46 protein-coding genes and 1 pseudogene (1 of these 47 only partly in view) are annotated in these 49,158 nt (G+C 62.8%); 22 read left to right on the top strand and 25 right to left on the bottom strand.

The genetic code is table 11. The features are described from left to right. The 3 genes and pseudogenes from B0E55_RS14310 to B0E55_RS14300 form a co-directional block, all read right to left on the bottom strand. Positions 1-576: pseudogene (locus B0E55_RS14310) on the bottom strand (hydroxylase); the annotation flags it as partial. A gap of 125 nt (positions 577-701) precedes the next feature. After that, entirely contained in the window at positions 702-1,571 is an 870-nt protein-coding gene (locus B0E55_RS14305; RefSeq protein WP_019745379.1) for an alpha/beta fold hydrolase, read from the bottom strand. A 76-nt stretch (positions 1,572-1,647) separates the two neighbouring features. Beyond that, the gene (locus B0E55_RS14300) at positions 1,648-2,556 is read right to left on the bottom strand and encodes an IclR family transcriptional regulator (RefSeq protein ID WP_020970849.1); all 909 of its coding nucleotides are present in this window, start codon (positions 2,554-2,556) and stop codon (positions 1,648-1,650) included. A gap of 138 nt (positions 2,557-2,694) precedes the next feature. Here B0E55_RS14300 and B0E55_RS14295 point away from each other — a divergent pair, with 138 nt between their 5' ends. The 3 genes from B0E55_RS14295 to B0E55_RS14285 all read left to right on the top strand — a co-directional run bounded on the left by B0E55_RS14295 (position 2,695) and on the right by B0E55_RS14285 (position 5,470). Next, positions 2,695-3,570 carry a TIGR03619 family F420-dependent LLM class oxidoreductase gene (locus B0E55_RS14295; RefSeq protein ID WP_080909929.1) on the top strand — a complete coding sequence of 292 codons (876 nt, stop codon included), beginning with the start codon at positions 2,695-2,697 and terminating at the stop codon, positions 3,568-3,570. Positions 3,571-3,602: 32 nt separating this feature from the next. Next, positions 3,603-4,094, top strand: coding sequence for a nuclear transport factor 2 family protein (locus B0E55_RS14290; protein ID WP_003939809.1), 492 nt, complete (start codon positions 3,603-3,605; stop codon positions 4,092-4,094). A gap of 128 nt (positions 4,095-4,222) precedes the next feature. Further along, entirely contained in the window at positions 4,223-5,470 is a 1,248-nt protein-coding gene (locus B0E55_RS14285; RefSeq protein ID WP_080909928.1) for an Nramp family divalent metal transporter, read from the top strand. Positions 5,471-5,526: 56 nt separating this feature from the next. Here B0E55_RS14285 and B0E55_RS14280 read toward each other — a convergent pair whose 3' ends face one another. Continuing rightward, on the bottom strand, positions 5,527-7,122 hold the full coding sequence (locus B0E55_RS14280) for an acyl-CoA synthetase (RefSeq protein ID WP_080909927.1): 1,596 nt from the start codon (positions 7,120-7,122) through the stop codon (positions 5,527-5,529). Between the two features lie 369 nt (positions 7,123-7,491). Between B0E55_RS14280 and B0E55_RS14275 the strand changes: the two genes are divergently transcribed. Both B0E55_RS14275 and B0E55_RS14270 read left to right on the top strand, forming a co-directional pair. Then, entirely contained in the window at positions 7,492-8,430 is a 939-nt protein-coding gene (locus B0E55_RS14275; protein WP_007729451.1) for a 3-oxoacyl-ACP reductase, read from the top strand. Between the two features lie 27 nt (positions 8,431-8,457). Next, complete coding sequence (locus tag B0E55_RS14270) at positions 8,458-9,201, top strand: SDR family NAD(P)-dependent oxidoreductase (protein ID WP_019745385.1); 744 nt, start codon at positions 8,458-8,460, stop codon at positions 9,199-9,201. Positions 9,202-9,222: 21 nt separating this feature from the next. On the opposite strand, the gene B0E55_RS14265 is transcribed toward B0E55_RS14270, so the two are convergent. Continuing rightward, on the bottom strand, positions 9,223-10,128 hold the full coding sequence (locus B0E55_RS14265) for an amidohydrolase family protein (protein WP_003940342.1): 906 nt from the start codon (positions 10,126-10,128) through the stop codon (positions 9,223-9,225). Positions 10,129-10,253: 125 nt separating this feature from the next. On the opposite strand from B0E55_RS14265, the gene B0E55_RS14260 reads away from it, so the two are divergent. The 3 genes from B0E55_RS14260 (at position 10,254) to B0E55_RS14250 (ending at position 12,998) form a co-directional block, all read left to right on the top strand. After that, a complete protein-coding gene (locus tag B0E55_RS14260; RefSeq protein ID WP_019745387.1) occupies positions 10,254-10,781 on the top strand; it encodes a nuclear transport factor 2 family protein in 528 nt (175 codons plus the stop codon). Positions 10,782-10,785: 4 nt separating this feature from the next. Next, the gene (locus B0E55_RS14255; RefSeq protein ID WP_019745388.1) at positions 10,786-11,919 is read left to right on the top strand and encodes an oxidoreductase; all 1,134 of its coding nucleotides are present in this window, start codon (positions 10,786-10,788) and stop codon (positions 11,917-11,919) included. Positions 11,920-11,999: 80 nt separating this feature from the next. Continuing rightward, positions 12,000-12,998, top strand: coding sequence for an MDR family oxidoreductase (locus B0E55_RS14250; RefSeq protein ID WP_019745389.1), 999 nt, complete (start codon positions 12,000-12,002; stop codon positions 12,996-12,998). A 5-nt stretch (positions 12,999-13,003) separates the two neighbouring features. On the opposite strand, the gene B0E55_RS14245 is transcribed toward B0E55_RS14250, so the two are convergent. Beyond that, positions 13,004-13,555: a ribonuclease H family protein gene (locus tag B0E55_RS14245; RefSeq protein ID WP_007729467.1), complete on the bottom strand. Its 552-nt coding sequence runs from the start codon at positions 13,553-13,555 to the stop codon at positions 13,004-13,006. Positions 13,556-13,600: 45 nt separating this feature from the next. Here B0E55_RS14245 and B0E55_RS14240 point away from each other — a divergent pair, with 45 nt between their 5' ends. The 3 genes from B0E55_RS14240 to B0E55_RS14230 all read left to right on the top strand — a co-directional run bounded on the left by B0E55_RS14240 (position 13,601) and on the right by B0E55_RS14230 (position 15,831). After that, positions 13,601-14,554, top strand: coding sequence for a DNA-3-methyladenine glycosylase family protein (locus B0E55_RS14240; protein WP_019745390.1), 954 nt, complete (start codon positions 13,601-13,603; stop codon positions 14,552-14,554). A 17-nt stretch (positions 14,555-14,571) separates the two neighbouring features. Beyond that, a complete protein-coding gene (locus B0E55_RS14235) occupies positions 14,572-15,222 on the top strand; it encodes a pyridoxamine 5'-phosphate oxidase family protein (protein ID WP_019745391.1) in 651 nt (216 codons plus the stop codon). A 111-nt stretch (positions 15,223-15,333) separates the two neighbouring features. Next, positions 15,334-15,831, top strand: a complete 498-nt coding sequence (locus B0E55_RS14230; RefSeq protein WP_020970854.1) for a hypothetical protein — start codon at positions 15,334-15,336, stop codon at positions 15,829-15,831. A gap of 7 nt (positions 15,832-15,838) precedes the next feature. Here B0E55_RS14230 and B0E55_RS14225 read toward each other — a convergent pair whose 3' ends face one another. From B0E55_RS14225 to B0E55_RS14205, 5 genes are read right to left on the bottom strand one after another with little or no spacing between them, the layout of a single operon-like run. After that, complete coding sequence (locus B0E55_RS14225) at positions 15,839-16,228, bottom strand: ArsR/SmtB family transcription factor (RefSeq protein WP_019745393.1); 390 nt, start codon at positions 16,226-16,228, stop codon at positions 15,839-15,841. 60 nt (positions 16,229-16,288) lie between these two features. Continuing rightward, a complete protein-coding gene (locus B0E55_RS14220) occupies positions 16,289-17,485 on the bottom strand; it encodes an acetyl-CoA C-acetyltransferase (RefSeq protein ID WP_019745394.1) in 1,197 nt (398 codons plus the stop codon). Between the two features lie 40 nt (positions 17,486-17,525). Beyond that, the gene (locus B0E55_RS14215; RefSeq protein ID WP_003940415.1) at positions 17,526-17,978 is read right to left on the bottom strand and encodes a MaoC family dehydratase; all 453 of its coding nucleotides are present in this window, start codon (positions 17,976-17,978) and stop codon (positions 17,526-17,528) included. Between the two features lie 46 nt (positions 17,979-18,024). Next, on the bottom strand, positions 18,025-18,771 hold the full coding sequence (locus B0E55_RS14210) for a GntR family transcriptional regulator (protein ID WP_003940169.1): 747 nt from the start codon (positions 18,769-18,771) through the stop codon (positions 18,025-18,027). A 31-nt stretch (positions 18,772-18,802) separates the two neighbouring features. Then, positions 18,803-19,954 carry an acyl-CoA dehydrogenase family protein gene (locus B0E55_RS14205; RefSeq protein ID WP_019745395.1) on the bottom strand — a complete coding sequence of 384 codons (1,152 nt, stop codon included), beginning with the start codon at positions 19,952-19,954 and terminating at the stop codon, positions 18,803-18,805. A 200-nt stretch (positions 19,955-20,154) separates the two neighbouring features. On the opposite strand from B0E55_RS14205, the gene B0E55_RS14200 reads away from it, so the two are divergent. The 3 genes from B0E55_RS14200 to B0E55_RS14190 are packed head-to-tail and all read left to right on the top strand — an operon-like array spanning position 20,155 to position 23,277. Further along, positions 20,155-21,030 (top strand): HpcH/HpaI aldolase/citrate lyase family protein, encoded by an 876-nt coding sequence (locus tag B0E55_RS14200; protein WP_080909926.1) that lies wholly within the window; start codon positions 20,155-20,157, stop codon positions 21,028-21,030. Then, positions 21,027-22,025: a MaoC family dehydratase gene (locus tag B0E55_RS14195; RefSeq protein WP_080909925.1), complete on the top strand. Its 999-nt coding sequence runs from the start codon at positions 21,027-21,029 to the stop codon at positions 22,023-22,025. Before B0E55_RS14200 ends, B0E55_RS14195 begins: the two co-directional genes overlap by 4 nt. Positions 22,026-22,056: 31 nt before the next feature. Further along, on the top strand, positions 22,057-23,277 hold the full coding sequence (locus tag B0E55_RS14190; RefSeq protein WP_080909924.1) for a CoA transferase: 1,221 nt from the start codon (positions 22,057-22,059) through the stop codon (positions 23,275-23,277). Between the two features lie 66 nt (positions 23,278-23,343). On the opposite strand, the gene B0E55_RS14185 is transcribed toward B0E55_RS14190, so the two are convergent. After that, positions 23,344-24,501 (bottom strand): acyl-CoA dehydrogenase family protein, encoded by a 1,158-nt coding sequence (locus B0E55_RS14185; protein ID WP_080909923.1) that lies wholly within the window; start codon positions 24,499-24,501, stop codon positions 23,344-23,346. Positions 24,502-24,696: 195 nt separating this feature from the next. Here B0E55_RS14185 and B0E55_RS14175 point away from each other — a divergent pair, with 195 nt between their 5' ends. The 5 genes from B0E55_RS14175 to B0E55_RS14155 all read left to right on the top strand — a co-directional run bounded on the left by B0E55_RS14175 (position 24,697) and on the right by B0E55_RS14155 (position 30,900). Next, on the top strand, positions 24,697-26,160 hold the full coding sequence (locus B0E55_RS14175; RefSeq protein WP_019745400.1) for an MFS transporter: 1,464 nt from the start codon (positions 24,697-24,699) through the stop codon (positions 26,158-26,160). A 134-nt stretch (positions 26,161-26,294) separates the two neighbouring features. Then, positions 26,295-27,425: a thiolase family protein gene (locus B0E55_RS14170; protein WP_021345610.1), complete on the top strand. Its 1,131-nt coding sequence runs from the start codon at positions 26,295-26,297 to the stop codon at positions 27,423-27,425. Positions 27,426-27,479: 54 nt separating this feature from the next. Continuing rightward, complete coding sequence (locus tag B0E55_RS14165) at positions 27,480-28,244, top strand: SDR family NAD(P)-dependent oxidoreductase (protein ID WP_080909922.1); 765 nt, start codon at positions 27,480-27,482, stop codon at positions 28,242-28,244. A gap of 41 nt (positions 28,245-28,285) precedes the next feature. Next, positions 28,286-29,941: a class I adenylate-forming enzyme family protein gene (locus B0E55_RS14160; protein WP_050654636.1), complete on the top strand. Its 1,656-nt coding sequence runs from the start codon at positions 28,286-28,288 to the stop codon at positions 29,939-29,941. A gap of 53 nt (positions 29,942-29,994) precedes the next feature. Continuing rightward, a complete protein-coding gene (locus tag B0E55_RS14155) occupies positions 29,995-30,900 on the top strand; it encodes an NAD(P)H-dependent flavin oxidoreductase (protein WP_250884952.1) in 906 nt (301 codons plus the stop codon). Here the strand turns inward: B0E55_RS14155 and B0E55_RS14150 are convergent. The 6 genes from B0E55_RS14150 to B0E55_RS14125 are packed head-to-tail and all read right to left on the bottom strand — an operon-like array spanning position 30,897 to position 36,955. Then, positions 30,897-31,808 carry a LysR family transcriptional regulator gene (locus B0E55_RS14150; RefSeq protein ID WP_021331933.1) on the bottom strand — a complete coding sequence of 304 codons (912 nt, stop codon included), beginning with the start codon at positions 31,806-31,808 and terminating at the stop codon, positions 30,897-30,899. The two genes, B0E55_RS14155 and B0E55_RS14150, sit on opposite strands and share 4 nt — an antisense overlap. A gap of 3 nt (positions 31,809-31,811) precedes the next feature. After that, positions 31,812-32,714 (bottom strand): LysR family transcriptional regulator, encoded by a 903-nt coding sequence (locus tag B0E55_RS14145; RefSeq protein WP_019745405.1) that lies wholly within the window; start codon positions 32,712-32,714, stop codon positions 31,812-31,814. Between the two features lie 30 nt (positions 32,715-32,744). After that, positions 32,745-33,557, bottom strand: coding sequence for an enoyl-CoA hydratase/isomerase family protein (locus B0E55_RS14140; RefSeq protein WP_020909220.1), 813 nt, complete (start codon positions 33,555-33,557; stop codon positions 32,745-32,747). Then, the gene (locus B0E55_RS14135; protein WP_020970867.1) at positions 33,554-34,315 is read right to left on the bottom strand and encodes a crotonase/enoyl-CoA hydratase family protein; all 762 of its coding nucleotides are present in this window, start codon (positions 34,313-34,315) and stop codon (positions 33,554-33,556) included. The genes B0E55_RS14140 and B0E55_RS14135 overlap by 4 nt, the downstream gene beginning before the upstream one ends. A 37-nt stretch (positions 34,316-34,352) precedes the next feature. Then, the gene (locus B0E55_RS14130) at positions 34,353-35,399 is read right to left on the bottom strand and encodes an MBL fold metallo-hydrolase (protein ID WP_003940131.1); all 1,047 of its coding nucleotides are present in this window, start codon (positions 35,397-35,399) and stop codon (positions 34,353-34,355) included. Next, the gene (locus tag B0E55_RS14125) at positions 35,396-36,955 is read right to left on the bottom strand and encodes a long-chain-fatty-acid--CoA ligase (RefSeq protein ID WP_080909920.1); all 1,560 of its coding nucleotides are present in this window, start codon (positions 36,953-36,955) and stop codon (positions 35,396-35,398) included. The genes B0E55_RS14130 and B0E55_RS14125 overlap by 4 nt, the downstream gene beginning before the upstream one ends. A gap of 187 nt (positions 36,956-37,142) precedes the next feature. On the opposite strand from B0E55_RS14125, the gene B0E55_RS14120 reads away from it, so the two are divergent. Next, positions 37,143-38,087 carry a LysR family transcriptional regulator gene (locus B0E55_RS14120; protein ID WP_080909919.1) on the top strand — a complete coding sequence of 315 codons (945 nt, stop codon included), beginning with the start codon at positions 37,143-37,145 and terminating at the stop codon, positions 38,085-38,087. Here the strand turns inward: B0E55_RS14120 and B0E55_RS14115 are convergent. Then, complete coding sequence (locus tag B0E55_RS14115) at positions 38,021-38,911, bottom strand: LysR family transcriptional regulator (protein WP_020970870.1); 891 nt, start codon at positions 38,909-38,911, stop codon at positions 38,021-38,023. The two genes, B0E55_RS14120 and B0E55_RS14115, sit on opposite strands and share 67 nt — an antisense overlap. A 181-nt stretch (positions 38,912-39,092) precedes the next feature. Between B0E55_RS14115 and B0E55_RS14110 the strand changes: the two genes are divergently transcribed. Next, entirely contained in the window at positions 39,093-40,763 is a 1,671-nt protein-coding gene (locus B0E55_RS14110) for a chitobiase/beta-hexosaminidase C-terminal domain-containing protein (RefSeq protein ID WP_080909918.1), read from the top strand. A gap of 50 nt (positions 40,764-40,813) precedes the next feature. Here B0E55_RS14110 and B0E55_RS14105 read toward each other — a convergent pair whose 3' ends face one another. Next, on the bottom strand, positions 40,814-42,004 hold the full coding sequence (locus tag B0E55_RS14105) for an acyl-CoA dehydrogenase family protein (RefSeq protein WP_019745412.1): 1,191 nt from the start codon (positions 42,002-42,004) through the stop codon (positions 40,814-40,816). A 310-nt stretch (positions 42,005-42,314) separates the two neighbouring features. On the opposite strand from B0E55_RS14105, the gene B0E55_RS14100 reads away from it, so the two are divergent. Continuing rightward, positions 42,315-43,535 carry an acetyl-CoA C-acetyltransferase gene (locus B0E55_RS14100; protein WP_080909917.1) on the top strand — a complete coding sequence of 407 codons (1,221 nt, stop codon included), beginning with the start codon at positions 42,315-42,317 and terminating at the stop codon, positions 43,533-43,535. A 5-nt stretch (positions 43,536-43,540) separates the two neighbouring features. On the opposite strand, the gene B0E55_RS14095 is transcribed toward B0E55_RS14100, so the two are convergent. The 5 genes from B0E55_RS14095 to B0E55_RS14075 all read right to left on the bottom strand — a co-directional run. Further along, on the bottom strand, positions 43,541-44,737 hold the full coding sequence (locus B0E55_RS14095; protein ID WP_029256326.1) for a CaiB/BaiF CoA transferase family protein: 1,197 nt from the start codon (positions 44,735-44,737) through the stop codon (positions 43,541-43,543). Positions 44,738-44,809: 72 nt separating this feature from the next. After that, the gene (gene fabG, locus B0E55_RS14090; protein WP_003940214.1) at positions 44,810-45,550 is read right to left on the bottom strand and encodes a 3-oxoacyl-ACP reductase FabG; all 741 of its coding nucleotides are present in this window, start codon (positions 45,548-45,550) and stop codon (positions 44,810-44,812) included. Positions 45,551-45,592: 42 nt separating this feature from the next. Then, entirely contained in the window at positions 45,593-46,759 is a 1,167-nt protein-coding gene (locus tag B0E55_RS14085) for an acyl-CoA dehydrogenase family protein (protein WP_019745415.1), read from the bottom strand. 120 nt (positions 46,760-46,879) lie between these two features. Further along, on the bottom strand, positions 46,880-48,400 hold the full coding sequence (locus B0E55_RS14080) for an acyl-CoA synthetase (protein ID WP_069145555.1): 1,521 nt from the start codon (positions 48,398-48,400) through the stop codon (positions 46,880-46,882). Between the two features lie 44 nt (positions 48,401-48,444). Further along, on the bottom strand, positions 48,445-49,158 hold the 3' portion of the coding sequence (locus B0E55_RS14075; RefSeq protein WP_080909916.1) for an enoyl-CoA hydratase. Its footprint extends 84 nt past the window's final position; 714 of the gene's 798 nt are visible here — the last part of the coding sequence; its start codon lies beyond the right edge, outside the window; the stop codon is at positions 48,445-48,447.

Below are 49,158 nucleotides of genomic sequence, written 5' to 3'. Positions count from 1 at the left end.
CAGATCCTTCGACCCCGTACCGCGCAGGCCCACGACATTCCAGCTGTCCTGGTCGATGTCGTAATCGGAGCGCGGCAGCAGTACGTGCAGGTGCTTCGGCGGCATCAACGGCTTACCGGACTCGTCACCGACCATCGCGCCGATCATGATCCAGTCACAGTGATCGGTACCGGAGGAGAACGACCAGCGCCCGTTGAGGATGTAGCCACCCTCGACCGGCCTCGCCACGCCCATCGGCGCATACGGTGACGCCATCCACGTATCGGGATCGGTTCCCCACACCTCTTCCTGAGCCTTGCGGTCGAAGAACGCAAGCTCCCACGGATGAACACCGACGATGCCGCTGACCCAGCCCGTGGCACCGTCCATCGCGCCGATAGCCATTGCCGTCTCGGCGAATTCACGCGGATGTGCCTCGAGGCCTCCGAATTCCTTCGGCTGGAACATCCGGATGACGCCGGAGTCGCGCAGGCGCTTCGCGCTGCCGTCCGTCAAGCGCATCAGCTTGTCGCCCTCGACTCCGTCGGCGCGGATCTCGTCGGCGAACTGTGAGATGTTGTCCAGAACCTGACCCATGATTTTTCCGGCTTTCTGGTTTCGCTACCCGGCGAGTGCCTGGGCAGAATGAAAATCTGTTGGTGAAACGGTGGCAGGTAGCCCGCCGAAGTGCAGAAACGCTTCCCGGTGAGTGGGAGCACCCCCTACTTGCCTTCTGGACGCGTCAGGAATGCCAGAACGGACGCGACCCAGGCGTCACGGGCTTCGATCATCGTCCAGTGTCCGCAGTTGGGGAAGATGTGAACTTCGCCGTTGGGGATATCACGCATCGGCAGTATCGCCATGTCCACGGGGCTGACGCGGTCGTCGCGTCCCCAGGTCAACAGCGTCGGCGCCTTGATCTTGTTCAGCTGCGCCCAGTACGGCACGGCGGTCGACGCAGCGGCAGCCGCGCCCATGGCGGCCATGGCCTTGCTGCTGTACATCCGTCGGGCGATCTCGAGCGTCGTCGGCTCGGTGGCCAGGGCCCAACGCTCTTCGATGAGCTGCTCGGTGACGACGGCGCGGTCGAAGACCATCGAATGCAACCAGCGGACGAGAGCTTCGCGAGTGGGGTTGTCGGTGAACTCCATGAGGAGTTTGATGCCTTCACCGGGGCCCGGCGAGAAGGTGTTCTTTCCCATGCCGCCGATGGTGACGAGCTTGCTCACCCGGTGCGGTTCGTCGATCGCGACCTTGGTGGCGACGATGCCGCCCATGGAGTTGCCGATCATGTGGACAGGTCCGAGGCCGAGGCCGTCGAGGAACATCCCCACCGATGCCTGCGCCATCATCATCGGGTGGTCGGGGCCGGGATCGCTGACGCCGAATCCGGGGAACTCGAGAACGTAGCAGTGGAAGTGCTCCGCGAAGTCCGCGAGAACGCCGCGGTAATTACGCCAACCCGTGACACCGGGGCCCGAACCGTGCAGCAGCAGGAGCGGCGGGCCGTCGCCGGCTTCGTGGTACCGGAGCACACCGAGATCGGTCTGCAGTTCCTTCAGGGTTCCCTCGTAGCTCAGTTCAGTCGTCATGGTCCGAACGGTGCCATCAGTACCGCTGAGCTGCTATGACTCGTCCCGATCAGCGAGACAAGTCGATCAAAATACGTCAGATCCAGTGGTCGGACGACGCTGCCAGCAGGCGATCCATCGTCTCCGCCGAGAACGTATTGGTCGGAACGGGAGGCGTCTTGCGGCCGCGTCGAGGAGCACCCAGTTCGGGGTACAACGTCCGCGAGACCTCGCGAGCCGCGTCGACGACCAACGGAGCAACTCGCTCGAGCTGAGCGGTCCGCATGTCACCACACAACGCGATGCTGCCGACGGGACCCTCGTGTCCGCGAATTGCCGAAGCCACACATGCGACTCCACGCGCCGACTCCCCGCGTTCGAAGGCCAGTCCCCGACGCTGACGGATGCGGTTCAGTTCCTGATGGAGCACGGCGACGTCGGTGATGGTGTTCTCGGTGCAGCGGGGAAGTGCCGACCCGAACAGAGCGTCGACGCGCTCGGGGTCGATCCATGCCAGCATCGCCTTGCCGCCGGCCGTCGAATGAGCGAGCACTCTGCCGCCGACGCGGGACGGCAGCGCCGCGGCGAATCGTCCGCCGACCTTGTCGAGGTAGACGCTCTCGCGTCCGTCGAGCACCGACAGGTGAACGACCATGCCGGTCTGCAGGTGCAGTTCGTGCAGAAGCGGTGCTGCGGCTTCGCGGATCTGGCTGTGGCCGCCGTCGCCACCACCGAGGCCGAGCGCGCGACGCCCGAGGCAGTAGCCGAACGATGCGTGATCGACCCAGTCCAGCTTGACGAGCTGATCGAGAATGCGGTGGACGGTGGACCGCGGCAACTGGGTGCGGCACGCGACTTCTTCCAGCGTCAGCCGCGCGGCGCGGCCGTCGAAGGCGTCGAGAATCAATGTCATCCGCTCGACCATCGACGGCGGCAGATCCTTCTTGGGTTGCCCGGCGGCGTTCTGGACGGTGGACAGTGTGTCGTTCATGTCAACGATGGTCATGGACGCCTCCCGAAAACTGGAATTGATTCTACCGACTATAACCCAGGTCACAGTTTCTGGAAAGTGAATCGGTCGTTTCGATCCCGATCAGCGGTAATTCACCCGCTGCCGCGTCGGTGGGAGCGCTATAAACGCCCGATGCACCTGGGAATCGTCACGCCGGTCCTGATTCAGCACCCGAGCACGCGTTCGGAGTGGGAGGCGAGTGCTGACATCGGCGAGATCGCCACAGTGGCTGCCACGGCGGATCGACTCGGTTTCCATCATCTGACCTGCAGTGAACACGTGGCGGTTCCCGAAGAAATTGCCACCGAACGCGGCGGAACCTATTGGGATCCGCTCGCCACGCTGGGTTACCTGGCCGCACGCACGTCGCGGATCCTCCTGGCGACGCAGGTGCTGGTACTGGGTTATCACCACCCCCTCGAGATCGCCAAGCGCTACGGAACGCTTGATCGCGTCAGCAACGGACGCCTGATACTCGGTCTCGGAGTGGGGACTCTGAAACAAGAATTCGATCTCATAAATGCTCCGTTCGTCGACCGAGGAGCACGCGCCGACGACGCTCTGGCAGCACTTCGAGTATCACTGTCGACTCCGACTCCGGAGTATCACGGCGAGTTCTACGACTACTCCGGATTTGTCGTCGAACCCCATGCCGTCCAGAAACGTGTGCCCCTCTGGATCGGCGGCCGGACCAAGAGATCGTTGCGCCGGGCCACCACACACGGCGACGGGTGGGTGCCGTTCGGGCTGCGATTCTCCGAACTGAAGGAAATGCTCGACGCCACGACGCTCCCCGACGGATTCGACGTAGTGCTTCCCGCCGGTGCTCCGCTCGACCCCCTCGGCAATCGCGAATCCGCCCTTCGCGCCTTGACACGCGTCCGTGACGCCGGGGCGACCATAGCCAGTTGCTCGGTCGGCGCTCGAAGCGTCGAGCACTACTGCGAACAACTCGAAGAACTTCACCGAATCGCCCTCGCTGAGGGCTTCGCTTTCACCACCCCATGATTCGTCAACCTTCCTACACAAAGGACGCACCGATGACCGACTCGACCGCCCTGATCGAATCTCTGCTCGCCCGAGTGGAATTGCTCGAGGACAAGCTCGCGATCACCGAACTGCTGACCACGTACAGCCCTGCCGTCGACAGCGGATCAGCCGACGAGGTCGCGAACCTGTGGCTCGAGGACGGTGTCTACGACGTCGACACCGGCGCGATGCACGGCCGCGGCGAACTGCGCGCGATGGTTCACAGCGCCTCTCACCAGAACTGGATCATGAACGGCGCGGCTCACATGATGACGCCCGCGCACATCCGCATCGACGGCAACAAGGCCGTCGCGACCTGCCATTCGCAGTTGGTCATCAAGGACCCCGAGAACCCGACGGGGTTCAAGGTCCTCCGCATCACCGCGAACCGCTGGGAGCTGATCAAGACCGACGGCGAGTGGAAGGTCGAACTGCGTACCAACGCCCTCCTCGACGGCCGACCCGAGGCCCGCGCTCTCCTGGCCGCCGGGGTGACTGCCTAACCCCCTGTGCGCGGTTAGGGACCCTCTGGGGTCGCTGACCGCACACAGCTGTTGAAAGTTCGGCTCCCCGAACTCTATAGTTCACATATTCGAACCAACAGGTCCGAGCACGTGTGACCAGGAGACCGATGAGCACCGGTACGCAAGAGCCGACGACTCCGCGCCGACGACCCACGGGAAGATCCATCGCCCTGCTCGGTCCGGCGTTCGTCGCGGCAATCGCGTACGTCGATCCGGGTAACGTCGCCGCCAACCTGACCGCCGGCGCGAAGTACGGCTACCTCCTCATCTGGGTACTGGTACTCGCCAATGCAATGGCCGTGCTGGTGCAGTACCTGTCCGCGAAACTCGGGCTGGTCTCCGGCAGATCCTTGCCCGAAATGCTGGGTCAGCGCCTGCGTAAGAACAACCGCCGCGCCTTCTGGCTCCAGGCCGAGATGATGGCGATCGCAACCGACGTCGCCGAAGTCATCGGCGGCGCCATCGCACTCAACCTGCTCTTCAACATCCCGCTCTTCCTCGGCGGGTTGATCACCGGATGCGTGTCGATGGTGATCCTGACGATCCAAAGTCGGCGCGGACAGCGCACTTTCGAGTTCGTGGTCATGGGATTGCTGGCCATCATCACCATCGGCTTCCTGACCGGGCTCGCCTTCACCGACGTCTCCGGCAGCGAAGCGGTCGCCGGACTGGTCCCCCGCTTCGAAGGAACCGAGACCGTACTGCTCGCCGCCAGCATGCTCGGAGCAACGGTCATGCCGCACGCGATCTACCTTCACTCCGCATTGGCACGTGATCGCCACGGCCACATCAAACCCGGGCCACGGTTGCAGCGACTACTCAAAGTCACCCGTTGGGATGTCGTCGTCGCGTTGATCATCGCCGGTGGCGTGAACATCGGCATGCTGCTTCTGGCCGCTTCGGCTCTGCGCGGAGTACCCGGCACCGACACCATCGACGGCGCGCATGCCGCGATCGAGAATTCACTCGGTCCGGGTGTAGCCGTGGTGTTTGCGATCGGACTCCTCGCCTCCGGACTCGCGTCGACCTCCGTGGGGTGCGCGGCCGGCGCCGAGATCATGCATGGTCTTCTGGCCATTCGCATTCCGGTGATCACACGCCGAATCGTCACTCTCATCCCGGCACTGATCGTGCTCGGACTCGGCGTCGACCCGACGCTGGCACTCGTGCTCAGCCAAGTGGTCTTGAGCCTGTGCATCCCCTTCGCGATCATCCCGCTGGTGCGAATGACCTCGGACCCCGAACTCATGGGCGACGCGCGCAATGCCCCGTTCACGACTGTCGCGGCATGGATTGCGGCCGGCTTGATCGTTGCACTCAACGTCGCTCTGCTGGTTCTGACGGTGACAGGCTAGAGCACCAGAGCCACCCAACGCGTCCCTCACAAACGCGCTGGATGGCTCCGGCCGGACTAGGAAACTTGCTCGGCGAGAGTGGCCTTGGCCCAGCGATAGTCGGCCTTTCCGCTGGGAGAACGCCGGATCGACGGAACGTTCATGACGGTGCGCGGCACTTTGTACCGAGCGACCTGCGACGCGCAATGCTCACCGATCTCGGCAGCGTCCGGGACGTCGAAACCTTCTCGGGTCGTGATGACCGCAGCGACGCGCTCACCGAACTTCGCATCCGGAATTCCCGCGACCAGAGCGTCGAGCACCGCCGGGTGACTCTTGAGTGCCTGCTCGACCTCTTCGGGGTACACCTTCTCCCCGCCGGTGTTGATGCACTGAGAACCACGCCCCAGCAGGACGATCGAGCCGTCGGCTTCCACGCGCCCGACGTCGCCGAGCACCGACATCCGCACCCCGTCGATCACCGGGAACGTAGCCGCGGTCTTGACCGGATCGTTGAAGTAACCGACCGGCACGTGACCACTGCGAGCGATGTAACCGGTCTCGGGCGATCCCGGCTCCAGTGGCCGCATCCTTTCGTCCACGACGCGGGTCTCGTCGCGAGCGGCGATGCGCATCAGGCCGTCTTCGCCGATCTCGAGATTGCCGTCGACGCCCGACTCCGAGGAGCCGAATCCGTCGCGGATCACCAGGTTCGGAAGTATCGACTTGAGCTGCTCCCGCAGTGAGAGCGAGAACAAGGCCCCGCCGGACGAGACCATGCCGACCGTGCCGAGGTCGTAATCTGCTGCGTTTGCTGCCAATTCGTCTGCGAGCGGACGGGCCATCGCGTCTCCGACGACGGTGATGGAGACGGCCTTCTCACTCCCGGCGAGCTGCAGGGTCGTCTTCGCGTCGAACCGCGCCATGAGAATTGCATTGGCGCCCATGAAGAATCCGGTGAACAGCGAGTACGACGCCGCACCATGCATCAGGGGTGCGGTACTGAGCATGTTCATCGCGGGGACGTTCGGCACCGCGGCGAACAGAGCCTCTGCGGTCGTGTGCGGCGGACCGAACGGATTTCCGCCGGTGAGCGCCGCAAAGTAGAAGTCTTCATGACGCCACATGACACCCTTGGGCATACCCGTCGTGCCGCCGGTATAGATGACAAAGAGGTCGTCGTTGCTGCGGGGCGCGAAGTCACGAGTGGCGGGCTGCTCCGCGGCAGCGTCGGCAAATCGAACGACGTCAACGCCTTCGATATCGCGGACGGCTGACTCGCCGACGACAACGACGTGCTTGATGCCGGGCGCGGCCGGGAGAACCGTCTCCACGACGGAAACGAACTCCTCGTCCACGATCAGTGCCACCGACTGCGAATCGTTGTACAGGTAGGTCAGTTCGGCGTCGACGTAGCGATAGTTGACGTTGATCGGGACCGCACGAATCTTGAGGCAGCCGAGCAAACTCTCAACGAACTCGACGCTGTTGCGCATGTGCAGAGCGACGTGATCGCCCGGCCCGACACCGACACTCGCCAAGTGGCGGGCAATGCGGTTCGATCCCTCGTCCAGTTCGACGTAGGTGCGACGACGGCCATCGCACACGAGCGCCGTGCGGTCCGGAATCAGATCCGAAATGCCCTCGTACAGATCTGCCAAATTCAGTGACACTGCTGGTGCCTTCCTTGATGTCCGGCCCGGTGAATTCGGGGCCGACCGTACTGCGTTTTCGGTGAGAACTATCCGCCCCTGGAGCCGACGAGTGCGGCCGAGAACTGAGCGGATCGGTGGTGACGCAAACGCGTACGCGGTGGGATCGCCGCGTCGACCCAAGGTGGCATGCAGCGCTCGTGACCCAGATCACCGCTCCCGCTGAGTGAGACTGCTCCTCAGTTGGTCAAACTTCTGCTCAAAACTAGAACTAATTCTGATTTCGCTCGAATGATTTTTTCGGAAAGACTGCCGAACTCTCGACTTCAAATTAGAATGAATACTAATTTTTCTGTACCTACCCGGCAGACCGGATCGAAGGAGCACGACATGACGCAATCACTGAGCTTGGAAGGCAAAGTTGCCGCCGTCACCGGCGCCGGCGCCGGCCTGGGTCGCGCCGAAGCACTCGGACTCGCGGCTGCCGGTGCAGCCGTCATCGTCAACGACATGGGTGCAGCGGCCAACGACGTGGTCGACGAGATCAAGGCCGCAGGTGGACAGGCACTCGCCATCACCGGCGACGTCTCCGACTGGTCGCTCGGCGGGCGCATCATCGAAGAGGCTGTCAAGAACTTCGGATCCTTCGACATCCTCGTCAACAATGCAGGCATCCTGCGCGACAAGATGATCTTCAACCTGACCGAATCCGATTGGGACGACGTCATCCGCGTGCACCTCAAGGGCCACGCCGCCACCTCGCACGCAGCCGCAGTCCACTGGCGCGCAGCCAGCAAGGCAGCCGACGCACCGGTCTACGGCCGCATCATCAACACCTCTTCCGAGGCCTTCCTCTTCGGCAGCGCCGGACAGCCCAACTACTCGGCAGCCAAGGCCGGCATCACCGCTCTGACGCTCTCGAGCGCAGCAGGTCTCTCCCGCTACGGCGTCCGCACGAACGCGATCTGCCCCCGTGCCCGCACCGCCATGACGGCAGAAGCCTTCGGCGAGAACAACACCGGCGTCGTCGGCCTCGATCCGCTTGCACCCGAGCGCGTCGCGACCCTGGTCAGCTACCTCGCATCCCCCGATTCCGACGAGATCAACGGACAGGTCTTCGTCGTCTACGGCAAGATGGTGGCGTTGATGGAAGCACCCAAGGTCGAGAACCGTTTCGACGCAGCCGGATCCGCGTTCACCGTCGAAGAACTCGGTGGCCAGCTCTCGTCTTACTTCTCCGGCCGTGGGCCGTACGAAACCTACGCTGCCTACAGCATCGCCGGCCTCGAAAAGATCGCACTTGCAGTCGACGAGACCGCAACAGTTTAAGCAGCACTTACGAAGAGGAGCGTTTTCATGAGGTTGAACGGCAAGGTAGCGATCGTCACCGGCGGCGCCGGTGGAATCGGTCGCGCTATCACCCGAGTCTTCGCCCGTGAAGGCGCGAAGGTCCTGTTCGTCGACATCAACGACGAGCAGGGCCAGGCCCTCGAACAAGAACTGGCCGGCTCCGGCAAGTTCCTGAACGTCGACCTTGCTGCCGCCGGTTCGGCCGAGCAGATCCGTGACGCCGCGCTCGAGGCTTTCGGCAAGCTCGACATCCTGGTGAACAACGCTCACGCGTCCCGTCAGGCTCCGTTGCTCGAAACCACGCAGGACATGTTCGACCTGTCCTTCAACACCGGTTTCTACCCCGTTGTCCACCTCATGCAGGCGTGCCACGACGAACTCGCGAAGACCAAGGGTTCGGTCGTCAACTTCGCATCGGGTTCAGGTTTGGACGGAATGCCCACCCAGACGTCCTACGCTGCGGCCAAGGAAGCTGTGCGAGGCCTGACGCGCGTCGTCGCCAACGAGTGGGCGCCGGAAGGCATTCGGGTCAACGTGGTCTGCCCGTTCGCCGCCACCGAAGGCGTCGTCAAGTGGCAGGAAGCCTTCCCCGAGCGCGCAGCCGCATCGGTTGCCAAGGTACCTCTCGGACGCATCGGTGATCCCGAAACCGACATCGCTCCCGTCGTGGTATTCCTGGCGAGCGAGGATTCCAAGTACATGACCGGACAGACGTTGATGGCCGACGGCGGCAGCATCAAATTGCGCTGAGCGAAATACTTCTCGGTGGGCTCAGCTCACCGAGAAGAGTTTCGCAGCGTTGTCGTGCACGACGGCTCGCAGCCATTCGTCTCCGAGATCGAAGCGCGTAACCGCTTGCAAGGCTGTAAGATACGGGTACGGAATGTTCGGGAAGTCGCTACCGAACAGAATCCGGTCCTGCATGTCGACGAGCCTTGAAACGTCTGCCTTCGGGAAGGCGCACTGCTCTTCCGTGAAATCGGTGAACGCCATGGTCGTATCCAGGCGGACGTTGCCGTAAGCCTCTGCCAGATCGAGGAATTCGCTGTACTCGGGCATCCCCATGTGGGCGACGATCAACGACAGGCGCGGGTACCGTGCGAGCAGCGAAGCAATGCGATCGGGTCCCGTGTACTCCCCCGGCGCCGGTCCCGATCCACAGTGAATCACGATGGGCGTCTCGGAGTCCTCGAGCTGACCCCAGACCTTGTCGAGCAGAGGGTCGTTCGGGTCGTAGTTTCCGACCTGGATGTGGGACTTGAAGATTCGCGCGCCCGACTCCAGAGCCTTTCCGACGTACGACGCCGCCGACTCCTCGGGGTAGAACGTGGCCGTGTGCAGGCAATCAGGTGTTTGCGCGGCAAATTCGACGGCCCACTGATTGAGCCACTCGGCCATCGCGTGCTTGTGCGGGTAGATCATCGACGTGAAAGCCCGGACACCGAACTCGCGGAGACGGTGTACCCGCTCCTCCTCGGCAAGTCGGTACGCGATCGGCCATGGTCGACCGATCATCGGTCCCGCTGAATCGAAGTAGCCCCACACCTTGTCCATGACGCTCTTCGGCATGAAATGGGTATGGACGTCGATCACGCCAGGAACACCCAACTCGCGCCAGAAAGCCCGAACCTCGGCGATCTCCTCCGGTCCGGTCGATGGGACCTCTTCGGTACACACGTCTGACACCCCTTTCGTTCGCTCGACCATACCGAGTGCCGTCGCGCTCACCGGGACAGGTCGTTGACGGCCCGCGCTGAGCACCCGAATGTGAACCCATCTTGCCGATCACCGTTGGAGGTTGAATGTCTCAGGCCGAGTCCGAAGTGGGATCGATCAGTGCCGTCGAGGAACTGCTCGCAATCGAGGAAATCAAACGTGTCTTCGCCGCGCGCCTACGCTGCATGGACACCAAGCAGTGGCACGTCTACCCAACCCTGCACACCGCAGACGTCGTCAGCGAGACGTGGGGCGGACTCCCGACAGACAAGCAACCCAAGACCGGTGACACCTCGAACCAGGTAGTGGGCATCGACAAACTCACCGCGGCAATTCGGAACATGCTCGACGGCGACATCCCCCTCACCACGGCGCACCACGCACACACTCCCGAAATCGTGCTGACCTCACCCACCACCGCAACCGGTATCTGGGCGATGGAAGACATGCTGTGGTGGAACGACGGCGAGAAAGAACTACACCTGCACGGCTACGGCCACTACCACGAGGAATACCGCAAAGAAGACGGCAAGTGGCTGATCAGCTACCGAACCCTCACCCGGCTCCGTGTCGACCAGGACCCCGGATTCTTCCGATTCATGAAAGCGCTGTGACGAAGTGACCAACCCGCTGTTTCAACCGCTCCGCATCCGTTCGCTCGAATTGTCCAACCGCATAGTCATGTCGCCGATGACCCGCACGTACTCCATCGAGGGCGTGCCTGGCCGCGACGTCGCCGACTATTACCGCCGACGCGCCGAGGGCGGTACCGGACTGATCGTCACCGAAGGCGTCGCGATCGATCACGAGACTGCTGTCGACCACGCCAACGTCCCCAACCTCCACACTCCCGCTGCTCAGGCCGGATGGCGGAAGGTAGTCGACGACGTGCACGCTGCGGGCGGCAAGATCGTGCCGCAGCTCTGGCACGTCGGGCCTCTGTGGGGCGCGATGACGCAGATGGACCCTTCGCTCAAGCCGATGCGTCCCTCCGGCGAGTGGGGTCCGCTGGGCGTCACCTCGTACTCCGCGGCCTACGTCGAACGCGCGCAGGCGAGCACCGAAGCGATGACCGAGCAGGACATCCAGGACGTCATCGACGCGTATGTCCGTAGCGCGAAGCACGCCGTCGAACTCGGCTTCGACGGTATCGCGATCCACGGCGGTCACGGCTACCTCCTCGATTCCTTCTTCTGGGAGGGCACCAACCAGCGCGACGACGCGTGGGGCGGCGACCTGGAGCGTCGAACCAAGTTCCCGGCCGCCGTCGTCGCTGCGATCCGCGCGGCCATCGGACCGGATCTGCCGATCATCTACCGTTTCTCGCAGCACAAGCAGCAGGATTTCACCGCGAAGATCGCGGAGACCCCCGAGGAGTTGGGCGTCATCCTGGGCGCGCTGGTCGACGCCGGAGTCGACGTTCTCGATGCCAGCATCAGGCGCTTCGACGTCCCCGCCTTCGAAGGCAGCGATCTCTCGCTGGCCGGCTGGGCGAAAAAATTGACCGGCGCCGTCACGATGGCCGTCGGCAGCGTCGGTATCGGAAAGTCGCTGCGGGACAGCCGTATCGAAGGCGTCGCACCTGTCGTCGACAACATCCCACAGCTCGAGGAACGCATCGGCAGCGGTGAGTTCGATCTGATCGCGATCGGCCGTCTCCACCTCGCCGATCCGGCATTGGCGACAACCCTGCGCGACGGTAGTCCGCTGCCGGCCTTCGATCGAGCGGTGCATGAGGGCAGCTTGATCTAGGGGCTCCGCCCCTGTGCGCCTTTCCGGTAGTTCGCACTACCAAAAAGGCGCACAGGGCCGAAGGCCTTTATGTTCGACCCATGACTACTTTCAACGCCTGGGTCGCCCGCGAAAGCGACGGCACCATCGACTTCGCCCCCGAAACCGTCGACGAATCCTTCCTCCCGGCAGGTGAGGTCACCATTCGCGTCGAGTATTCGAGCGTCAACTACAAGGACGCGCTCGCGGTCACCCCGAAAGGCGGGGTGGTTCGCGAGTACCCGATCGTCCCCGGCATCGACGTCGCCGGCGAGGTCATTGCCTCCGAGTCCGACGCATTCGCCCCGGGCGACAAGGTCGTCGCACATGGCTACGAGATCGGGACCGCCCGCAACGGCGGCTACGCCGAGATCGCCCGTTTGCCTGCCGAGTGGGTCGTGAAGCTCGACGGCATTTCCACCGCCGACGCTGCTGCGATCGGCACGGCAGGATTCACCGCAGCCATGAGCGTCCAAGCCATTCTGGCCAGCGGAGTGAAGCCCGCCGACGGTCCCGTGCTGGTGACGGGCGCGAGCGGCGGAGTCGGCACCGTCAGCGTCGACCTTCTGGCAAGCGCAGGCTTCGACGTGGTCGCCTCCAGCGGTAAGCCAGGCGCGGCAGACCTTCTGACGTCACTCGGTGCGTCTTCGGTGATCGGCCGGCTCCCCGAAGATCCCGACGCCAAGCCTCGCCCGCTCGGAAAATCTCAGTGGGCGGCGGCCGTCGACTGCGTCGGTGGAAAGACCCTCGCTCACGTTCTGAGCACGATCAACTACGGCGGTGTTGTGGCCGCCAGCGGTTTGACCGGCGGCGCCGCGCTGCCTACGACCGTGCTGCCGTTCATTCTCCGCGGAGTCTCACTGCTGGGCATGGACTCGGTATTGATGCCGATCGAACCCCGTCGCGCGCTGTGGGCCCGTCTGGGCTCCGACTTGGCCCCACGTCATCTGAAGGAGATCACGAACCTCGTTGCCGTCCGCGACGTCGTCTCGGTGATCGATCAGGTACGCGAAGGCAAGTACACCGGCCGGGCGCTGGTTCAGGTTGCCGACGGTTTCTGAACCGCTCAGAAAAGTGTGAACAGATCTGCCGGTTCTTCGGCCGTCGTGGACTTCTCCTTGTAAGGGGAGTTCACGGCGGTCGGTTCCTTCTTCACCGGGGCAGCAAGCGGGACCGATGCGATGTCCCCCGAGACGATGGCGCGTGCGGCTTCGCCGGCCAGCTTGTCTGCCATTTCGTTGTAGTGGTTGCCGACGTGCCCGCGCACCCAACGAAAGCGCACCGGACCGACTCGATCGGTGATGGCTCGGTCGATGCTCTGCACCAGTTCCAGGTTCTTGACCGCCCCGCCGCTCGCGGTCTTCCAGCCCTTGCGCTTCCAACTCGGCAGCCATTCCGACGCGCACTTGATGGCGTACTGCGAGTCGGATTCGATGAGCAGAGGATCAGCACCGGGATGGGCGACGACGGCCTCGAAGAGCGCACGCAACTCGGCAATCTGATTGGTGCCGGACGCTTCTCCGCCGGACATGCTCGGACCCTCGTGATTGACCCACGCCCAGCCGATAGCCCCGCCGGGGTTTCGCAGACAGGATCCGTCGGTGCTCACGATGATCATGGCTCGGACAATACGTTGCGCCACCGACACACGCCTTAACGGAGGATGGACGGTGGCGATACGCTGACCTCGATGACGCCGCTATCTCCGGTCGACGAAGTCACGGTGACTTCTCAGCGACCGCTCGATGCCGCGCTGACGCTCAGCCCGCATCAGCGCGGACCCGGCGACCCCGCACATCGACGGTCAGCCGACGGAGCGATCTGGCGAGTTTCCCGCCAACTTTCGGGTCCTGTGACCTACCGCATCACGCAGTCGGATCGCCATACGGTCCGGGTACAGGCCTGGGGTCCCGGCGCCACGGAATTTCTGACCGGCGCCGAAGCTCTGCTCGGTCTCGACGACGAGGCCGAAGATTTTGCGCCCGAGCATCCCAAGCTCGCCGAAGCTCATCGACGCTTCCCTCATCTGCGCATCGGCCGCACCGGACGCGTCATGGAAGCCCTCGTTCCCGCGATCCTCGAGCAACGCGTCCACGGCATCGACGCGTTTGCCGCATGGCGCCGGCTGCTGACCAAATTCGGGGAGCGCCCACCCGGCCCCGCGCCCGACGGAATGCGAGTTCCACTCACCGCGGACCAATGGCGACGAATGCCGTCGTGGGAGTTTCATCGCGCAAATGTCGATCCCGCGAGGTCCAAGACGATCGTTCAGTGCGCTCGGGTCGCCGACCGCCTCGAGCAGGCGTCATCGTTCCCCCGGGCCGAAGCGACCAAACGATTGCGAGCGGTGCCCGGCGTCGGGATCTGGACTGCCGCGGAAGTGGCTCAGCGCGCGTTCGGCGATTCCGACGCACTCTCGGTCGGCGACTACCACCTCGCTGCGGTCGTCGGCTGGTCGCTCCTGGGCGAACCGATCGACGACGCCCAGATGGTGCAGTACCTCGCTCCCCTCCAACCGCATCGATACCGCGCGGTGCGGCTTCTGCAGGTCAGCGGTCAAGCCGTCAAACCCAAGTTCGGTCCGCGAACTGCCGTTGCCGACCACCGCTGGCACTGAGCACCAGGAGATAAAGAATGTCGACCCGATACGCACACATCGCCTTCTCCCCCGCTGCGGTGGAGCGTCAGCGGTCGACCGGGAGTTTCACCGTCTACGGTTCAAAGCTCGATCAGCCCGACGAAGGCCCGATGGAATTCGATTTCCGCGCTCAGGGATTCGTGAAATCCGTGGATTCCTTCTTCATGTCCACTGTGACGCCCGACGGTTGGCCGTACGTCCAACATCGCGGCGGCCCGCGCGGATTCCTGCATGTGTTGGGCCCGAATCGAATCGGATTCGCCGATCTCCCCGGCAATCAGCAGTTCGTGACGCTCGGCAATCTGGAAGAGAACAATCGCATCTCGCTGTTCGTCATCGATTACCCGACGCGAACGAGATTGAAGATCTACGGGCGTGCACACGTGATCGAAGCGGACGAGGACCCTGAACTGCTGCAACAACTCTTGCAGGTCCCCGGCGGCACCATGACAGCAAAAGCGCAGCGCTCCATCGTCGTCGAGGTCGAAGCGTTCGACTGGAACTGCAGTCGAAACATCACACCTCGCTTCGACAAGGAGCGCATGGACGAATCCCTCGCTCTGGCACGCCAACCCCTGCAAGCCGAGGTCGATCGGCTTACTGCCGAGGTCGAAGAATTGCGCGCGCGGTTGTCGAAAAACGAATGAGACTGGGCGGTTTCAGGGCACCCGGAGTCGGGTAGCCACCAAACACGGCCCGTCGCGCGGAGACGACGGGTCCCGTTGTGCCCGAGGAGGTCCGCACGATCGATCCAGACGGTGGAGTTCAGGCTGACGAACTGCACCGCCACCATTCACGACTGGTTCCACACAGACAGATTGGCCGTCCCCATGAAACTGTCCCGAACTCTCACCATGTCCGTACTCGTCGTCGCCGCTGTCGGCGCCGGAGCCGGCACCGCGGTCGCAGCGCCCCCGAATGCGGGCTTCGATCCGTCCCAACCCCTACTGACACCGACCGCCGAGTCGAACAGCCAGGCGGCGTTGATGCTCTTCCCCGGTAACGATCCGAAGCAAGCCGCGTTCGACACGATGGCCAACGAGGTCAATATCGGCTGGAACAACGGCGGCGTGCAGTCGACGCTCATCGGAGCCAACCTCGGCGTCGGAATCGGCTGCCTGTCGATCTTCCCGAACTTCATCGCCGGCTGCATCGTCGGTGGAGTCATCGGCACGGTTGCCGGAGTCGGCGCGGGAATCACCAACGGAAACCCGAACGCTGCGCCGGCCGTCGAGAAGTTCTTCGCGACTCCTTGAGAGACGCTCAGCTGTGCGTGTGCCCTGGGGTGGGTGTCTCGTCGTGAAAATGTGTGGCGCCGATCGAATGCAACAGCTGGTGAACGGTGTCGTCTGCCAGTTGGTATCGCATCGATCGGCCGTCGCGCGTCGCGCTCACCCACCCCTGGCTACGCAGTAGCCGCAGCGCATGTGAGACGGCTGTGCCGCTCATCCCCAGCGCCACGGACAGATCCGTGACGCAGATACCCGGTGCGTGGTGAAGGCAGAGCAACAGACGCAGACGGTTGGCGTCGGAGAGAAGCTCGAAGCGACCGGACCAACTGGTGACATCGAGACCCTCGAGTGCAGCCCTGGCGCGACGAACATCCTCGACGCTCAGCGCGCCACTGGTGTCTGCTGCGCCTGCATTCGTCAACCGACTGCCTCCGTAGAACTTCCGATCCCCCGCCGCAAGTGTACCCAGAAGCGAACCTCGTCAGGCAGACTCCACCACGGCCGCCATGCCCTGGCCACCGCCGATACACATGGTCAACAGCGCTTTTCCGCCGCCGCGACGGCCGAGTTCGTGAAGCGCGGTTGTTGCCATACGCGCACCCGTCGCTCCCACGGGGTGCCCGAGCGAGATGCCGGAACCGTTGACGTTCAGTCGATCGAGGTCCTCGAAACCCCATTCCTTCACGACGCCGAGAACCTGGCACGCAAACGCCTCGTTCAGCTCGACCAGATCGAAGTCGGCAAAGCCTGCCCCTGTGCGAGCAAACAGTTTCGAGACGGCGGCAACCGGTCCGAGGCCCATCAGCGCCGGTTCACAACCGGCCGCGGCCCAACTGTCGAGGAACCCGATGGGTTCCAGCCCCAGCTCGTCCAGACGATCCTCGGCGACCACCAACATCGCTGCCGCAGCGTCATTCTGTTGGCTGGCGTTACCGGCGGTCACGACGCCTCCCTCGGTCACCGCACGCAGCCGTGCCAGGGTTTCGAGTGAGGTATCCGGACGGATCCCCTCGTCAGCACGAAACTGTGTGACGTTCCCTTTTCGATCCGTCAGTTCGACGGCGACGATTTCGGCATCGAATCGGCCGGATTCTCTTGCCAGTGTAGCTTTTCGGTGACTCTCGACGGCGAAGGCGTCCGACTCTTCCCGCGTGATCCCGCAGCGTGTCGCGACGTTCTCGGCCGTTTCGATCATTCCGCTGATCCGGCCGAAACGCCACTCGGGTTGCGAGCGCTCTCGACCACGATCGAGGCGGTCGAACAGTTGCAGCCCACCGGATTTGGTGCCCCACCGCGCTCCGGTGGTGTAGTGCTCGATCCCGCTCATCGATTCGACGCCGCCCGCGAGAACCACGTCGGCAGCACCCGTCTGGACCATCATGGCCGCGGTAACGATGGCCTGCAGACCCGTTCCGCATCGGCGATCCGTCTGGAAGCCGGCTACCGAAATCGGCAACCCGGCCTCGAGCGCCGCCCACCTTCCGATGCACGGTGCTTCCGAATTGGCATACGACTGCCCCATCGCGACGTCGTCGATGCGGGACGGATCGATTCCGCTACGACGCACGGTCTCCTTGACGACAGTGGCAGCCAAACTTTCCGCAGGCACGTCACGAAGTGCCCCTCCGAAACGGCCCACCGCGGTTCTGACCGGCGCGACCAATGCTGCTCGTTTCACAACTGACCTCGAATCTCGTTCTGGAAGAATGGAAAAGGATTCAGGAGACCAACAGGCGCACGGTATCCGCCACCAGCGCAGGTTTACCTGCTCCTTCGATTTCGATCGTGTACCGCACGACAATCGTCGCGCCCTTCGCGGTGCGCTCGAAGGAAAGAATCTCCGCACCTGCCCGCACCGAAGAACCGACCTTGACCGGTTCGGGGAATCGCACCTTGTTGCTGCCGTAGTTCACGGTCATGGAGATTCCGTCGACACGCATCACCTGAGCGCCGAGCACCGGCAACAACGAAAGAGTCAGATAGCCGTGAGCGATGGTGCCGCCGTACGGACCCTGCGCTGCGCGCTCGGGATCCACGTGAATCCACTGGTGATCCTCGGTGGCGTCGGCGAACTTGTCGATCCGATCCTGTGTGACCGGGAACCACGCGCTGTAGCCCAAGTGCTCACCGACAGCCGTCTCAACTTCGTCGATTCCGTTGAAAATTCGCATAGTTCTCTCCTGAAAGGTGTTGAACAGCAAAGAAAACGGCGCAGCGCTAATGTGCGCCGCGGCGCAGCGTCACCCGATAGGTGTACTGCTCCGGCAAGAAGTAGCTCACCGACAGCTCGTTGGCAACGCCCTGCGCGTTGGAGTACAAACGGTCCACCCGCAACATGGCGTGGCCGATCTCGCAATCGACGTCCCTGGCAACGTCTGCCGTTGCCGGGGACACCGTGATCGATTGTGCTGCTTCGACAATCGGACTGTCGATCAGCGGTTCCAGCAGACCGATCACCGTATTGGCGCTCACCGCACCGGCCGCCATGGCGGGCAGGTCGATGATCTGCCGAGCTATCGCCTCCGGCAGATGCGCCGTCGTCTGCACGAACGGAACTCCCTCGTGTATCCGTCGGAAGACCACGGTGTACACGACGTCGGTGTCGAGCCGAAGCCGACTGGCCGCCTCGATGTCCACGCGCCGTTGCAGCGGTGACACAACTTCCATCGTCGTGTCCCGCGAAAGGTTCATGAGATCTTCGATGGATCCGAGATGACGGAGATAGCGGCCGCTGTTCTCGGTCACGAAAGTCCCGCGCCCGGGTACTCGGTACACGATGCCCTCGGCAACAAGATCGTGAAAGGCTCGGCGGACCGTCTGCCGACTCACGCCGTGATGCTGCGCCAGTTCGGATTCGGTGGGCAGTTGAATGCCGTCGCGGTAGGTACCGGCAGAGATCTGCTGACGAAGCTCACGAGAGAGGCGTTGGTACGCCGGCTCCGTCTCTCTTTCCTTACCGCTCATAGCGACATGATCCTACTTGCTCACCGGTCCGTCACAGACCGCCGCGGGCAACCAGCTGCGAAACGATCACGTTACGCTGAATTTCGTTGGTTCCCTCCCCGACGATCATCAGTGGTGCATCACGGAAATACCGCTCGACGTCGTACTCCGTCGAGTAGCCGTAACCGCCGTGGATGCGGACGGCGGACAACGCGATTTCCATCGCCACTTCAGAGGCGTACAGCTTGGCCATGCCTGCCTCCATGTCGCACCGCTCGCCGCTGTCGTACATCTGTGCCGCATGCCACGTCAGCTGCCGTGCGGCCGTCAGCTTCGTTGCCATGTCGGCGAGGTAGTTGCCGATCGACTGGTGCTTCCAGATCGGCTGGCCGAAGCTCTCGCGCTGCTGCGCGTACGCAAGTGAATCCTCGAGTGCAGCCGTGGCGACGCCCAGTGCACGGCAAGCCACCTGGATACGGCCGGTCTCGAGCCCCTTCATCATCTGCCCGAAACCCTTTCCGGGAGTGCCGCCCAGAATGGCCGACTCGGCGATGCGGTAATTGTCGAAGGACAGTTCACAGCTCTCGACGCCCTTGTATCCGAGCTTCGGGAGGTCGCGGGACACGGTCAGCCCTTCGCCGTGCTCGACGAGAACGATCGAGATGCCCGCATGACGAGGGCTTGCGCTTGGATCGGTCTTGCACAGCAATGCGATCACGCCGGATCGGCGGGCATTGGTGATCCATGTCTTGGCGCCGTTGACGACCAGATCAGTGCCGTCGCTCTTGGCGTTGGTTGTCATGGCCTGCAGATCGGAGCCACCGCCGGGCTCGGTGAGGGCCATCGTTGCCCGGATCTCGCCGGTTGCCATTCGCGGCAGGTACTTCACCTTCTGCTCTTCGGTACCGAACAGCGAGATGAGCTTGGCAACCACTGTGTGTCCGCCCATCGCTCCTGCCAGGGACATCCATCCGCGCGACAGTTCCTGCGTCACCTGCGCATAACAGGGCATGGACACCGGCGATCCGCCGTACTCCTCGGGAATCGCGAGGCCGTAGATCCCGATCTGCTTCATCTGATCGATCCACTTCTCGGGATACTCGTTCGCGTGCTCCACCTCCTGGACCGTGGGCTTGACCTCTCGGTCGACGAACCGGCGCACGGTTTCGATCAGGAATGTCTCTTCGTCGTTGAGCTTGAGCATGAATCCGCCTCGACTTGAAATAAGTTTGTACGGCCATATTTCGATATTGTTCGCGCAATGTCAATACCGCGCCTTGACATCGATACGCAGCAACTGCCAGCATCGAGGCAGTTCGCTGCACATCAACGCCGTTCACGGCAGCACATCTATTTCGCAACTGGCCGTACATTTGATCACCAGATCGAGGTAATCGACACACTATGGACGAGAACCACTACCGCGCGACCAGACGCCGCGCGTCCCTGGTCGCTCCGGGTTCAGACGAGCGCAAAGCCCGCAAGGCACTCTCTTCGAACGCAGACGAGGTGATTCTCGACCTCGAAGATGCCGTCACTTCGGCGAACAAGGACCTTGCGCGAACCCTCGTGAGCTCCTTGGTGCACGAGTTCGGTAAGGCGCGCACCATCTCGGTCCGAATCAACGGCCTCACCACACCATGGGCCCGCGACGACCTGATCGCCTGCGGCACCCTCGGAGAATCGCTGACGAGCGTGATCGTCCCGAAGGTCGAGTCCGCCGACGAACTCCTCGAGGCCGAGCGCATCCTCTTCGCTGCCGGTGGGCACCACACCACCCTGCAAGCCCTGATCGAAACTCCGCTCGGCGTCCAGAATGCCGACTCCATCGCCCGCGCGACTCCTCGTCTGCAGGCCGCGATCATCGGATACGCAGATCTCGGTGCAGCGCTGGGTCGCTCACGCTCGGCACTGCCCGAACACTGGCTTGCCGTCCAGGACAGAATCCTGATCGCCTGCCGCGCAGCCGGCGTCGCCGCCATCGACGGACCCTTTCTCGGCATCACCGACGACGACGCCTTCCGCCGCGCCGCGCACTGGACCAGCGCTCTCGGGTTCGACGGTAAATGGGTCATCCACCCGGCGCAGATCGACTCGGCCACTACCGCATTCACTCCTTCGGACGACGCCGTCAATGACGCCAGACGGGTGTTGACCGCACTCGAAGAAGCCGAAACCCTGGGTTCCGGCGCCGCCCAGCTCGACGGCCAAATGCTCGACGAAGCAGTGGCCGTGGCAGCGCGTCGTACGCTTGCCCGAGCCGAAGGAGTCACCGTATGAGCGAGCACTACGTAGGAGGACCGTACTTCGACGAACTCACCCACGGTCAGATCTTCGACGAAGCACCAGCGGTGACGTTGACCAGTGGACTCGCCGCCTCCCATCAGGCGATCCTCGGTGACCGCATGCGCTTGCCTCTCGACGCACACCTGTCGTCGAGCGTCACAGGTTCCGCTGCACCAGTGGCGAATCCAGGACTGGTCACCGACGTCGCCATCGGCCAGTCAACCGTGGTCACACACCACGTCAAGGCAAACCTCTTCTACCGCGGACTGCGATTCCACCGTTTCCCGGTACTCGGTGACACCCTGTACACGCGCACCGAGGTTGTCGGTCTGCGCGAGAACTCGGCCAAGCCGGGACGCGGCGCCACCGGACTTGCCGCGCTACGGATGACGTCTGCTGATCAGAATGGCAATACGGTCCTCGACTTCTATCGCTGCGCCATGCTCCCCCTGAGCCCCGACCCGATCGAGACGAGAACTCGCCACGCCGACGACCTCTCCGTGATCGGTCCGTCCGAACCTGCGCCGTACGTATCACCTGACGGTTGGGACCTCGACACATATCGAGATCGGGTACCCGGCAGGCACTTCGATTCCGACTTGGTGGGCTCCGTCTTCCACAGCAGCGGCGACGTCGTCTCCAGTGCACCCGAACTTGCCCGGCTGAGCTTGAACATCGCAGCGACGCACCACGACTATCGCGTCGGCGCCCACGGTCGCCTCGTCTACGGCGGCCACACCATCGGAATTGCACTTGCCCAGGCAACTCGCGCTCTGCCCAACGTGGTGACGGTTCTCGGATGGCACTCGTGCGATCACACCGGGCCCGTTCACGAGGGCGATACCCTCACGAGCGAACTGCACGTCGAAAGTTCGTCGCCCCTTGAACACGGAACCGCAATGCAACTGCGTTCACTCGTGTTCTCCCACAATGCTTCTGCAACACAGACTCCGGTTCTCGACTGGCGTTTCACCGTGTTGATGGCATGATCGCACACTCTTCTACCACGGAGGACCACAGATGACTCAGACCCAAGGCCCGCTGTCCGGGGTTCGCATCGTCGAGGTCTCGAGCTTTGTCGCCGCACCCCTGTGCGGACTGACTCTCTCCCAACTCGGCGCCGAGGTGATCCGCATCGACCCGATCGGAGGTGCCTCCGATTACAAACGCTGGCCCGTCACCGACACGGGTGAAAGCATCTACTGGACCGGACTCAACAAAGGCAAACGGTCACTGTCAGTGGACATGCGCGCCGAGCGCGGTCAAGAACTGATTCGCCAACTGGTCACGGCTCCGGGACCTGGCGGCGGAATCCTGGTCACCAATGCCGGCGGTCGCACCTGGATGAGCCACGACTCCCTGGCCCAGTTGCGTAGCGACGTCATCACCCTCGAGGTTCTCGGACGCCGCGACGGCAGCCCCGGGGTCGATTACACGGTCAACGCCGCGTTGGGATTTCCACAGATCACCGGCCCCGCCGACTACGCCGGAGTTGTCAACCACGCACTGCCCGCCTGGGACGTCGCCTGCGGGCTCTACGCCGCTCTGTCGATCACTGCCGCAGTGCGCCAACGTGACTCGACCGGACACGGTACGCAGATCACGCTGCCACTCGAAGACGTCGCATTGGCCACCGCAGGAACACTCGGCTACCTCACCGAAGTACAAGTGAACGGTCGCAGTCGCGAGTCCGGCGGAAACGCCGTCTACGGCACGTACGGAATCGATTTCGTCTCCCGCGACAACGAACGGTTCATGGTCGTTGCACTCACTACTCGCCATTTCCGTGACCTTGCGTCGGTCACCGGCACCACGGCGGCTGTCGACGCCGTCGAAGGTGCCCTCGGAGCCGACTTCTCCACCGAAGCGGATCGCTACCGTCATCGAGAGGTACTCACTGCTCTGTTCTCACATTGGTTCCGGGAACACAGCGGCGCCGAGATCGCTGCAGCGCTGGGCACATCGTCGGTTCTGTTCGAGAGGTACCGCAGTTTCGAGGAAGTGGTGAATTCCGGTGAACTGGAGAACAACCCGATGTTCTCCGCACTCGATCAGCCTCGAATCGGAAGTTATCTGGCTGCCGCGAACCCAGCCTCGTTCGACGGCGCCCACCTGAGCGCCGGACCGGCCTCCGAGGTCGGCGGCGATTCGATTGCGGTGCTCGCGGATGTCCTCGAAACCACTGCTGATCACGCCTCGGCACTGATCGCGGACGGCATCGTCGGCATTCCGGCGAACTGATCCACCTGAAACATGTTTTCGGCCTCGGAACAAATGTTCCGAGGCCGAAAACATGTCGAGAGTGCGTCAGAGACCAAGATCCTTCGCGATGATGGTCTTCATGACTTCACTTGTGCCACCGTAGATTCGTGTGACACGCGTGTCTGCGTAAAGACGCGCGATGGGATACTCGGTGATGTAGCCGTACCCGCCGTGCAATTGGAGGCACTTGTCGATCACTCGACCTGCTGCCTCGGTGCAGAACAGTTTCGCCTTCGCTGCGTCGGGAATCGTCAGAGTGCCGCGGTCATGACATTCGAGTGCGTTGTCGGACACCAGCTGGATGGCATCAACCTCGGTAGCGCATTCGGCCAGAACGAATTTGGTGTTCTGGAATGCCGCGACGGGCTTGCCGAACACCTTGCGGTCTTTGACGTAGTCGATGGCAAAGCGAAGCGCTGCACTGGCAGTGGCGGCCGCTCCGAAAGCGATGGTCAACCGCTCCTGAGCCAGGTTGTGAGTCAGATAGCTGAATCCGTCGCCCTCTTCTCCGAGCCGGTCCTCGACGGGCACCTGTACGTCGACAAACGAAAGCTCCGCAGTGTCGGAGGTCTTGAGACCGATCTTGTTGATCTTGCGCCCCACCGAGTATCCGGGCGACGACGTGTCGACCACCAGGATCGACAACCCGGTGCGTCGGTTCTCCGCTGTGCTCGGCGCGGTGCGGCACACCACCAGGACGCGATCGGCAAGTACCCCGCCGGTGATGAACGTCTTGGAACCATTGACCACGTAGTGCGTACCGTCCTCCGACAGCTTGGCCGTCGTCGCGATGTTCGCCAGATCCGACCCTGTTCCCGGTTCGGTCATCGCAATCGCGAACATCAGATCGCCGGAGGCGAAGCCCGGCAACCAGCGGCTCTTCTGCTCGTCGTTCGCGTACTCGAGCAGGTAGGGCAGGATCAGGTTCGTATGCACCGACTGCGAGCCGAAAGACGCCCCGGCGGCAGCAACCTCCTCGGCGACGACGACGTTGAACTTGAGCGACTTCTCGCCGCCTCCGCCGTATTCCTCCGGCACCTGAATTCCGAGTACGCCAAGCTCTCCGAGTCGTCGGTAGAAGTCGCGGGGCGGGTGACCGTCCCCTTCCCACTTCTCGTGGACCGGGGTTACTTCCTTCGCGATGAAATCGCGGACGGTAGCCCGGAATGCCTCGTGATCCTCGTTGAACACGGTGCGCTGCATGTATGAACTCCAGTCGGTCAAGGGAACAGGGTGATCCTGATCTCACCTTGCCTCAAGGCTCCGCATTCGATCCAACACTCATCGGCTATGCGTCCGATAGGGCGTACCAATATGGCCTGACCTGCGATACATAGGCAACCGCTATCGTTCCGATCATCGACGCGACATTGCTCAAAGTGATCCAGAACACGTTGAATGGGTCAGCCGGCAAACACAACACCATCGATCGCTTCGAGGCCGCGCTTCGAGCACGATCGCATCCGCCCACCAGTCTCGAAGGGACGCCACGTGACCCCCATCGCGCCACAGCGTAACGACGTCCAGCCCGAAGCAACAGCAACGCCAGATTCGTCAGCAGTCCCCGTCTTCGGTACCCGCAAGCGTGCGTGGACGATGACCGGGCTCGTCGTCTTCCTCTACATCGTCAACTACGCGGACAAAGCAGTCCTCGGAATCATCGCTCAGCCCCTCGCTCGCGAGCTCGGACTGAAGTCTTCGCAAATCGGCATGGTCGGCTCGCTGTTCTTCCTGATGTTCTGCATCGGCGGATTTCTCGCCGGACCGCTCAACAAGTACCTGACCCTACGTTGGGCGCTGTTGATCCTGGCCGCAATCTGGTCCGTGGTCATGCTCCCCCTCGTTCTCGGTGCCAGCCTCGCGATGTTGATCGTCTCGCGCATGCTCCTCGGATTCGCCGAAGGCCCCAGCTCGGCGCTGATGCACACCGCCGCGTACTCGTGGCACCCGCCGGCCAAGCGCGGCCTTCCCGGTGCAATGCTCGCCGGATCCGCCTCCGTCGCGAAGATCGCCCTCGCGCCCGTACTGACCTTCATCGCCGTTCACTACGGCTGGCGCGCAGCGGTTCTCTCGCTCTCTGTCCTCGGACTCGTGTGGATGGGTTGCTGGCTGGCCGGTTGGTCCGAAGGCCCGTACACGAGCAAGGCCGTCAAGGCGACCAAGACTGCAGATACAGAAGCAACCGAGGCGACCGGGACGGCAACGAAGGCAGTCACCGAGCCCAACGTTCCGTGGCGCAAGATCCTGCTCTCCCGCACCTTCGTCAGCTGCTGCTTCCTCATCGCCACCATCTACGCACTGACCACCGTCGTTCTCACCTGGTTGCCGTCGTACTTCGAGGTCGGCCTCGGATACAGTGCGATGCAAGCCGGTTCGATGTTCGCGCTGCCCTCGATCGTCGGCCTTGTCCTCATGATCACCTCCGGTTCCGTCACGGACAAGTTGATCGGCCGCGGCTTCACCTCTCGCACGGTTCGCGTCATCGTTCCCTGCGTCGGCGTTCTGATCTGCGGATCGATTCTCCTGTTCCTGCCACAGATCTCCACTCCCATCGTCGCTGTCGCCATGGTCTCGATAGGCTACGGATTCTCGGCAATCACCTTCCCGCTCATCAACGCTGCGATCTCCGAACTGTGCCCGCCGCAGCAGACTGCAGGCACCATGGGATTCTTCCTCGCCATCATGTCGATCGGCGGCCTGATTGCTCCCTACGCAACGGGAGTCATCGTGGACAACGCAGCAACCCCGGCCGACGGTTACGCCCAGTCCTTCCAGGCGATCGGCATCATCGGAGTCGTCGCCGCGGTTCTGGTCCTCGTCTTCGCCAATCCCGAGCGCGATCGCAAGCTCATCCGCGGCTGAATGCTCCACGTATAGCCATTCGCTAACAAAGCCATTCACCGAAAGACATTGCCGGGTCGACCCGCTCGTGATCGACTCGAGGCACGCCCCGACCGCACAATCGCAACACCGGGCACGAACAGCAGGAGAGATACATGCGAGATGCCGTCATCGTCGACGCAGTACGTACACCGATCGGCCGTCGAGGACGCGCCCTCTCGGAGATCCATCCGGCCGAACTGTCCGCACATGTACTGCGTGCACTCGCTGAACGGACCGGACTCGACGCGGCCACGGTCGACGACGTGATCTGGGGATGCGTCAGTCAGGTCGGCGAACAGGCCGGAAGCATCGCCCGCACAGCGGCACTCGCCGCCGGCTGGCCCGACAGCGTTCCCGGCGTCACATTGACCCGGGCCTGCGGATCGAGCCAGCAGGCAGTTTCCTTTGCTGCGGCCACCGTCATCTCCGGTCAGAACGACGTGGTCGTAGCCGGAGGCGTCGAATCGATGTCGCGAGTTCCGATGGGAACCGCCAGCAAGAACGGTGAGCATTTCCCGGCTTCGGTACTCGAACGCTACGGTGTGGACAGTTTCAGCCAGGGGACCGGCGCCGAGATGATGGCCCGGAAATGGGCACTCACCCGAACGGCCCTGGACGAATATTCCCTCCGCTCACACGAGTTCGCGGCCAGCGCCACCGATGCAGGAGCATTCACCGGGCAAATCACTCCGATCGCCGGGTTGTCCCAGGACGAAGGCATTCGGCGAGGCGGAAGTTTGGAGTCGCTCGCGAAGTTGCCCCCGGCCTTCGACGCCGACGGTGTCATCCACGCCGGCAACTCTTCTCAGATCTCCGACGGGGCGGGCGCCACACTCGTCACGACCAGCGAGTACGCCCGGGCACGCGGTTGGAAGCCGCTCGTTCGTATTCACACCGCAGTGGTCGCAGCCGACGACCCGGTCATCATGCTCACCGGTCCGATTGCCGCCACCGCAAAGGCACTGGACCGCTCCGGGTTGTCCATCGACGACATCGGCGCCTTCGAGATCAACGAGGCATTTGCCCCCGTCCCGCTTGCCTGGCAGGCTGAAACCGGCGCAGCCATCGATCGTGTGAATCCGCTCGGCGGCGCTATCGCGGTCGGCCACCCACTCGGCGGATCAGGTGCGATCTTGATGACTCGCCTAGCACATCACATGCGCGACAACGGAATTCGATACGGTCTCCAGTCGATGTGTGAGGCCGGCGGCATGGCCAATGCGACCATTCTCGAATTGATCTGACCCGACAACGCTTTCAGGCCGACACGTCATCCAGCAGGAAAGAAGAATTGATCCATGAAACTCGAGGGACTTTCCACCGCGATCACCGGCGGCGCTTCAGGTCTCGGCCTGGCAACCGCTCGACGGCTGCTCGACGCCGGAGCGCAGGTCACGTTGATCGATCTGCCTTCGTCCGGCGGTAAGCAGGTGGCGGCCGATCTCGGAGCTGCCGCGCAATTCGCCCCGGCCGACGTCACCGACAGCGAACAATTCGCCGAAGCACTCGACGCGGCGCACGAGCGCGGCGGCCTTCGCGGCGTCGTCCACTGCGCGGGTGCCGGGCGTCGCATGCGCATTCTCGACAAGGACGGAAAAGCCGGATCGGTCGAAGATTTCGAGTTCGTCGTCAAACTGAATCTTGTCGGTTCGTTCAACGCACTCCGTCTCGGCGCCGAGCGGATGGCAGAACTCGATGCCGTGGACGGTGAGCGAGGTGCCATCATCATGACGGCGTCGGTCGCAGCATTCGAAGGTCAGATCGGTCAGATCAACTACACAGCATCCAAAGCCGGCATCGTCGGTATGACGGTCACCGCTGCCCGCGATCTCGCCAGCCGCGGAATCCGCGTCAACACCATTGCTCCCGGCATCATGGACACTCCCCTGCTGGCGCGCCTGCGCGAAGACGTGCGCACGGCCCTCGAAGCCTCGGTTCCCAACCCCTCCCGGCTGGGTCGCCCGGACGAGTTCGGCCAGCTGGCCGTCTCGATGCTCGAGAACGGCTATCTCAACGGCGAAACCATCAGACTCGACGGCGCGATCCGAATGGCTCCCCGGTGACGGGCATCAGCGTGATCGCCAATCCACAACTGCGCCACAACATGCACTACCCGGACACCACCATGGCTTACTGGGCACCCAGCATGGCGGCGCTCTACGGTGATCGCCTCGCCGTCGTGGACGGCGAGCGCACGTGCACGTTCCGTGAACTCGGTCAGCGCAGTGCACAATTCGCCGGCGCACTGCGGCAGGCCGGGGTCGGCGTCGGCGACGTCGTGTTGCTACATCTCGGGAACTGCGTCGAGTTCCTCCAGGCCTACTACGGCTGCCTGCAGGCCGGGGCGACCGTTACATTGGTCAATCCGCTGCAGCCAGAACTTGGACTGCGCAAGCAGATCGAGGAGACGTCCGCCGTTGCTGCGGTCACTCAGAGTTCGCAGCTGCACACACTGCTCGCGGCCTCTTCCGGAACCTCCGTACGTACGATCGTGATGGTCCAGGACACCGAGGGTGCGCTCGACACACCGGAGTCGGTCGTCGCGTTCGACGCCTTCATCGCCGATCTACCCACCGAATTCACCCCTGCCTCCGTCCGAAGCGACGACATCGCACACATCGCGTTCACCGGCGGAACCACCGGAGTATCCAAAGGTGTTCGTGTTCTTCACCGCAACGTCGTCGGCAACATCACGCAGATGTGTGGGTGGAGAACCGGGCACGAGTTGGAGGCAGGTCCTGACGGTCTCGTCACGCCTCGACGCATCGACGGCCTCGACGTGCTCGGTCCGACGCCGGGAACAGGGGCGACCATCGTGGTCTCACCTCTCTTCCACGCACATTCGTTGCTCAACACGTCGTTCCTGTTGATCTCCGGTCTCACCCAGGTATTTGCCGGTCGGTTCGAACCCGGCCGGATGCTCGAGCTGATCGAAAAGCACGAGGCGACCTATCTCACCGGGTCTCCCGCTATGTGGCACGCACTGTCGGTTCATCCCGACGCTACGGTGCGCAACACCGACAGCGTGTGCGTCGTCTCTTCGGGCGCTGCCCCGATCGACAGCGTCACGCTCGCCGCACTCCGCCGGGCATTTCCCAAAGCGCTCGTCGTCGAGGGGTACGGGCTGACCGAGGCCACCTGTGTGGTCACGGCAGCTCCGCTGATCAACGGCTCGGAATACCGGCAGAGCAGCGTCGGCCTCCCGATCTTCGACACCGAAATCCAGATTCGCGATCAGCTGGACCGGAAGACCGTTCTGGGCGAGAACGAACGCGGCGAACTGTGGGTGCGTGGGCCTCAGGTCACCGACGGCTATCTCGGACACCCGGAAACCACCGCAGAACAGTTCGTCGACGGCTGGTTGGACACGGGTGACATCGCGTACCTGGACTCGGACGGATACCTCTTCATCTGCGACCGGGCGAAGGACATGCTCATCTACAAGGGGTACAACGTCTATCCGCGTGAACTCGAAGAGATTCTGGTTTCGCACCCGGCGATCTCGACTGCCGCGGTCGTCGGCCGCGAAGTGGGGAGCAACGGCCAGGAGCCCGTAGCCTTCGTGGTGATGATTCCGGGCGCCGAGTTCGACGCCGAGCAGATCAAGGCGTTTGTCGCCGAGCAGGTGCTGCCGTACAAGAAGATTCGCGAAGTCGTCGAGGTAGAACTCCTTCCGACATCGGCTGCCGGTAAGGTCCTCAAGACCGACCTCCGCTCGAGACTTCTCGAATCCGTCGATCAGAAAGGCGGTTCCAGGTGACGACCTTCGCAGACCTGACGTCGCAACTGCGTGTCCCGGTTCTCGCTTCACCGATGTTCATCATCTCGACTCCTGACCTCGTCATCGCGCAGTGCACCGCTGGGATCATCGGGTCCTTCCCGGCACTGAATGCTCGTCCGCAGTCGGCACTTCGGGATTGGCTCAAACTGATCACGGTCGCTCGTGAGGACCATGATCGTGAGCACCCGGAAAATCCGTCGGCGCCATTTGCCGTCAACCTCATCGTCCACCGGTCCAACAACCGCCTGGAAGAGGACCTGGCGACCATCGCCGAGTTCGAGGTTCCGATCGTCATCACGTCCCTCGGCGCTCGCACCGACATCAACGACGCCGTCCACGCATACGGTGGAATCGTTCTTCACGACGTCATCGACAATCGCTTTGCACGCAAGGCGATCGAGAAGGGCGCCGACGGACTGATCGCGGTAGCTGCCGGGGCCGGTGGTCATGCCGGTAGGCAGTCGCCGTTTGCCCTGATTCGGGAGATTCGTGAGTGGTTCGCCGGTCCACTGCTGTTGTCAGGTGCCATCGCTCATGGTGATTCGATTCTCGCTGCGCTCGCGGCCGGAGCCGATTTGGCATACGTCGGATCAGCTTTCATCGCAACCGAAGAGGCTAACGCGGATCCTGCGTACAAGGAGATGATCGTGGGTTCAGGGGCCTCCGACATCGTCTATTCCAACCTGTTCACCGGAGTACACGGAAACTACCTGCGGGGCAGCATCGTTGCCGCCGGCTTGGACCCCGACAACCTAGCCGAATCCGATCCTTCCGCAATGAGTTTCGCGACCACCGACACCGATACCAAGGCGTGGCGTGACATCTGGGGCGCCGGACAGGGCATCGGAGCGATCGACGCCGTACTTCCGACGCATGCAGTAGTAGAGCGTCTCGCCGCCGAGTACGCTGCCGCTCGAGAACGCATCTGCCGACTCTAGTGCTGTGACCGGTGTTCGTCAGAGAGGGATTCGTCGGACAGGTACTCGTGGATCAGGTTCACGAATACCTGTCCCACCGGCGACAACGTCGAGGGGTCGAAGGCGAGACCGTACGCACGCAGGAATCTCGGCTCGCAGGCCCGTTCCACGACCTGACCAGGCATCGATTTCGCCACCGAGCGCTCGACCAACGAACCGCCGAGGCCGGCGATGACCATCGGGAGCCGTGACTCCCGTTGCTCGGTCACCACCGCGAGTTCCGTTCTGGTACCGGCCTTTCGGATCGAATCTTCGATCGCGTCGCCCATCGCTGCCCCGCGAGGAACGAATACCATGGGAATGTCCGGCATTTCCGAAAGGCGTACCGGCCCCTCGGGTAGTTCGGTTCCCGCCGGGTAGACCAGGCGGTACTCCTGCTCCCCCAATTCGACGATCTCGAGCCCTTCGCCCGCTTCGAGAGGCAGATGAGCCACCGCGAATTCACAGTGGCCGTCCCGGATGAGACTTTCCAGATTGTCCTCACGCTCGAGTTCCGAAAATCTGACTCGTGCTTGCGGATACCGTCGACAGAACTCCGCAATCAGATCGACGATCGTCCCCGAGGTCAGTGCAGGGAAAGCCATGATGTCGAGGCGACCGACGATGGCGCCATCGGATGCCGTCAACTGTTCAGCCGCCGCAGCGACGTCTCGCAAAACCTGTCGACTCGGGCCGACCAGGCTGCGACCGGCCGCACTGAGGACCATCCCGCGCCCGATGCGATGGAAAAGCCGCACTCCCAGTTCACGTTCGAGCCCGCGCAACGCTTGTGACACGGTCGGCTGAGCAACTCCCAATGCAGCTGCGGCGCCGTTGATCCCCTTGTTTTCGACGACCGCGAGGAAGTACTCCATCTGCCGGAACTCCACAGTTCACTCCTCTTCCTTGGACGGAACGGCGGAGGTGGCCATTTCCGCAGCCGTCGCGATGAATGCGGCGGCGGCCGGGGACTGCTCGCCCGAGCGATAGACGATGCCGACGTCGCGTGTCAGCGGCGGATCGAAGGAGAAGGCGCAGACGTCTGTCATCTGCTGCTGTGCAACCCTTCTCGGCACGACGGTGGCGCCGATCCCTCGACGCACGAGTTCCCACGTGGTCACAGGGTGGACACAGTCCACTACTACGTTCTCGGCGCCTTCGCTGAGTAGACCCCGGAACTGATTCGATTGATCACCGAGATCGACCACCAGCGGCAAACTGTGCAAGAGCGTTCGCGGAACCGGATCCGCCAACGGCGTTGCAAGCCTGCCGGACAACGACGCATGGGTGGCGAGTACCAACTCCTGGGCGGCGATCGGAGCCGTGACCAAACCTTCGTACCCGATACTCAGATCGGTGACGCCCACCTCGGCCGACCCTCGCCGCAACGCATTGTCGACCCCGGCCGGGCCGTACGTGTCGAGGACGCGCACCACGATCTTCGGAAAGTTGGCCCGGAATCGCCGGACCAACTCGACCATCGGATCGATGGAGAACGCCGAGTACGAGACGACGTCCACCCGGCCGAACTCGAGTTCGCGAACGGCGGTCACTTTAGCCTTCGCGCGCTCGACGTCGGCAAGGATTCGCCTGGCCGCGAGATCGAACGTGCGGCCCGCGTCGGTAAGAACCAACCGCCTACCGGTCCGATCGAACAGCGTGGCGCCGAGTCGACGCTCGAGCGTGCGAATTGCCTGAGACAGCGAGGGCTGCGAAATGTAGAGAGCCTGAGCGGCCTTCGTTATCCCACCGTGGTCGACGACAGCGACGAAGTAGGTAACGAAATGCAGATCCACTCATCCATCATACGACCAGCGATCTGACGCTCACTCCACTCGAGTTAGCCCTGGTACGGCCCACTCTCCGGTGAAGACCGGCTCCCGCTTTTCCACGAAGGCACGAACCGCGTCGGTAGCATCCGTCGCAAAATTGACCGCTTGCGCCCTCGCCTCGTTGTCCAAGGCTTCCCGCAACGAGAGTGAGGTGTGATGTTCGAGCATGGCGGCAGACTGACTCAGTGCGGCTGGCGGACCGTCAGCGAGCCGCTGGGCAAGCTTCGACGTGTGTTCGTCCATTTCACCCGGCTCGACCAGATAGGTCACCAACCCGAGCTCGTAGGCTTCCTGTGCGTCGATCGTCTCGGCGAGCATCACCAGTCGCTTCGCTTGCTGGAGGCCGACCAGTCTCGGCAGGATCCACGAACCCCCGAAGTCGACAGACAACCCCCGTTTGGCAAAGATCTGGCTGAACTTCGCGCCCTTGGCTGCCACGACGAAGTCGCAGAGCAACGCCATGTTCCATCCGGCTCCGACGGCAAACCCGTCGACCTTCGCCACCAGAGGCTTGGGAAACTCACCCAGTGCGATCGCCGTTGCGTTGATGACACGCATGCGATCGAGCGGGTGCGACGAGCCGCGTTTGTCCAGATCGGAGCCCGCACAGAAGGTCCCGTCCGCGCCGGTCAGGATCACAGAGCGAATCTGCGAATCCTCTTGAAGTTCGAGGACTGCTTCACGTAGAGCGATCCAGGCGTCGAGATCGAGAGCGTTGCGGCGGTGCGGCCGACAGAGAACAATCGTCGCGACAGCACCGTCACGTTCGATGCTTACGGCCGCACGCTCGATCGTCTCGGCACTCATGAACCACTCCACACGGGAGAGCGCTTCTCGGCAAATGCCGTTGCACCTTCCTTGGCGTCACGTGAGGTGAAGACCGGATCGATGAATTCGCGTTGCGCGACAAAGGCATCCGGATCGGTGTACTTTGCGGACATTGCCAGTACCTGCTTGGTCGCGCGAACAGCCAGTGGACCGTTTGCCGCTACTCGGGCCGCAAGCTCGCGTGCGACGGTCAGCGCCTGTCCAGGTTCGGCGAGCCGATTGACCAAGCCGTGATGATGCGCCACGGTGGCACTGAGCGGATCCCCGGTGATGGCGATTTCCATGGCCAACTGGTACGGGAGGATCTTGGGCAGACGCAGAAGGCCACCGGCGGCCGCGGCAAGCCCCCGCTTCACTTCGGGCAAGCCGAATTTCGCGTCGGTGGATGCCACGATCAGATCGGCCGCCAACGCCAGTTCGCACCCGCCGGCGAGTGCCCACCCCTCGACGGCTGCGATCAGCGGCTTCGACGGCGGAGCCTCGGTCAGACCGGCAAAACCACGACCCGGTAGTGATGGCCGTTCCCCGCGCGCAAATCCCTTGAGATCCATACCAGCGCAGAAGGTTCCACCAGCTCCAGTCAGAATGCCGATGGTGAGATCGGACCGTTCCTCGAACTCGTCGATCGCGGCTGCGAGTGCCTTTGCGAGTTCCAGGTTGACCGCATTCTTGGCCTCGGGACGATTGAGGGTGATGACGGCAACGCCGTCGGCGAAGTCGGTGAGCACGACGCTCATGTTCGGTTCCTACTTCCGTGATGAGATTCTTGAAAGGTCACTGCGCGCGAATACTCCAGCGCACGGGTGTGCCGCCGGACGGTGTCACGATCTCCCGCTTGGCCAAAACAACGAGATGAGCATGGGTTTCGCGGACTGCCAAGCGAAGTAGTCGCGGCGACATCTGTTCGAACGGGCGAGACCAGGAGATCGTGCGTGAGAGTTCCCAGGCCGTGGATTCGGGCTCATCCTGAACCGCAGCCACGATCTCCGCCAATCGCTCCTCGTGGTGCCCCATCAATTGACGTGCACGATCGGCGATCCCACGGAATCGATATTCATGTGCCGGAAGCACTTCGCACTCGCCCAGTGTTGTCGTCGCCTCGAGCGAGAGAAGATAACGATGAAGCGGGTTCTCGAGTTCACCGGGAATCGTGGAGATGTTCGGGCTGATCCTCGGCAGCATGTGATCGCCGCTGAACAACAAGCCTCTGTCCTCTTCCACGAAGCAGAGATGTCCGGGAGTGTGCCCCGGTGTCCACTGAGCCCGGAGATTCCACCCGGGAAGATCGAGTGAATCACCATCTCCCAGAACAATGTCGATGGTTTCGTGCTCAGCGAACCGCACCAGGTCGACCCGAGACGCGTCGAGCACTTCGGCCGGTGCGCCGAGTTCGGACAATTGCAGGTTCCAGCCACTGATGTCGTCGCGGGTCTGCTCGGGACCGTGGTATCCGAGGAGCGTCGCGTCGGCCACGTGCATCGCAAGCGTTGCGCCGCTGACCTGCCGAAGACGCGGCGCCAGACCGAAGTGATCGGGATGCAGGTGCGTGATTGCCGCATAGCGCACTTCGGAAACGTGGTATCCGATCGATGCTATGCCGTCGACGAGAGCCTGCCACGACTGTTCGTGATCCCAACCGACGTCGATGAGGGCAAGTCCGTCGTCGAGCGCGAGTGCGTAGACGAGCACGTAACGCAAAGGGTTGTCCGGCATGGGAACAGGGATCGACCACAGTCCGTCCCGCACCTGTTCCACCGGTGGAAGGACTTTGTTCGCCCACGCCTCACGTTGTGCGACACCGACGTCTTCGGTCACGATCATGATGCTTCTCCGCTCGCGTTCAGCATGGTCCGCAGGCTCGACTTGAGCAGTTTCCCGCTCGCGTTGCGAGGCAAGGAGTCCACGAAATGGATCTGGCGAGGTTTCTTGTACGACGCCAACTTCGCTGTGCTGAACGCGATCAACTCGTCGACGCTCGGCACGTCGGCACCGTCGACCAGTTTGACCACCGCGGTGACGGATTCACCCCAGCGCTTGTCCGGAACCCCGACCACCGCGACCTCGGCAACCGAGGGGTGTTCGGCCAGAATGGATTCCACCTCGATCGGATAGACGTTCTCACCGCCGGTGATGATCATGTCCTTGAGGCGATCGGTGACGAACAGATACCCCTCGTCGTCCAGATGGCCGGCGTCGCCTGTTCGGAGAAAGCCGTCCTGAGTGAACAATTCCGCGGTCTCTCGGTCACGTCGCCAGTACCCGCGAGTGTTGTTTCTGCTGCGCGCAACGATCTCACCGGATTTGTTGGGCGGCAATACCTCACCAGTTGTGACGTCTCGAATGGAGATCTCGACGCCGATCATCGGTTTTCCCGCAGAGCGGAGCAACTCCGAACGCGGACCGCTCACATGATGGTCGAAGGCACGAAGGACGGATACCGAACCAGTTGTCTCGGTCATCCCGTATCGCTGGACGAATTTGCAGTTCAAGACAGTCATCGCATGAGCGAGGAGTGCCGGAGTGATCGGCGACGCCCCATAGGCGACCACCTCCAGGCTGGTCAGATCGAAACTGTCGAGAGTGGGCAGATCTACCAGCGTCTGAATGACGGCAGGCACCAGAAATGCGTGGGTGACATGGTGAGTCGCGATGGCATCAGCGACCCGAGCCGGCGCCATGTCTCCGAGCAGCACCAAAGGCACGCCGGCCGACAAGCACGTACTCATCCAGCCGGCGCCGGCGATGTGAAAGAGGGGAAGTGCGTCGAGTGCGACTGCATTCGAACCGAATTCGTAGACATCGAACCCCTCGGGCTCGTTGTACAGATTCCGGTGCGTGGCCACGACGCCCTTGGGCCGGCCGGTTGTCCCGGACGTGTACAGCTGCAGAACTGCTGCGTCCGGATCGTGCCCCTCTCCGGGGTCGACGCCGTTCCCGGAGGCCACGAACTCCGCCCAGGTTCGCGAATCCGGCAGGCCCCCTGCAGCTCCCACGGTTATGACCTCGACCTCCGGCAACGCTGCGGACATCGCCGCCGCCCCCGCGGCGAACTCGTCATCGACGATCAAGACGTCGAGCTCCGCGTCCTCGGCGATGTCGACGAGTTCGAGTGGGTTGAGCCGCCAGTTCAACGGGATGAACACAGCGCCTGCCTTCGCACACGCGACGAAGGTTTCCGCACCTTCGAGCCCCATCCGCAGTAGCGCACCGACGCGAGCACCGGCAGCGGTCACTTCTGCCAGCGCGCTCGCCAAGGTACTGGTCTCGCCATCCAGCTCAGCCCATGTCAAAGTTCGGTCGCCGCACGTGATCGCCGGTTCGGACGGCCGTGTCGACGCCGAGTGGCGTATCCGGTTGGGTAGGTGAAGCTCGCTCACATCACGCTCCTGTGTTCCAGGTACCCACCGAGCACGAACCGCGGTCGGTGGTACTGGAACAGTCGACCATCGCTATGGCCTGCGCCACAAAGACGAGAAGGCGCACAGAGCCATAGCTGAGACCTATGTCTGCAGGTCGCAGCAAGTCACCGCCGCCAAGGTCCGGTCATCTGGGAGAATTTGCCAGATGCAGGCACCCGGGATGGACATACGCAGCGCGCAGTATCTCGTCGCCGTCGTCGATCACGGCAGCGTCACCGCCGCCGCGGACGTCCTGCGTATCTCGCAACCGTCACTCTCGCAGGCCGTACGCAACCTCGAACGAGCACTCGGAGCCACACTCTTCGAGCGCACCACTCGCGGTCTGGCTCCCACCACAGTCGGACTGGCAATTACCGATTCTGCACGTGCGCTGCTCGCCGACGTTGCTCGGGCCGAAGCCGCGGTGGCCGCAGTAACCGCTTTGCGCGCCGGCGAACTCGCCATAGCTGTTCAGTCCGATCTTGCCATCGACCCTGTTGCAGAGGTCGCCGGACGCCTCCATCTGACGGCGCCCGGAATTCGGTTCTCCACGAACGCCGTCCCGAACGCACAGGACGTGCGCGCGATGGTCAGAGCAGGTACGTGTGAACTCGGGTTTCTCGAGACCCACCCGAGTACCGATGTCTCCGACGGGCTTCGAGAAATTGCCGTGAGTACCCAGGAAACGGTCTTGTCGATCCCCGTTCGCCTGGCCACAGACCTACCCGATCCGGTTCCGCGCGCCGTGGTTGCGCGCCTGCCGATGGTGGTCGAGGCATCGACATTTCGGCGCGGGCATTCGATCGACGACGATCTGGAGCTCACCAACGTCGTCGTGGAAGTACCTGATCGCCTTGCCGTCCGGGAAATGGTCGGGCAAGGTGTAGGCGCCGCGCTGCTGCCCAGATCGATCGCCGAACAAGACTCCCCAGCATCTGAGGTTCGCTCGCTTTTCCCGCCGATCACGCGGCAGACGATCTTGGTCTACCGCGACGGCCCGCTCTCGCCGGCCGGGTCTGCGTACATCGAGAACGTCTCCACACGTCACAAGCCGTCCACGAACAGCCTGCCCAACGGCGAGAGCGTCTCCGGATCGAACTCGATGCCGTAATTCAGTGAGATTGCGGGCTCCACCGGAAATATCTCCGCGCCGGACGCGACCGATCTCTCGGCCAACGAACGCTCCATGAATGCCATACCCAAACCCGCAAAGACGAACGCGCCGACGGTCTCCCGCTGCGCCAACTCCGTCGACATCCGAGTCCGGGCCCCGGCGGCCTGCAGAGACGACTCGATGGCAAGCCGAGCCCGCGAGTGTTTGAGCACACCCACCACGGGGAGATCGGGCAATGCAGTCAATGACACCGGCTCTCCCGCAGCGGGTTTCACACCATTCGGCCAGACGTCAGGATGAACCCCCGACGGCACTGCCAGCCAGTATTCGTTCACCCCGATCACTTTCGTGGACAGCGCCGACATGTCGGGTGGCCAATAGCTGAAGACCACCTCGCATGCGCCGTCTGCCAACACCTGCTCAGACGTTGCGCCCTGCGGCAGTTCACCGACCCGAACGGTCACAGCAGGCCACCGCTCACGAAAGTCCGCCACGATGCGTGCGATCGGACCTTCGAGACCATGTGCCGCGGAGCAGATGTCGAGCCGCCCACGAGGCTCGTCGGCCGTCCCGGTCGCGACATTGAATGCGGCCGCACTGCTGCGCATCATCTGCCTCGCCGGCCCTACCAACGCCCGACCTGCCGCCGTCAGAACCAAACCGCGACCGACACGGTGAAACAGTTCGACTCCGAGTTCACGCTCGAGACCACGAATACCCTGCGACAACGACGGCTTGGTGACCGACAGATTCTGCGCAGCCGTCGACAAGGACTCCCCACCGGCAACGGCAAGGAAGTACTCGATCTGACGTAGGTCCACGCCATCGACTTTGCCATAAGCGCAGCCGACAGTACCGCCGGCAAGCGCAGACGGTGTTCATACACGCTTCACTAGTCGGACATACAGGACACACCTTTTTCTACCCGGCGCCACCTAGCGTAATTGGTCCAGACCAATTACGGATGGGTCTGAACCACCGCGTCGAAGACAAGGAATCCTCGTGAGACGTACGACCATCGCGATAGCAGCCGTGACCGCGGCTCTCGCCGTTCCCGGCATCGCCCCCGTCGAATCCCAAGCCGAACCCAGCTGGGGCAGTTCGTCCTTCGAATGGGGTAGCTCTTCGGGCGAGAACAACACGCCGCCCGCAGCGCCCGGCGTCAGCGTCCCCGGCGGACGGTACGAGCACCCTGTCGATCTGACCTTCACCGCCGAGCGCGGCGCCACCGTCCGCTACACCTTGGACGGAACGACACCCACCACCGACAGCCAAGCTGCCACACCGGGACGTCCGCTGCAGATCGCACAGGACACCAACGTCACTGTCGCCGCTTTCCGCGGCGATCACGCGAGCGCGGCCGTCTCGTTCGGCTACCTGATCAAGACCTCGGAGAAGCCGCTGGCTCAGGTCGTCGTGATGTCCGACGTCCACGTCGGCGACCACGCGAACAACGACAAGAAGTACGAAAGCTTTTTCGACACAATCGGTTCCATCTTCCCGAAACCCGACGCGATCCTCTCCAACGGCGACATGATCAACGACAACGGAGACGGCAAGGGGCCTGACCACAAGATCGTCGCAGAAATCTTCCAGGCAAACCTCGCCAGGAAGGGCATGAACGACACACAACTCCTGATCTCCAACGGCAATCACGATGCAAGTCTCGCGGCAATCAGAGCCGGATATCCGGCGGAGTGGTTCCCGGATTCCGGTGGCGGATACTACGAATCCGATGTCAGCGGTGTCCATCTCTTCACGGTCAACACCGAGACATACAACAATGATTCAGCGCAACGTAATTGGCTGAAGTCCCGCCTGACCGAAATCACCGCGAAGTCCGGGAACCTGACCAAGCCGATCCTGGTCCAGGGACACCGGCCGGCAAGCAACACAGCCATGGACGGCCAGCAGGCGTCGAACCCTCGACTGACCGAAGACTTGAGCGCCTTCCCTCAGGCAATCTTCTTCTCCGGGCACTCGCACCTGAACAACAACGACGACCGGTCGATCCATCAACGCGACTTCACGGCGGTCAACGACGGCTCGATGTCGTACATCGAAATCGATCACGGCTACCAGATGGTGACCGAGTCCGGTCTCGCGAACCGTTTCGAATCACCCACTGCCCAAGCGCTCTTCGTGGAGGTCTACCAGGACCGCACGGAAATCAACCGCATCAACATGGCGGCAGACAAGCACGACATCTACACCGGAGGCACGTGGTCAGCCAACTGGCAGCCGCCGTACTCGAGCGCGGGCACGCTGAGCGGCTCGGGTTGGACGGTCGAACTCGACGGGTCGACCAACCAGCAGATCAAGGACAACTTTCGCTACACCTCGGGTGCACGGAACACGCACGCGCCGGAGTTCACCTCGAGCACTCCGCTCTCGGTGACGACCGGCGAAAACGGTGCGACCGCACTGAGGATCGCGCAGGCCAAGGACGATCAGATGGTGCACCACTACGCCGTCGAGGTCACGGACACAGCCACCGGAGCGAAGGTGGTCTCGTCGAAGGTGCTCTCGGACTTCTACTTCATGCCGCGGCCGAACAGCCTCGACATTCCGATTCCCGATGCCGCAGCGGGCACCACATACGAAGCCCGCGTCGAAGCCGTTGACGCATACGGCAACCGGTCACCGGTGACAACCCTGGCCTTCACCCGCTGACCCGACACGACAAAGCGGCACCGCGCATGTTCGCGGTGCCGCTTCTCGGCTCAGTTGTACGTGCGAAGCAGGCCCTTGCTGATGATCTGCTTCTGGATGTCGCTGGTGCCTTCACCGATCAGAAGGAACGGCGCCTCACGCATCAACCGCTCGATCTCGTATTCCTTGGAGTAGCCGTATCCACCATGGATACGGAAGCTGTCCTGCGTGACCTCCGAGCAGAATTCACTCGCCAGATACTTCGCCATACCCGCGGCGACGTCGTTGCGCTCACCCGAGTCCTTGAGCCTGGCAGCGTTGACCATCATCAGATGTGCCGCTTCGACTTTGGTGCCCATTTCGGCGATCCGGAACGCGATGGCCTGATGCTCGGCGATCGGCTTGCCGAACGTCTCGCGCTGCTTGGCGTAGGTGACAGCCAGTTCGAAAGCGCGCTGGGCGATTCCGCACGCACGCGCGGCGACGTTGACCCGGCCGACCTCGACGCCGTCCATCATGTGCCGAAATCCCAAGCCGGGAGTGCCACCGAGAACCTCTTCGGCTCCGATCTCGAAGCCGTCGAAAATCATCTCCGTGGTGTCGATTCCCTTGTAGCCCATCTTCTCGAGCTTGCCCGGAATGGTCAGGCCCGGGAGTACCTCGCCGAAACCTGCGGGCTTCTCGATCAATATCGTCGTCAGATTGTTGTGCGGCTTCTCCGCGCCCTCGTCCGTCTTGACGAGGACTGCCACCAACGTCGACGAACCACCGTTGGTCAGCCACATCTTCTGGCCGGTGATCACGTAATCGCCGGACTCCGTACGCTTCGCCTTGGTCGATATGGCAGCAACATCGGAACCCAGGGCCGGTTCCGACATGGAAAATGCGCCGGTGAGTTCCCCGGACGCCAGACGTGGCAGGTACTTCGCCTTCTGTTCCGGCGTCCCGTGCGCGGAGATCATGTGAGCCACGATGAAATGCGTGTTGATGACGCCGGACACGCTCATCCATCCACGGGCCAGCTCTTCGACGCACAGCGCGTAGGTGAGCAATGATTCGCCGATACCCCCGTACTCGGGGTCGATGGTCAGTCCGAACAGACCCATGTCCTTCATCTGCTTGACGATGTCGGTCGGGTACGTATCGGAGTGTTCGAGCTCCTGCGCCGCGGGGATGACCACACGATCGACGAACTCGCGTACCGCCCCGACGATGTCGCTCTGGGTCTCGGTCAATCCCGCCGTCTGCGCCAAACGAGTCACTGTTCCACCTGTCTGTCGGTACTTCGTGCTCTCCTGTCGACGAAACTGATTCGACTCCAGGAACTTTCACCCCACCGCGACATGTGTGCGGCAGAGACGCTGCATCCATTCAATCCCCGAACGGTATATGTGTCAAAGTCGATTTCGCATACGAACCGTATGGCGGAAACTATGTCCGAACAGGTCGTTCCTGCTGTTGACAACCGCGCCACGCGTGCTGGATATTCGAGTGGCCAGGTCGCTATGGGGCCCTTCGATCGGCCCGTTCACGCGACGCATTCCCCACCTCTCCTCGAGACAGGCGCATTCCATGCACGACGCAGTCATCTGTGAACCCGTTCGCACCCCGGTGGGCGGATTCGGCGGAGTCTTCAAGGACGTTCCCGTCACCACTCTCGCCAGCACTGTTGTGCGTGGCCTCGTCGAACGAACCGGCATTGCGTCCACCGATGTCGACGACGTCATCTTCGGTCAGGGTTACGCCAACGGAGAGGCCGCGGCCATCGGGCGAATCGCGGCACTCGACGCCGGTCTGGACGTGTCCGTTCCCGGAATACAACTCGATCGCCGTTGCGGTTCGGGATTGCAGGCGATCATCTACGCCGCGATGCAGGTACAGACCGGGATGAGTGATCTGGTCATCGCCGGCGGCGCCGAGAGCATGAGCGGAACCGAGTTCTACTCCACCGATATGCGTTGGGGCACAAAGCGCCCTTCGGTCGAGTTCCACGACCGATTGGCCAAACCGCGCACGAACTCCGGCGGAGTCAACTTCCCGGTCGAAGGCGGCATGATCGAGACCGCCGAGAACTTGCGCCGGGAGTACTCGATCACCCGCGACGAGCAGGACCGATACGCGGTGCGATCGCACGAACGGGCCGTTCATGCCCAGGACAGCGGGTATTTCGACGACGAGACCATTCCCGTTTCGGTACGCGGGCGCCATGGTGAGCAGACAGTCGTCACTCGCGACGAGCATCCGCGCCGAGGGATTCAGCTGTCCGATCTTGCTGCACTGCGCCCCATTCGAGGTCGAGTCGACCCCGAAGCCACAGTCACCGCCGGAAACGCCTGCGGCCAGAACGACGCCGGAGCCGCGGCCATCGTCACCACTGCGGCCAACGCCGAACGCCTTGGCCTGCGACCGTTCGCGAAACTGATCAGCTGGGGTGTGGCGGGTGTGGAGCCGAACCGGATGGGCATCGGACCGGTGCCTGCCGTGGCGAAAGCTCTCTCCCGTGTCGATCTGTCGCTCGACGACATCGACCTCATCGAAGTCAACGAGGCATTCGCCGCACAGGTTCTCGCGTGCGCCAAGGCCTGGGGATTGAGCGCGCAGGACATCGAGGAGCGCTTCAACGTCAACGGTTCCGGGATCTCGCTCGGACATCCTGTCGGTGCCACCGGTGGGCGGATCCTCGCCAATCTGCTGCGCGAACTCGACCGGCGCCAGGGACGGTACGGGATCGAGACCATGTGTATCGGTGGCGGACAAGGGATTGCAGCGGTGTTCGAGAACCTGCGACGCTAGAAGCGTCAACCGATCGATCCGTCGCGGCGAAGGTCCGCGATCTGGTCGCCCGTACGCCCCAACTCGGCCAGTAGAGAATCCGTCTGCTGGCCGAGGGCCGGAACGTCACCCATGCGCATTTCGACGTCCGAGTACGTCATCGGAGGCAGCACGGCATCGATCGGTCCGTTTTCGGTGCCCACGGACCTCCACCTGGCACGCTTCTCCAACTGCGGATGTTCCAGTAGACCTGCCATGTCGTTGAGTGCAGCGGCCGGGACACCGGCGGCGGCAAGGCGTTGATCCAGATCTGCCGTCGAATACAGACGAGTCAGGGAACCCACCAATTCGTCTACCTCGCCGCGATTTTCGACGCGCACGATGTTGGTGGAAAAGCGCGGATGGTCGACCAGATCCTCTCGCTCGAACACGTCCACCATCAGTGCACGCCATCCACGATCGTTCTGGACGCCGATCAGGATCTCGCCGTCAGCCGTGGGATACGAATCGTAGGGAACGATCGCCGCATGGCCGAGCCCGACCCGCGGAATCTGCTTTCCTGCATACATTTTCATGTACATCGGATGCCCGAGCCACTCGACGGTGGAATCGAACATCGAGACCTCGACGAGCGCTCCCTTACCCGTTCGCTCTCTACGGAACAGGGCGCTCAGAATCGAAGTCAGCGCGTACATTCCAGCGGCGATGTCCGAGACCGGGATACCCGTCTTGGTGGCCGTCTCCGGTGTGCCTGTCACGGAGATCATTCCGGTCTCGGCTTGGACCAACATGTCGTACGCCTTGCGCTCACGCCGTGGGCCCGCACTCCCGTATCCGGACATGTCGATCACGATGAGCTGTGGGAATTTCTCGCGCAGTTCCTCCGCGCCGAACCCCAGTCGCGCAGCTGCGTCGGGTGCCAGATTCTGTAGGAACACATCGGCTCGCGCGACAAGATCGAGAACGATCTGCCGGCCGGATTCCGACTTCACGTCGACAGCGATCGATTCCTTGGAACGGTTGAGCCACACGAAGTGTGACGCCTGACCGTGAACCGCCCGGTCGTAGTGACGCGCGAAATCGCCCTCGCCGACCCGTTCTATCTTGATCACCCGCGCACCCATGTCCGCGAGATGCCTGGTGGCGAGCGGTGCCGCCACCGCCTGTTCGAGTGCAACCACGGTGATTCCGTCGAGCGGAAGATCCGAGTTCGGCTGTCCCATGTCAGTAGTCACCCCAGAAGTTTTACACCCAGAAGTTTTACACTCTGAATTCTTGCGCTCGAACAGGACGGATCAGATGTGGCGGCCGCCGGTGATCTCGAGAACCGTGCCGGTCATGTAGCTCGAGAGGTCGCTCGCGAGGAACAGTACAACCGAAGCAACTTCCGAGGGCTCGGCCGCGCGCCCCATCGGGATCTCGGCAAGCTTCTCGTTCCAGATCCGTTCGGGCATCGCCTCGGTCATCGCCGTGCGGACAAGTCCGGGCTGAACGGCGTTGACGCGAACATTCTTGAACGCGACCTCCTTTGCCGCGGCCTTCGTCAGACCGACGATGCCGGCCTTGGCGGCCGAGTAGTTGGTCTGCCCGAGCATGCCCACCTTGCCGGAGATCGACGAGATGTTCACGATTGCGCCCGTCTCACGCTCGCGCATGCGGGCGGCGGCAGCGCGTGTTCCGTTCCAGGCGCCCTTGAGGTGAACGGCGATCACGTCGTCGAAGTCCTGCTCGGTCATCTTCCGCATCGTGGCGTCGCGCGTCATGCCGGCGTTGTTGACCATGACATCGACTGGACCGAAAGCACTTTCGGCCAGATCGAGCATAGCCTCGACCTGTCCGGAATCACGCACGTCGCAGGAAGCGAAACGGGCGACCGACTCTCCACCGAGTTCGGCGACCGCAGCCGTTCCGACGGTTTCGTTGATGTCGCCGAGAACGACGGTCGCGCCTTCCTTGATGAAGGTGCGCGCAATTTCGAGCCCGATGCCCTGCGCTCCGCCGGTCACTACCGCAACCTTGCCGTCCAACAATCCCATGTCCACTCCGTTCGTGAGGTTAAAGCTCGTCAGGTAAAGGTGTCAGCGCTGGTTTTGCTTTTTCGCTTGCGCCACGAGCCCACCGCCGAGAATCAGTCGCTGGATCTCGCTGGTTCCCTCGTACAGGCGCAACAGGCGAACTTCACGGTAGATGCGTTCGACCGGCACACCGCGCATGTACCCGTTGCCACCGTGGATCTGCACGGCGAGATCCGCGACCTTGCCCACCATCTCGGTGCAGAAAAGCTTTGCCGCCGAGGGGCCGAGACGTCGATCCTCACCGCTGACGTACCGCGCAGCCACCTCACGCACCATCGCACGCCCGGCCATGACACCGGCCTGCTGGTCAGCCAGCATCGCTTGAACCAGCTGGAAGTCACCGATAGCGGTGCCGCCCTGTTCCGTGACCACGGAGAACGCGACAGATTCGTCGAGCGCTCGCTGTGCTGCTCCCACCGAGAGCGCCGCGATATGGACTCGTCCGCGCGCGAGAGACGTCATCGCTGCGCGGTATCCGGTGTCCTGGTCGCCACCGACGAGGGCCGACTCGGGAACCCGGACGTTGTCGAAGGTGACCTCGGAGGTCCAAGCACCTTCCTGACCCATCTTCTTGTCCTTGGGACCAACTGTGACTCCTGGCGTGTCAGCCGGAACCAGGAAGACTGCAATTCCCGGACCATCGGAATCCGCCGGGCGAGTGCGCGCGAACACCACGAACAGCTGTGCCAGTGGAGCATTGGTGATGAACCGCTTGTTGCCGTCGATCACCCATTCGGATCCGTCCAGAACGGCCTTGGTCCGGAGGCCGGCCGGGTTTGAGCCCGCGCCGGGTTCGGTGAGAGCAAAGGAAGCCACGACGTCGCCGGAGGCGATGCGCTCGAGCCACTGAGCCTTCTGCTCGTCGGTACCGAAGCCGACCAGCACCTGCCCGGCAATTCCGTTGTTGGTACCGAACATCGAACGCAGCGCCAGGGACGTGTAGCCGAATTCCATTGCCAGTTCGACGTCTTGGGTGAGGTCGAGTCCGAGCCCACCCCATTCCTGAGGAATCGCGTAGCCGAACAGCCCGATGGCTGCGGCCTTCTTGCGTATGTCCTCAGGAATGGCGTCGGTGTCGGCAATCTCCTGCTCACGCGGAACTACTTCCTTACGGATGAACTCCCGCGCAGTCGCCAAGATATCTGCGAAGTCATCTGCATCGACCTGCATTTCCACCACTCACCTTGCTGTTTCCGAAGTCCATGCCGTCCTCCGAAGTCAATACCGTGAGGCAATCGGAGTCAAAGACCTGAAAACGAACCGAAGGTAAGGCAGAACCTATAGCAGGTGTCAGACGGTGCGCAGTTCCCGCTTGAGCAGCTTTCCGCTCTGATTTCGCGGGAGTTCGGCCACGAAACGCACGTGCTTGGGGACCTTGAACGGGGCAATTCGCTCCTTGACGTGGGCAATCAACGCCTCAGGCGTCAACTCGTCGTTGCCGTCCTTGAGCACGACAATCGCGGTGACGGCCTCGATCCACTTCTCGTCGGGCGTACCGATCACGGCAACTTCTGCCACAGCCGGGTGTGTGTAGACCGCATCTTCGACCTCGCGGGACGCCACCAGGATGCCGCCGGTGTTGATGACGTCCTTGATTCGGTCGACGACCGTGATGAACCCTTCTTCGTCCCGCACGACAAGATCGCCCGAATGGAACCAGCCGTCGCGGAAGGCGTCGGCGGTGGCTTCCGGATTTTCCCAGTAGCCGTTGCACAGCTGCGGTGAGCGGTAGAGAACCTCACCGGACTCACCGTCGGCAACGTCGTTTCCGTCGGCGTCGACGACACGGGTTTCGACGAAGAACACCGCTCGCCCGCAAGAAGACGGACGATCAGCATGCTCGCCGGGCTGGAGAACTGTTGCCAGCGGACCGATTTCGGACTGGCCGAAGCAGTTGTAGAAGCCGATGTCCGGGTAACGCTCACGCAGACGATTGAGCACCGTGACCGGCATGATCGAGGCGCCGTACTGCGCCTTCTTGAGCGAAGACAGATCGCGGGTCTCGAGGTCCGGATGGTTGGCCAACGGTACCCACACGGTCGGGGCCAGGAACAGCGATCCGATCTTTTCTGCTTCGACGCGGCGCAGGATCTCCGGGATGTCCGGCGCCTGCATCAGACTGACCGTCGCACCGACGGACAGGTACGGCAGCATGAAGACGTGCATGCCCGCGGAGTGGTACATCGGCATGCAGATCAGCGGGTTGTCGTTCTTGTCGAGCCCGAGCGCGATCACCGAGGACACGTACTCGTGAACCAGTGCGCTATGAGACATCATGGCGCCCTTGGGCTTCGAGGTTGTGCCCGAGGTGTACAGCAGTTGCGCCAGATCCGTCGACGTCGCACGCGGTTCGAAAACAGGCACCTCGCCGGCCTCGCCGATCGTGACCACCGACAGTTCCGCGTCCCGCAGTGCGATCACGTGGTCGAGATCGAGGTCGGAGCGAACCGAGTCGAGCGTCGACGCCAATGCCGGATCCACCAACACCGCGCGGGCGCCTGACTGCGCCACGAGGTACCGGAGTTCCTCCCCCTTGAGTGCGTAATTGACCGGAACATGCACCAAACCTGCTCGCGCACAGGCAAGGAATCCGATTGCATAGGCGTCGGAGTTGGTTCCGTATGCCGCGACGCGGTCGCCGTGTTCGAGGCCCAGACCGAGCAAGTGGGCCGCGACCCGCGTCACCGCGTCGTCGAGTTCGCGGTAGGTGCGAGTGCGATCTTCGAAGACGACGGCTACGCGGTCGGGGTACTTGGCTGCCGAGCGCCGAAGCACTCCGTCGACGGTGTTGGTGCGTGGATCCAGGCTCATTCGCTCAGGTTATAGGACGTCCAACTAATCCGGAAGAGCGATCGTTACTTATTGCGCCATTCAGGCTTTCGCTTGTCCACAAAAGCTTGCATACCTTCTTGAGCGTCGCAGGTCACGGCATTGGTTGCCATCGTTTCCGCCATCGCCTCGTACGCCTGGGCTTGCGGCAGATCGATCTGGTGATAAAACGCTTGCTTACCGATCTTCACCGTCAGGGGGCTGGCCGTCGTGATCTTGCCGGCCAGTTCGCGCACCTCTCGGTCCAGGCCTTCGGGCGCGACGACGAAGTTCACCAGACCCCAGTCCGCAGCGGTGTCGGCGTCGATCGTCTGCCCGGTGAGCAACATCTGCATCGAGCGCTTGCGCCCTACTGCCCTGCTCAGGGCCACCATGGGCGTCGAGCAGAACAGTCCGATCTTGACGCCGGGAGTACCGAAGACAGCGTTCGACGCAGCAACAACCAGATCACACGACGCGGCCAGTTGGCAGCCCGCCGCGATAGCCGGGCCCTGTACTGCGGCAATCACCGGTTGCGGAATCCGCTGTACGGTCTCCATCATCTCGGTACAGCCGTCGAAGATCGCCCGCTCGTCTTCGAGGGTTCTCCCGATCATCTCCGTCAGATCGTGGCCGGCGGAGAACACCGGGCCTTCGGCGCGCACGATCACGACCCGCACGCGCTCGTCTGCAGACAATTCGAGAAGGGCAGCCGCCACCTCGCGCATGGTCTCCGCCGAGAGCGGATTGCGCCGCGCCGG

Source organism: Rhodococcus sp. 66b (assembly GCF_002076325.1).
Taxonomy (GTDB): Bacteria; Actinomycetota; Actinomycetes; order Mycobacteriales; family Mycobacteriaceae; genus Rhodococcus_F; species Rhodococcus_F erythropolis.
This window is presented reverse-complemented; position numbering and strand designations above follow the sequence as displayed.

Coding starts and splice junctions, on each gene's coding strand:
- B0E55_RS14305 (WP_019745379.1), bottom strand. CDS start 1,571: ATGACGACTGAACTGAGCTACGAGGGAACCCTGAAGGAACTGCAGACC.
- B0E55_RS14300 (WP_020970849.1), bottom strand. CDS start 2,556: ATGACCATCGTTGACATGAACGACACACTGTCCACCGTCCAGAACGCC.
- B0E55_RS14295 (WP_080909929.1), top strand. CDS start 2,695: ATGCACCTGGGAATCGTCACGCCGGTCCTGATTCAGCACCCGAGCACG.
- B0E55_RS14290 (WP_003939809.1), top strand. CDS start 3,603: ATGACCGACTCGACCGCCCTGATCGAATCTCTGCTCGCCCGAGTGGAA.
- B0E55_RS14285 (WP_080909928.1), top strand. CDS start 4,223: ATGAGCACCGGTACGCAAGAGCCGACGACTCCGCGCCGACGACCCACG.
- B0E55_RS14275 (WP_007729451.1), top strand. CDS start 7,492: ATGACGCAATCACTGAGCTTGGAAGGCAAAGTTGCCGCCGTCACCGGC.
- B0E55_RS14270 (WP_019745385.1), top strand. CDS start 8,458: ATGAGGTTGAACGGCAAGGTAGCGATCGTCACCGGCGGCGCCGGTGGA.
- B0E55_RS14260 (WP_019745387.1), top strand. CDS start 10,254: ATGTCTCAGGCCGAGTCCGAAGTGGGATCGATCAGTGCCGTCGAGGAA.
- B0E55_RS14250 (WP_019745389.1), top strand. CDS start 12,000: ATGACTACTTTCAACGCCTGGGTCGCCCGCGAAAGCGACGGCACCATC.
- B0E55_RS14245 (WP_007729467.1), bottom strand. CDS start 13,555: ATGATCATCGTGAGCACCGACGGATCCTGTCTGCGAAACCCCGGCGGG.
- B0E55_RS14240 (WP_019745390.1), top strand. CDS start 13,601: ATGGACGGTGGCGATACGCTGACCTCGATGACGCCGCTATCTCCGGTC.
- B0E55_RS14235 (WP_019745391.1), top strand. CDS start 14,572: ATGTCGACCCGATACGCACACATCGCCTTCTCCCCCGCTGCGGTGGAG.
- B0E55_RS14215 (WP_003940415.1), bottom strand. CDS start 17,978: ATGCGAATTTTCAACGGAATCGACGAAGTTGAGACGGCTGTCGGTGAG.
- B0E55_RS14210 (WP_003940169.1), bottom strand. CDS start 18,771: ATGAGCGGTAAGGAAAGAGAGACGGAGCCGGCGTACCAACGCCTCTCT.
- B0E55_RS14205 (WP_019745395.1), bottom strand. CDS start 19,954: ATGCTCAAGCTCAACGACGAAGAGACATTCCTGATCGAAACCGTGCGC.
- B0E55_RS14200 (WP_080909926.1), top strand. CDS start 20,155: ATGGACGAGAACCACTACCGCGCGACCAGACGCCGCGCGTCCCTGGTC.
- B0E55_RS14195 (WP_080909925.1), top strand. CDS start 21,027: ATGAGCGAGCACTACGTAGGAGGACCGTACTTCGACGAACTCACCCAC.
- B0E55_RS14190 (WP_080909924.1), top strand. CDS start 22,057: ATGACTCAGACCCAAGGCCCGCTGTCCGGGGTTCGCATCGTCGAGGTC.
- B0E55_RS14185 (WP_080909923.1), bottom strand. CDS start 24,501: ATGCAGCGCACCGTGTTCAACGAGGATCACGAGGCATTCCGGGCTACC.
- B0E55_RS14175 (WP_019745400.1), top strand. CDS start 24,697: ATGGGTCAGCCGGCAAACACAACACCATCGATCGCTTCGAGGCCGCGC.
- B0E55_RS14170 (WP_021345610.1), top strand. CDS start 26,295: ATGCGAGATGCCGTCATCGTCGACGCAGTACGTACACCGATCGGCCGT.
- B0E55_RS14165 (WP_080909922.1), top strand. CDS start 27,480: ATGAAACTCGAGGGACTTTCCACCGCGATCACCGGCGGCGCTTCAGGT.
- B0E55_RS14160 (WP_050654636.1), top strand. CDS start 28,286: ATGCACTACCCGGACACCACCATGGCTTACTGGGCACCCAGCATGGCG.
- B0E55_RS14155 (WP_250884952.1), top strand. CDS start 29,995: ATGTTCATCATCTCGACTCCTGACCTCGTCATCGCGCAGTGCACCGCT.
- B0E55_RS14140 (WP_020909220.1), bottom strand. CDS start 33,557: ATGAGTGCCGAGACGATCGAGCGTGCGGCCGTAAGCATCGAACGTGAC.
- B0E55_RS14135 (WP_020970867.1), bottom strand. CDS start 34,315: ATGAGCGTCGTGCTCACCGACTTCGCCGACGGCGTTGCCGTCATCACC.
- B0E55_RS14130 (WP_003940131.1), bottom strand. CDS start 35,399: ATGATCGTGACCGAAGACGTCGGTGTCGCACAACGTGAGGCGTGGGCG.
- B0E55_RS14120 (WP_080909919.1), top strand. CDS start 37,143: ATGCAGGCACCCGGGATGGACATACGCAGCGCGCAGTATCTCGTCGCC.
- B0E55_RS14100 (WP_080909917.1), top strand. CDS start 42,315: ATGCACGACGCAGTCATCTGTGAACCCGTTCGCACCCCGGTGGGCGGA.
- B0E55_RS14095 (WP_029256326.1), bottom strand. CDS start 44,737: ATGGGACAGCCGAACTCGGATCTTCCGCTCGACGGAATCACCGTGGTT.
- fabG (WP_003940214.1), bottom strand. CDS start 45,550: ATGGGATTGTTGGACGGCAAGGTTGCGGTAGTGACCGGCGGAGCGCAG.
- B0E55_RS14085 (WP_019745415.1), bottom strand. CDS start 46,759: ATGCAGGTCGATGCAGATGACTTCGCAGATATCTTGGCGACTGCGCGG.
- B0E55_RS14080 (WP_069145555.1), bottom strand. CDS start 48,400: ATGAGCCTGGATCCACGCACCAACACCGTCGACGGAGTGCTTCGGCGC.